The 57,671-nt window shown below is 42.7% G+C and carries 52 protein-coding genes and 1 riboswitch (2 of these 53 running past the window's edge); of the genes, 20 read left to right on the top strand and 32 right to left on the bottom strand.

Translation table 11 applies throughout. From position 1 onward, the window contains the following. Together HH214_RS10845 and HH214_RS10840 are read left to right on the top strand one after the other, a co-directional pair. Nucleotides 1-430, top strand: the 3' end of a protein-coding gene (locus HH214_RS10845) for a hypothetical protein (protein WP_169607581.1). Its footprint begins 971 nt before the window's first position; only the last 430 of its 1,401 coding nucleotides appear in the window; the start codon falls outside the window, past its left edge; the stop codon is at nt 428-430. 103 nt (nt 431-533) lie between these two features. After that, nucleotides 534-1,880, top strand: coding sequence for a histidine-type phosphatase (locus tag HH214_RS10840; RefSeq protein WP_169607580.1), 1,347 nt, complete (start codon nt 534-536; stop codon nt 1,878-1,880). 101 nt (nt 1,881-1,981) lie between these two features. Here the strand turns inward: HH214_RS10840 and HH214_RS10835 are convergent, their stop codons facing one another. Beyond that, nucleotides 1,982-2,668: a zinc metallopeptidase gene (locus HH214_RS10835; RefSeq protein ID WP_169607578.1), complete on the bottom strand. Its 687-nt coding sequence runs from the start codon at nt 2,666-2,668 to the stop codon at nt 1,982-1,984. Nucleotides 2,669-2,813: 145 nt separating this feature from the next. Here HH214_RS10835 and HH214_RS10830 point away from each other — a divergent pair, with 145 nt between their 5' ends. Then, entirely contained in the window at nt 2,814-3,380 is a 567-nt protein-coding gene (locus tag HH214_RS10830) for a pentapeptide repeat-containing protein (RefSeq protein WP_169607576.1), read from the top strand. 12 nt (nt 3,381-3,392) lie between these two features. Here HH214_RS10830 and HH214_RS10825 read toward each other — a convergent pair whose 3' ends face one another. Continuing rightward, the gene (locus HH214_RS10825) at nt 3,393-4,703 is read right to left on the bottom strand and encodes a UDP-N-acetylmuramoyl-tripeptide--D-alanyl-D-alanine ligase (RefSeq protein WP_169607575.1); all 1,311 of its coding nucleotides are present in this window, start codon (nt 4,701-4,703) and stop codon (nt 3,393-3,395) included. A gap of 101 nt (nt 4,704-4,804) precedes the next feature. Between HH214_RS10825 and HH214_RS10820 the strand changes: the two genes are divergently transcribed. The 3 genes from HH214_RS10820 (at nt 4,805) to HH214_RS10810 (ending at nt 9,108) form a co-directional block, all read left to right on the top strand. Next, nucleotides 4,805-5,617, top strand: coding sequence for an SDR family NAD(P)-dependent oxidoreductase (locus HH214_RS10820; RefSeq protein WP_169607572.1), 813 nt, complete (start codon nt 4,805-4,807; stop codon nt 5,615-5,617). Nucleotides 5,618-5,753: 136 nt separating this feature from the next. Then, nucleotides 5,754-7,490: a phospho-sugar mutase gene (locus HH214_RS10815; protein ID WP_169607571.1), complete on the top strand. Its 1,737-nt coding sequence runs from the start codon at nt 5,754-5,756 to the stop codon at nt 7,488-7,490. Between the two features lie 91 nt (nt 7,491-7,581). Beyond that, nucleotides 7,582-9,108 (top strand): IS1182 family transposase, encoded by a 1,527-nt coding sequence (locus HH214_RS10810; RefSeq protein WP_169605910.1) that lies wholly within the window; start codon nt 7,582-7,584, stop codon nt 9,106-9,108. Between the two features lie 172 nt (nt 9,109-9,280). On the opposite strand, the gene HH214_RS10805 is transcribed toward HH214_RS10810, so the two are convergent. The 7 genes from HH214_RS10805 to rsmA form a co-directional block, all read right to left on the bottom strand. Next, nucleotides 9,281-9,778: a DUF4142 domain-containing protein gene (locus HH214_RS10805; RefSeq protein ID WP_169607568.1), complete on the bottom strand. Its 498-nt coding sequence runs from the start codon at nt 9,776-9,778 to the stop codon at nt 9,281-9,283. A 162-nt stretch (nt 9,779-9,940) separates the two neighbouring features. Beyond that, a complete protein-coding gene (locus HH214_RS10800) occupies nt 9,941-10,348 on the bottom strand; it encodes an HIT family protein (protein WP_169607567.1) in 408 nt (135 codons plus the stop codon). A 114-nt stretch (nt 10,349-10,462) separates the two neighbouring features. After that, nucleotides 10,463-10,936 carry a transcription elongation factor GreA gene (greA, locus tag HH214_RS10795; RefSeq protein ID WP_169607566.1) on the bottom strand — a complete coding sequence of 158 codons (474 nt, stop codon included), beginning with the start codon at nt 10,934-10,936 and terminating at the stop codon, nt 10,463-10,465. 166 nt (nt 10,937-11,102) lie between these two features. Then, nucleotides 11,103-12,038, bottom strand: coding sequence for a 2-hydroxyacid dehydrogenase (locus tag HH214_RS10790; RefSeq protein ID WP_169607565.1), 936 nt, complete (start codon nt 12,036-12,038; stop codon nt 11,103-11,105). 118 nt (nt 12,039-12,156) lie between these two features. Next, complete coding sequence (locus HH214_RS10785; protein WP_169607564.1) at nt 12,157-12,654, bottom strand: DinB family protein; 498 nt, start codon at nt 12,652-12,654, stop codon at nt 12,157-12,159. Between the two features lie 72 nt (nt 12,655-12,726). Then, nucleotides 12,727-13,671, bottom strand: a complete 945-nt coding sequence (locus HH214_RS10780; RefSeq protein WP_169607563.1) for a helix-turn-helix transcriptional regulator — start codon at nt 13,669-13,671, stop codon at nt 12,727-12,729. A gap of 49 nt (nt 13,672-13,720) precedes the next feature. Continuing rightward, nucleotides 13,721-14,500, bottom strand: a complete 780-nt coding sequence (gene rsmA / locus HH214_RS10775) for a 16S rRNA (adenine(1518)-N(6)/adenine(1519)-N(6))-dimethyltransferase RsmA (protein WP_169607562.1) — start codon at nt 14,498-14,500, stop codon at nt 13,721-13,723. Nucleotides 14,501-14,680: 180 nt separating this feature from the next. On the opposite strand from rsmA, the gene pdxA reads away from it, so the two are divergent. The 4 genes from pdxA to HH214_RS10755 all read left to right on the top strand — a co-directional run bounded on the left by pdxA (nt 14,681) and on the right by HH214_RS10755 (nt 18,801). Beyond that, nucleotides 14,681-15,736: a 4-hydroxythreonine-4-phosphate dehydrogenase PdxA gene (pdxA, locus tag HH214_RS10770; RefSeq protein ID WP_169607561.1), complete on the top strand. Its 1,056-nt coding sequence runs from the start codon at nt 14,681-14,683 to the stop codon at nt 15,734-15,736. Between the two features lie 61 nt (nt 15,737-15,797). Continuing rightward, complete coding sequence (dcp, locus tag HH214_RS10765; RefSeq protein WP_211166357.1) at nt 15,798-17,933, top strand: peptidyl-dipeptidase Dcp; 2,136 nt, start codon at nt 15,798-15,800, stop codon at nt 17,931-17,933. Nucleotides 17,934-17,936: 3 nt separating this feature from the next. Beyond that, nucleotides 17,937-18,353 (top strand): hypothetical protein, encoded by a 417-nt coding sequence (locus HH214_RS10760; RefSeq protein ID WP_169607560.1) that lies wholly within the window; start codon nt 17,937-17,939, stop codon nt 18,351-18,353. Continuing rightward, a complete protein-coding gene (locus HH214_RS10755; protein WP_169607558.1) occupies nt 18,289-18,801 on the top strand; it encodes a hypothetical protein in 513 nt (170 codons plus the stop codon). The genes HH214_RS10760 and HH214_RS10755 overlap by 65 nt, the downstream gene beginning before the upstream one ends. Before the next feature lie 100 nt (nt 18,802-18,901). Here HH214_RS10755 and HH214_RS10750 read toward each other — a convergent pair whose 3' ends face one another. Together HH214_RS10750 and HH214_RS10745 are read right to left on the bottom strand one after the other, a co-directional pair. Beyond that, entirely contained in the window at nt 18,902-19,039 is a 138-nt protein-coding gene (locus HH214_RS10750) for a hypothetical protein (protein ID WP_169607556.1), read from the bottom strand. Nucleotides 19,040-19,422: 383 nt separating this feature from the next. After that, nucleotides 19,423-21,915, bottom strand: a complete 2,493-nt coding sequence (locus HH214_RS10745) for a M14 family metallopeptidase (protein WP_169607555.1) — start codon at nt 21,913-21,915, stop codon at nt 19,423-19,425. A 127-nt stretch (nt 21,916-22,042) separates the two neighbouring features. Here HH214_RS10745 and recQ point away from each other — a divergent pair, with 127 nt between their 5' ends. Further along, complete coding sequence (recQ, locus tag HH214_RS10740) at nt 22,043-24,193, top strand: DNA helicase RecQ (protein WP_169607553.1); 2,151 nt, start codon at nt 22,043-22,045, stop codon at nt 24,191-24,193. A 46-nt stretch (nt 24,194-24,239) separates the two neighbouring features. On the opposite strand, the gene HH214_RS10735 is transcribed toward recQ, so the two are convergent. The 20 genes from HH214_RS10735 to murQ form a co-directional block, all read right to left on the bottom strand. Further along, the gene (locus tag HH214_RS10735) at nt 24,240-24,860 is read right to left on the bottom strand and encodes a tetratricopeptide repeat protein (RefSeq protein WP_169607551.1); all 621 of its coding nucleotides are present in this window, start codon (nt 24,858-24,860) and stop codon (nt 24,240-24,242) included. Continuing rightward, nucleotides 24,848-26,059, bottom strand: a complete 1,212-nt coding sequence (locus tag HH214_RS10730; protein WP_169607549.1) for a tetratricopeptide repeat protein — start codon at nt 26,057-26,059, stop codon at nt 24,848-24,850. The genes HH214_RS10735 and HH214_RS10730 overlap by 13 nt, the downstream gene beginning before the upstream one ends. Next, the gene (locus tag HH214_RS10725) at nt 26,035-28,209 is read right to left on the bottom strand and encodes an urea transporter (protein ID WP_169607547.1); all 2,175 of its coding nucleotides are present in this window, start codon (nt 28,207-28,209) and stop codon (nt 26,035-26,037) included. The genes HH214_RS10730 and HH214_RS10725 overlap by 25 nt, the downstream gene beginning before the upstream one ends. A 51-nt stretch (nt 28,210-28,260) precedes the next feature. After that, entirely contained in the window at nt 28,261-29,622 is a 1,362-nt protein-coding gene (locus tag HH214_RS10720; protein WP_169607545.1) for a type III PLP-dependent enzyme domain-containing protein, read from the bottom strand. A 21-nt stretch (nt 29,623-29,643) separates the two neighbouring features. Further along, nucleotides 29,644-30,699, bottom strand: a complete 1,056-nt coding sequence (locus tag HH214_RS10715) for an ATP-grasp domain-containing protein (RefSeq protein WP_169607544.1) — start codon at nt 30,697-30,699, stop codon at nt 29,644-29,646. Nucleotides 30,700-30,715: 16 nt separating this feature from the next. Further along, the gene (locus HH214_RS10710) at nt 30,716-30,958 is read right to left on the bottom strand and encodes a PqqD family protein (protein WP_169607542.1); all 243 of its coding nucleotides are present in this window, start codon (nt 30,956-30,958) and stop codon (nt 30,716-30,718) included. 259 nt (nt 30,959-31,217) lie between these two features. Further along, nucleotides 31,218-31,373, bottom strand: coding sequence for a twin-arginine translocase TatA/TatE family subunit (gene tatA / locus HH214_RS10705; RefSeq protein ID WP_169607540.1), 156 nt, complete (start codon nt 31,371-31,373; stop codon nt 31,218-31,220). A 269-nt stretch (nt 31,374-31,642) separates the two neighbouring features. Beyond that, complete coding sequence (locus HH214_RS10700) at nt 31,643-32,338, bottom strand: pirin family protein (protein WP_169607538.1); 696 nt, start codon at nt 32,336-32,338, stop codon at nt 31,643-31,645. 4 nt (nt 32,339-32,342) lie between these two features. Then, the gene (locus HH214_RS10695; RefSeq protein ID WP_169607537.1) at nt 32,343-32,849 is read right to left on the bottom strand and encodes a hypothetical protein; all 507 of its coding nucleotides are present in this window, start codon (nt 32,847-32,849) and stop codon (nt 32,343-32,345) included. A 76-nt stretch (nt 32,850-32,925) separates the two neighbouring features. Then, nucleotides 32,926-33,666: a dioxygenase family protein gene (locus HH214_RS10690; RefSeq protein WP_169607536.1), complete on the bottom strand. Its 741-nt coding sequence runs from the start codon at nt 33,664-33,666 to the stop codon at nt 32,926-32,928. Nucleotides 33,667-33,961: 295 nt separating this feature from the next. Continuing rightward, entirely contained in the window at nt 33,962-34,324 is a 363-nt protein-coding gene (locus HH214_RS10685; protein ID WP_169607535.1) for a response regulator, read from the bottom strand. 319 nt (nt 34,325-34,643) lie between these two features. Then, the gene (locus HH214_RS10680) at nt 34,644-35,345 is read right to left on the bottom strand and encodes a LytR/AlgR family response regulator transcription factor (RefSeq protein WP_169607534.1); all 702 of its coding nucleotides are present in this window, start codon (nt 35,343-35,345) and stop codon (nt 34,644-34,646) included. 12 nt (nt 35,346-35,357) lie between these two features. Beyond that, complete coding sequence (locus HH214_RS10675) at nt 35,358-36,533, bottom strand: sensor histidine kinase (RefSeq protein ID WP_169607533.1); 1,176 nt, start codon at nt 36,531-36,533, stop codon at nt 35,358-35,360. 134 nt (nt 36,534-36,667) lie between these two features. Next, entirely contained in the window at nt 36,668-37,624 is a 957-nt protein-coding gene (gene metF, locus HH214_RS10670) for a methylenetetrahydrofolate reductase [NAD(P)H] (protein WP_169607532.1), read from the bottom strand. Beyond that, nucleotides 37,621-38,025, bottom strand: coding sequence for a four helix bundle protein (locus HH214_RS10665; RefSeq protein ID WP_169607530.1), 405 nt, complete (start codon nt 38,023-38,025; stop codon nt 37,621-37,623). Before HH214_RS10665 ends, metF begins: the two co-directional genes overlap by 4 nt. Nucleotides 38,026-38,064: 39 nt before the next feature. Next, nucleotides 38,065-41,739: a methionine synthase gene (gene metH / locus HH214_RS10660; RefSeq protein ID WP_169607528.1), complete on the bottom strand. Its 3,675-nt coding sequence runs from the start codon at nt 41,737-41,739 to the stop codon at nt 38,065-38,067. A 165-nt stretch (nt 41,740-41,904) separates the two neighbouring features. Beyond that, nucleotides 41,905-42,014, bottom strand: a riboswitch (SAM riboswitch). Nucleotides 42,015-42,170: 156 nt separating this feature from the next. Next, the gene (locus HH214_RS10655) at nt 42,171-42,857 is read right to left on the bottom strand and encodes an OmpW/AlkL family protein (protein ID WP_169607526.1); all 687 of its coding nucleotides are present in this window, start codon (nt 42,855-42,857) and stop codon (nt 42,171-42,173) included. Nucleotides 42,858-43,119: 262 nt separating this feature from the next. Beyond that, nucleotides 43,120-43,851, bottom strand: coding sequence for a Bax inhibitor-1/YccA family protein (locus HH214_RS10650; RefSeq protein WP_169607524.1), 732 nt, complete (start codon nt 43,849-43,851; stop codon nt 43,120-43,122). A 69-nt stretch (nt 43,852-43,920) separates the two neighbouring features. Further along, the gene (locus HH214_RS10645; protein ID WP_169607522.1) at nt 43,921-44,487 is read right to left on the bottom strand and encodes a hypothetical protein; all 567 of its coding nucleotides are present in this window, start codon (nt 44,485-44,487) and stop codon (nt 43,921-43,923) included. A gap of 148 nt (nt 44,488-44,635) precedes the next feature. After that, nucleotides 44,636-45,448 (bottom strand): N-acetylmuramic acid 6-phosphate etherase, encoded by an 813-nt coding sequence (gene murQ, locus HH214_RS10640; protein WP_169607520.1) that lies wholly within the window; start codon nt 45,446-45,448, stop codon nt 44,636-44,638. A 95-nt stretch (nt 45,449-45,543) separates the two neighbouring features. On the opposite strand from murQ, the gene HH214_RS10635 reads away from it, so the two are divergent. From HH214_RS10635 to HH214_RS10620, 4 genes are all read left to right on the top strand, one after another. Next, a complete protein-coding gene (locus HH214_RS10635) occupies nt 45,544-47,142 on the top strand; it encodes a S41 family peptidase (protein WP_169607518.1) in 1,599 nt (532 codons plus the stop codon). Between the two features lie 227 nt (nt 47,143-47,369). Next, a complete protein-coding gene (locus HH214_RS10630; RefSeq protein WP_169607516.1) occupies nt 47,370-48,938 on the top strand; it encodes a M20/M25/M40 family metallo-hydrolase in 1,569 nt (522 codons plus the stop codon). A 260-nt stretch (nt 48,939-49,198) separates the two neighbouring features. Next, nucleotides 49,199-50,206 carry a hypothetical protein gene (locus tag HH214_RS10625; RefSeq protein ID WP_169607514.1) on the top strand — a complete coding sequence of 336 codons (1,008 nt, stop codon included), beginning with the start codon at nt 49,199-49,201 and terminating at the stop codon, nt 50,204-50,206. A 261-nt stretch (nt 50,207-50,467) separates the two neighbouring features. Then, nucleotides 50,468-50,935, top strand: coding sequence for a hypothetical protein (locus HH214_RS10620; RefSeq protein ID WP_211166356.1), 468 nt, complete (start codon nt 50,468-50,470; stop codon nt 50,933-50,935). Nucleotides 50,936-51,112: 177 nt separating this feature from the next. On the opposite strand, the gene HH214_RS10615 is transcribed toward HH214_RS10620, so the two are convergent. Beyond that, nucleotides 51,113-51,718, bottom strand: a complete 606-nt coding sequence (locus tag HH214_RS10615) for a hypothetical protein (RefSeq protein ID WP_169607511.1) — start codon at nt 51,716-51,718, stop codon at nt 51,113-51,115. Between the two features lie 505 nt (nt 51,719-52,223). On the opposite strand from HH214_RS10615, the gene HH214_RS10610 reads away from it, so the two are divergent. The 5 genes from HH214_RS10610 to HH214_RS10590 all read left to right on the top strand — a co-directional run. Then, on the top strand, nt 52,224-54,035 hold the full coding sequence (locus HH214_RS10610; protein WP_248282260.1) for a M1 family metallopeptidase: 1,812 nt from the start codon (nt 52,224-52,226) through the stop codon (nt 54,033-54,035). Between the two features lie 202 nt (nt 54,036-54,237). Continuing rightward, nucleotides 54,238-54,585 (top strand): hypothetical protein, encoded by a 348-nt coding sequence (locus HH214_RS10605; RefSeq protein WP_169607507.1) that lies wholly within the window; start codon nt 54,238-54,240, stop codon nt 54,583-54,585. A 217-nt stretch (nt 54,586-54,802) separates the two neighbouring features. Then, complete coding sequence (locus HH214_RS10600; RefSeq protein ID WP_169607505.1) at nt 54,803-55,492, top strand: SIR2 family NAD-dependent protein deacylase; 690 nt, start codon at nt 54,803-54,805, stop codon at nt 55,490-55,492. Between the two features lie 109 nt (nt 55,493-55,601). Continuing rightward, nucleotides 55,602-56,240 carry an energy transducer TonB gene (locus tag HH214_RS10595; RefSeq protein WP_169607503.1) on the top strand — a complete coding sequence of 213 codons (639 nt, stop codon included), beginning with the start codon at nt 55,602-55,604 and terminating at the stop codon, nt 56,238-56,240. Between the two features lie 125 nt (nt 56,241-56,365). Next, nucleotides 56,366-57,671 carry the 5' portion of a M1 family metallopeptidase gene (locus tag HH214_RS10590; protein ID WP_169607501.1) on the top strand. Its footprint extends 278 nt past the window's final position, so only the first 1,306 of its 1,584 coding nucleotides appear in the window; it begins with the start codon at nt 56,366-56,368; the stop codon falls past the right edge of the window.

Raw genomic sequence — 57,671 nt, 5'->3', positions numbered from 1 at the left:
CGGTTTGCGTTTGGTGAATGATGCAGATATCACCAATATCAAATACAACAGCCAGCTTTACTATGGTAACTCACAGACTATAGTCAACCAATTCAACTCGGCCGATGGTGTAGCTACCTTTCAAAGCAATGATGTGCATTCAACCACGCCGCAGCAAAATAATCCGCTGTTCATCAGCTACGATCTGAATCAGTTTAACTATACGGCCAGTCCGGGCCCGTTAACGGCTGCACAGCAACCTGCTTACCTGGTACAAGTAGGTAGTGGCAACTTCCGGTTACAAGCTACTTCGCCTGCTGCCAGCAAAGGTAAAACTGATTTTCAACCGCTGAATTTAGTAACCTCAACTGGTACAACGGCATCTACCGTTACCTTACCGGGTAAAGATTTGGGTGCTTACCAGATTGATGGTACTGGTAATCAGCATTAATTTATAATCTTAGTATTTGTTCCTTTTCCCCTTAGCTATTGCGGGGTGTGAAGCTGTTCTTGAAAGATGGCTTTGCACCTCGCAATGGCATATCTGTACATATATGTCTTTACGTTTAAAAGCTTTTTCAATACTATTTGCAGGCATCAGCTGGGTGTCTGTTAGCTATGCCCAAACCTGTGATAGCAACTTTTTAGGCACCAAAACCCTATACCATGCACCAAAAGGTGCAGCAGTCAAAATACCTACAGGTTATGAGCCGGTGTTTATTAATTATGTGGGGCGACATGGGGCCAGGCATTTAACTAAAAGTCCTGAATCATCTTATGCTTATCGGCTATTACAGCAAGCGGATAGTAGTCAGGCACTTACGCCTACCGGATTACAGTTAAAACGCATGGTAATGGCGCTACAAAAGGTAGAAAAAGGAAAAACCAAATCCATATCGGCCGAAGGTCGGGCTGAGTTACAGGGTATTGCAGGGCGCTTATATGCCGCTAATCAACCGGTATTTGCCGGTAAGCCCAAAGTAGACGTTACCATTACCAAAGAAGTGCGTACCCGGCAAAGCGCTGATGCTTTTGTGCAACAGCTGCAAACGCTGGCACCTCAGGCTGATGTAGTAGAGCGAGGTGTTAATGATACGACTCTACGCTTTTATGATTTATCACCCGCATACACGCAGTTTGAAGATAAAGGCAACTGGACTAAAGCTATGGTGCTGCTACAACAGCAAAAGCATATCAGCGCCATTAACCAGCAGGTTGCAGCCCGATTTTTTAAAGCTGATTTCCTGAAAAAACTATCGACTGAAAATCAGTCTGATTTTACAAATGATGTATTCGGCTTTGCCACTATTGTGCACTCCTTAGCTGCTGAGATCAAAGAAGCTGGATATAGCGCCAAAGAGCTTGATTTTTCTTCACTTTTTACTTGCCAGGAACTGAACACTTTAGCTTATATCGATCAGGCTGATGATTATCTGAAAAAAGGGCCAGGTACAAATACATTAGGTTTACCTATAAAAATAGCGGCACCTTTATTAGCCGATTTAGTTAAAACAACCGATGCATACCTGAATGGTTCGCCGGTTAAAGCACAGTTGCATTTTGCTCATGCCGAAACAGTATCACCATTAGCTACCTTGTTGGGCATGGAACCTGCTGCAGTAGCCTCTAAAAACATAATTGGTTTTAACCAACACTGGCAGGCTTCGGCTATTATTCCGCTAAGCGCTAATATTGCCTGGGTACTTTATAAAAATACAAAAGGCAATTACCTGATTCAGTTCTTGCTAAATGAGCGACCGGTTAAAATAATAGGCTTACAGCCATCAACAGGAAGCTTTTACCAGTGGATAGCGGTACGAAAATTTTACCTGAACCGGCTTGCCCAAATTGGTGCCAGCATAAACATGAATGGCCGTGCATATTTGGAAAGTATAAAGTAACATAGCTAACCTTATTATACATACTTTAAAAAAAAACTACTCCAGCAAAAAGCCTCACAAATTTAATTGGTGAGGCTTTTTAGTTATTTTAAGATAGCAATTTATCGCCTGCGGCCACTCAGCAGAGAGGCGTAGTACAACAGGGTGGCTAATGAGCTTAATGCAGCTACTACGTAGGTCATGGCGGCCCACCATAGGGCATCTTTAGCTTCATCATGTTCCTGGCGGGTTTGTACTACGTTGTAGTTATTATCCAACCAGGCTAAAGCACGTCGGCTGGCATCAAACTCAACGGGTAGCGTAATAAAGCTAAATACAGTAACCAGCGCCAAGGCAGCTACACCAATGGCCAGTATGAGTGGGTTGCCCGAAAATATCAGTAGCATAACGCCAATCATCAAGGTCCATTGCACAATGTTGGAGGCCACCTGAATGGCCGGTACAATAGCGGTACGCAAATTTAACCAACCGTAGGCTTTGGCATGTTGCACGGCATGTCCGCACTCGTGTGCGGCTACAGCAGCGGCAGCCACGCTACGGCCATAATATACTTCCGAACTCAGGTTTACGGTATGGTTTGCCGGGTTGTAATGGTCAGACAGTTGTCCTTCGGCCGCTACCACTTGTACGTTATATATGCCATGGTCGTTCAACATGCGCTCAGCTACTTCGGCACCCGAAAGGCCCGATAGCAAACCTTCTTCTGAATGTTTTTTAAACTTATTCCGAAAACGCCATTGTACGCCTAAGCTCACTAATCCAATAACAATCAATAATAAGTAACTCATAACAAGAGTATTTCAAAAATCGTTCCTGAACATGTACAAGGGGTTTTACCCTGTATTTATGCCATTTATGCAGCGGTAGATATGTAAAAATGGCGTTTAGGTTCAACGCATAAGTTTTACCTTTACCAAGCATTAAGAGCAGCGGATGATTCACGAGGATAAAACATTTGAGCAGATTAACTATACCGGAAAAGTAATTCAGGGCCGCGAATTTCAAAGCTGTACTTTTCGGAAATGTGATTTTTCCAATAGTCAGTTTTCGTATAGTAAGTTTCTGGAATGCACCTTTATCGAATGTAATTTATCACTCATGAAACTGGATGGTTCGGTTTTAACTGATGCTGCATTTACAGATTGTAAGCTGCTAGGCGTAAACTTCAGTGAGTGCCAGGATTTTTTGTTCAGCGTATCCTTTACTTCGTGTATGCTGGATTATGCCTCGTTCGTGAACAAAAAGATGCTAAAAACGAAGTTCAGTAAGGTATCATTGAAAGAAGCCAACTTTACTGGAACCAACCTTTCAAACTCTGTATTCGAGGAAACTGATTTAAACAGAACCATTTTCAGCCGAACCGATCTTACCGGAGCTAATCTGCTAACTGCATTCAACTACACCATCAACCCCGAACAGAATACATTGAAAAAAGCTATGTTTTCTTTACATGGGTTACCGGGCTTATTAATGCACCATCAAATTAAGGTAGTTGGATAGCTCAGCAACCTTTTATAAATAAGGTACCAACCGCTCCAGCGCCATACCGCGCGAACCTTTAATTAATACTATGGTATTTGTAATGGCATTAGCTTGCAAGTCTGCTATGGCTTCTTCAGCGCTGCGGTAAAAGGTAGCTTGTGGGTAGTTGGGCTGTTGCAGGTAAAACTCCTCACCAACAAAAATATGCGCATCGGCTGGCACTTGCAGGGCTACCTTTAACACCGCTTCGTGCTCGGCAGCAGCTTCGGGACCCATTTCAAACATATCACCCAAAATCATCACCTTGTGCTCGGCCTGCATTTTATGGAGGTTATCAATGGCTACCACCATGCTGCTGGGGTTGGCATTGTAATAATCACAAATCAGCGTGTTGCTGGTTGTTTTTACAATTTGCGAACGATTGTTTTTAGGCTGATAACCTGCAATGCCAGCATTAATCTGTTGGGCACTTAACTCTAAGGCATGGCCTACGCAAATAGCTGCCAAAACGTTGTCTAAGTTATATTCGCCGGTAAGCTGAGTAGTTACTTGCTGCTCTTCGTTACTTTCTGCAACACACCAGCTAACAGCCAAATACGGGGCATTCTCGGTAATATGGCCTGAAATTTTATTTAGAAACGACAACTTTCCATAGTACACCACATTTTCTAAGCCCCGGCTTTCCTGCATTTGTATCAGGTCTAAGCTGCCACTGTTAACAAAGGCCAAGCCACCGCTGGCTTTCAGGTAATCATACAATTCACCTTTGCCTTTTTTTACGCCTTCTACCCCGCCAAAACCTTCCAAATGCGCTTTGCCTACATTGGTAATCAAGCCGTAAGTGGGTTGGGCTATGCTGCACAGCAGTTCTATTTCTTTCTGGTGGTTGGCCCCCATTTCAATCACAGCGATTTCATGTTCAGGTCTGATACTAAGCAAAGTGAGCGGTACGCCGATATGATTGTTCAGGTTTCCTTGCGTAGCCAGCGTATTAAATTGCTGCGAGAGTACGGCATTAATTAGCTCCTTGGTGGTGGTTTTACCATTAGTGCCCGTTAGGCCAATCACCGGAATTGATAAATGCCGGCGATGGTGCCGGGCCAAATCCTGTAACGTGGTTAGCACATCCTCTACTAAAATGCAACGCTCTTGGGTTTGGTAAGCCGAATTGTCGATAATTACATAAACTGCACCGGCTTCTAAAGCTTGTTGAGCAAACGTATTGGCATCAAACTTATCGCCTTTCAGGGCAAAGAACAGGCTGCCTGGCGCAATTTTACGGGTATCGGTACTGATAACAGGATGTTGCAAGTATGTAGCGTAGAGTTGTTCAATGGTCATGCACAAATATACAAGGGAAAAAGAATAAGTATAGTTACGTTTATGAGGATGATTTAAGTACGTTAACCATAAATTATCGCTTTTTAGTTTAGCTTTGATTTGTGAATGCGCTTAATTTTAACCAAAAATGGATTTTAGTAACCGGAGCCTCATCCGGTTTGGGCTATGAGATGGCACAGCAGCTGGCCCGTAAATACAAAGCCAACCTGATTGTGGCTGCCCGCCGTGCTGATAAGCTGAACCAGCTGAAAACAGAACTGGAACAGCAGGCAGGTGTGCAGGTAAAAGTAGTAGTAGCTGATTTATCGGTACCTGAGGATATTGACCGTTTGTTGCAGGAAAGCCTGAACGGGCAGCAACTGTACGGTGCTATTTTAAACGCAGGCGTAACCTTTTTTGGCCCTCATGCCGACATGCCTGCTGGTGATTTTGAACGTTTGCTGCAAACTAACGTAGTAAGCGTGGTACGCTTGACCACCGAACTGGTTAAGCATTTTGAACAACCCGGCCGCGAAGGTGGTATTATGGTGGTTTCGAGCATGGCGGCGTTGTTTCCGGTGCCTTACCAGGCGGTTTACTCGGGCACCAAGGCATTTATTATGAGCTTTGTAAATGCGCTGGCGCTTGAAATTACAAACCCGCAGCTATCATTAACCGTATACGCGCCCGGTGGCATTGCTACCGAAATGACCGAAGGTGAAAAGTTTAATGATTTAAAGGGCTGGCTAATGCCGGTTGCACAGGCTGCCCACGAAGGCTTAGACGCTTTACAGCAGCGTAAATATAACCATGTACCAGGAGCGCTTAACCGTATAGGTGGTGCATTTATGAAGCTGATGCCTAAAAAGTTTATTGTTGGGCAGTTGGGCAAAACCTACCGTAAATCATTAGCTAAGTTGCAGGAAAGTAAATAACACATTTCGAGTAAATTAATGTTGTGTGAAATTGTACACTAAATAAGTCACACCTTTGACGGGAACAACTTTTTATTATCATATTTGATTTGAAAAGTACTTCCGCTTTATTGAAAAACTAAAAATTATTATACCTATGCAGGAATTAGATCCAACTATTCTTCAGAAGGCAAATGTATGGCTTCAGGGGAATTATGATGCTGATGTTAAGCAAGCTATCCAAAAGTTAATAGACGAGAAAGCATATACGGAACTGACGGATTCGTTTTACAGAGATCTGGAATTTGGAACGGGCGGCCTTCGTGGCACCATGGGGCCAGGTACTAACCGGATTAACAAATATACGATTGGTGCTGCTACGCAGGGTTTAGCTAATTACCTGAAAAAAACCTACCCGAATGAGCAAGTTAAAGTAGCTATTGCACACGATAGCCGCAACAACTCTGATTTGTTTGCCGGCATTACTGCCGATGTTTTTTCGGCCAATGGTATTCATGTATATTTCTTTAAAGAGCTGCGCCCTACACCGGAGCTTTCTTTTGCTATCCGTCAACTGGGTTGCAAAAGCGGTGTAATGCTGACTGCTTCACATAACCCAAAAGAATATAATGGTTATAAAGCTTATGGTGCTGATGGCGGCCAGTTTGTATCACCGCATGATAAGGCCGTGATGGATGAGGTGGCTAAAATCACGGACATCAGCATGGTTAACTTTACCCGTAACCAAGAGAACGTAGAGCTGATTGGCGAAGAAATGGACGAGCTGTATCTGGAAAAAATTACCGGCTTATCGGTATCTCCAGAAGCTATTCAGCGCCAAAAAGATTTAAAAGTTGTTTACTCCTCTATACACGGAACCGGAATTACCATGGTGCCTAAAGCACTGGAGAGATTCGGTTTTGAAAACGTGATTTTGGTAGAAGAGCAAGTTAAGCCTGATGGTAATTTCCCAACGGTAGTTTACCCGAACCCTGAAGAAAAAGAAGCCTTAACACTGGCTCTGAAAAAAGCGCAGGAAGTAGATGCCGACTTAGTATTGGCTACCGACCCTGACTGCGATCGCGTAGGTATTGCCGTAAAAAATGCAGAAGGCGAGTTTGTTTTGCTGAATGGTAACCAAACCGGTAGCCTTTTAATTAACTACATGCTTACTGCATGGCAGGAAAAAGGCAAGCTAACCGGTAACGAGTACATTGTAAAAACCATTGTAACCTCGTACCTGATGGATGCCATTGCTGAAGAAAAAAATGTAAAATGCTATAATACTTTAACTGGCTTTAAATACATTGGCGAGCTGATGACCCAATTTGAGGGCAAACAAACCTTTATTGCCGGTGGCGAAGAAAGCTATGGTTATCTGATTGGCGAGTTTGTGCGTGATAAGGATGCTATTGTATCCAGCGCGTTTATTGCCGAAATGACCGCCTTCTATAAAGATAAAGGCAGCAGCTTGTTTGAGGCGTTAGAAGATACTTACCTGAAATATGGTTTCTATAAAGAAAAGCTGATTTCAATTACCAAAAAAGGTAAAAGCGGCGCTGAAGAAATTGTAGCCATGATTGAAAAGTTCCGCAACAACCCGCCGGTAACTTTAGGTGGTTCAAAAGTGGTGGTACTGAAAGATTATGAGAAACGCGTAGAAACTGATTTAAATACCAATAGTACCCAACCTATTGAGTTGCCAAAATCAGACGTGCTACAGTTCGTTACCGAAGATGGCAGCATTATTTCTGCCCGCCCATCAGGTACCGAACCTAAAATCAAATTCTATTGCAGCGTAAAGGGTGAACTGAAAAGCAGAGAAGCTTACCACGAAACCGAAAAGCAGCTGGAAGCTAAAATTGACACCATTATGCAGGATTTAGGCGTATAAGCTGAAAAATCTTGTATGTTTTAAATAACAAGAGGCTGTCTCAAAAGGGCAGCCTCTTATTGTTTTAGGATATTTTTGGTATCTTAAAGGCATGGGAGGCAAGATAGTCTTTAAGGAATATGATCCAGACCAGTTAACGTTTTTACCGTACAAACTGGAGGAACTGGTACCGACAGGTCATCCGGTCCGTATCGTTAAACAGGTCGTGGACACGGTAGATGTCAAACCGATCAACCGGAAGTACAAAGGCGGCGGGGCGTCAAGTTTCCATCCCCGGCTGATGCTGAAGCTGCTGGTTTACGGCTATCTGACCAATACTTATTCCTCACGCAAACTGGAAGAACAGGCCGCGCAGAACGTACACTTCATGTGGCTTTTAGGGATGAAAAAGCCCGACCACAACACCATCAACCGTTTTCGCAGCGAGAAGTTGTCAGGCGTCTTAAAGCAGATCTTCTCACAAATCGTGTTGCTGCTCGAGCAGGAAGGTATCGTATCCTTGAAAGAAGCCGTTTTTACTGATGGTACCAAGATCGAATCAGCGGCGAACAAGTACACCTTCGTATGGGGCAAAAACATCAAGGCGAATAAAGATAAGATGAAAGCCCAGCTTGATGAACTGTGGGGTTATGCGCAAAGCATTGCCGCCGAAGAACTAAAAGATACAGCGCCCTTGGAATATAGTGAGATCAACCCGGAGAAAGTAAAGGAAACCATCTCAAAGATCAATGCAGCCTTAGATGATAAAGAAGACGTAGACAAAAAAGTAAAGCAAAAGCTGAACTACGCAAAGAAGCACTGGCCGGAGAGCCTGGCACGGTATGACGAGCAGGAAAAGTTATTAGCCGGCCGTAACAGCATGTCAAAGACCGACCCGGATGCCACCTTCATGCGGATGAAGGAAGACCATATGCTGAACGGACAACTTAAGCCGGCCTATAACCTGCAGATATCCACCCAGGAGCAATTCATCCTTAATTATACCCTGCATCAAACCTCAACCGATTACCAAACCTTGTCTTCCCATATTGAACAATACCAAGCCTTATATAAAGACCTGCCCAAAGCCATTGTTGCCGACACCGGCTACGGATCGGATGAGAACTACGGTGTGTTAGCGCGAAAAGGCATTGAGGCTTACATCAAATACAATACGTTCGATAAGGAACAAAAGGACGGTATCAAAGCGTTCAGTAACGACAGCCTGCATTATAACGAAGCGGAGAATTACCTTGTTTGTCCGATAGGTCAATGGATGGCGCATATCGGTAACGGTCAGCGAGTCACTTCATCTGGTTTTGTACAACTGATCAGCCGTTACCGTGCCCAGAACTGTGAAGGTTGCCCGATGCGTGGTGTTTGCCATACTACACAGGGTAACCGGGTCGTTGAGATCAACCACAGCCTAAGACAACATAAACAGGCAGCCAAAGAACGGTTGAATACAGAACAGGGTATCAACCTCAGGAAACGAAGGCCGGCCGATGTGGAACCGGTATTCGCCCAATTAAAGCATAACCATGGCTTCAGACGATTCCTGCTGAAAGGGATGTCCAAGGCCGAGGTCGAAATCGGCTTATTATCCATCGCACATAACCTAAGAAAATGGAAAACCTGAAAACAAGCTTTTTATAGACTTTTAGAACCTGTTAGAATCAATCCCCCGGTTCTTAAACGGCTGCTGACATCTTTCACTCAACCTTCCAACCAAAAATCATAACTAAATAAAAAACCGCCTCATATTTGACTTATGAGACGGCCTCTTTTTAGCAAATTAAACTTACTATAATTTACATTTTCAGCTTCATACTGCTGGCAATAGATTCAACCATGCTTAAGTGATGTTTCAGCTTAGGCAAAGTTTGTGTAGCAAAAGCTTTGATATCAGCATCTTTTGATTGGGTTGATGCTTTTTCAAAAATGGCAATAGTTTGTTTATGGTCGGCAATCATCATGGTTACATAATTTTTGTCGAACATGGCGCCACTGGTTTTAGTTAATAGCGGGCTAGCTGGTGGAGTTGTTTTAGGCACCATATAGCCTTTTGATTTAGCAATTTTAGCCAACTTTTCATTCGCCATAGTATGATCGGTTATCATTTGCTTACCGAAAGCTTTTACACTGGCGCTGGTTCCTTTTTGTTCAGCCAGTTTGCCGGCAGCAACTTCTTTCATACCACCTAAAGCCGCATTTTTAACAAAGTTGGTGGTTACGGTATCTGTTGTTTGTGCATGTGCAAACGTGGCTATAAAAGCACTCAGCACCATTAATAAAGCATACTTTTTCATAATAGTTAAATAGATGTATTTTGAGTATAACCCGAACCCGCACTATTGGTTTGTATCTGCATAAAAAAAGACCGCTTATACAGCAGTCTTTCTTACTCCTTTACGGAGTTTAATTTTTTAGCTGTTTACACTCCTGTTTTAAAGCAGGAGGTAAGCCTTATTTTAATCTTCAACGGTACGGATGGCGACCTTAATTTTCTCGGCTGTAGCTTCCAGCTGTTCGGGCGTAAAGCTTAGTTTAGGACGGGCAAAATTCAGATCGTCCACTTTGTTCATGGGTATCAGGTGAATGTGCGCGTGAGGCACTTCCAAACCAATTACCGCAACACCCACTTTGCGGCAGGGTATAGCGGCTTTTATACCGGCGGCTACAATTTTTGCAAATAGTTGTAAGCCGGTATACAGGTCATCATCCAGATCAAATATATAATCTACTTCTGTTTTCGGGATCACCAGCACGTGCCCTTCAGCCAGTGGACTAATGTCCAGAAAAGCCAGGTAATCTAAACTTTCGGCTACTTTATAAGCCGGTATCTCGCCCGAAACGATTTTTGAGAAAATAGTTGTCATGGATTTGTTATTGATTTATTAAGTATATAAAGTAATTGAGTAACACCTTAAAGCTTTATCTCGCATTAAACATCAAGATAATAACTTAGTAACTCAATTATCAGTAACGATGTGCTATCTGCTTATTTCTAAAATTTCAAACTCCATTTTACCGGCAGGTACCATAATTTCGGTTTTATCGCCTACTTTTTTGCCCAGCAGGCCTTTGGCAATAGGTGAGCTTACAGAGATTTTACCCGCTTTTAAATCGGCTTCACTTTCAGATACCAGTTGGTAAGTCATGGTAGCACCGTTTTTCACATTTTTAATCTTCACTTTCGATAAAGCCAGCACCTTTGAAGTATCAATTTTTGATTCATCCAGCAAGCGGGCATTCGCCAGCAGCTCTTCCATTTTGGCTATTTTGGTTTCATGATGACCTTGCGCTTCTTTAGCCGCATCATACTCGGCATTTTCCGATAAATCACCTTTATCACGAGCTTCAGCAATAGCTTTAGCTATGTTGGCCCGGCCCGTAGTTTTTAACTGCTGTAATTCTTCTTTTAACTTTTCTAAACCATCTTTGGTGTAGTATGCAACCTCTGCCATAACGCACTATTAAGTTTTTTCAATAAATGTTCTTGCCTTCATCAGCTATCAAAAAAAACCGCCCTTCCTGTTGTTAAGAAAGGACGCGACAGCTACTAAAAACAAACAAGACTATGTGAGCCAGTGCCATCATAGTCTTGTTTGGTATAAAACGAAGATAAGAAGTTTAAATTTTATAATCCAAATTTTTTATTTTCTCCGCCATTACCTCGCTTATTTTCCGGTACGATTCAAAAGTCCAGCCGGCCACATGCGGGCTCAATATTACCTTACCCGATTGCCGCAGTTCTTCAAACCAGCTTTGCTCACCCAAGGCCGGAAACTTTTCTACTTCCAGCACATCCAATCCCGCTCCCAAAATTCTCTCATTCCGTATGCCATTCAGCACGGCCTGTGTTTGCACCACCTTACCGCGTGATGTATTCAGCAAATAAATAGGCTTATTAAAGGCGGATAGAAATTCATCATTCACCAAACTATTGGTTTCGGTAGTAAGCGGTACGTGAAGGCTTAACACGTCGGTATGCTGTACAATTTCTTCCAGGCTGGCCTCGCGAGCATACGCATCACTAAAGTTGGTTTTATATTTATCGTAAGCAATAACGTTTACCTCAAAACCTTGCAGTTTGCGGGCAAAGGTTTGCCCCATATTACCATAACCAATAATACCTATGGTTCGGCCTTTTAGTTCGTGGCCCCGGTTGGCTTCGCGCTGCCACAAGCCGGCACGCACTTCAGCATCGCCCCGGTTCAAGTGATTCATGAGTGATAGGAGCAAGCCCATAGCGTGTTCGCCAACTGCATCCCGGTTGCCTTCTGGGGCATTTATCAGCATAATGCCTTTTTGCCGGGCATAATCTTCATCAATATTATCCATACCGGCACCTGCCCGGGCAATAAAGCGCAGGTTGGTAGCAGCATCAATTACCTCACGGCTTACCTGAAATTTAGAGCGAATTACCAAGCCTTCGTAATTACCAATAATAGGCATTACCTGCTCCAGCTTAAGCAAAGGTTGATAATCGCACTGGTAGCCTACGGCTTCCACTTGCTCTATAAAAATGGGATGCAGATCGTCGACAATGAGGATGTTATTCTTCAAATCAGGTGAATTAATTTGAAGGCAAAAGTATTTAAATACCGGTATAATCTAAAAATTAGAAAGCTAGGGCATAATGGCATTCATTTGCCCTATATGCCCTAACTTAAAATTCATCTTGCTAAAATCCCTGCTCATCAGCACTTGGGCCGTAGCTGCCAGGGATAGGAATATTAAGCAAACGCAGGTAAACGCCTAATTGAGCCCGATGGTGTACAATCTGGTTCAGTGCCGTACGAGCCATTTCACCTTTTGTACAGGTCATGAAGATCTCGTCGCCTTGTCTGAGTACCCAAGGTTCATCCAGCGTTTCTTCTTTTGCTTGCTCCAGGCTTTGCGTGCCGCTTTGTACCGCTTTTTCAAAATTAGCCAGTAATTCAGCCGAGCTGTTCAATACCGCTTCCTGCCAGTTGGTGTTGTTAAAATCCAGCTCGTCGGTAGTTAGGCTCATAGTAATCCAGTTAGGCAAATCGGTGATGTGGGTAGTTAGCCTTTTAATGGTCATGCTTTTCGGGTGCGGTTGCCAATCGAATTGATCATTAGGTACGCGTTCCAAAAATTTACGGGTGGTTTGGGCTTCGTGCGCTAGTTCTTTCAAGAAAGTTTTTAAAAGTGACATTGTATTAGTGTTTTGTTATGTCACAAAAGAAGCACAGCCGAATGACAGCCCTATGTCAGCAGGGAAACCACCTCACAAACTTTCTTCAATCTTTTTAATCATCTGCCTGATTTTAGCTTTCATATCCATTGGTTCTATAATTTGGGCCTGGTCAGCAAACATCAGGTACCAGCGCGCAAAACCTTCTACCGACCGGGTTAAAAAGCGCATTTCTACATGGTCGGGCAGTATAGTTTCGGCCACAAAGCCATGATAAAACCGTTCCTGACCCAAATACACGGCAACTTCCTTTTTGACGTGTACAACGATGTTTACCAAATCCACTTCCCGGTAAAGGCGGGTTAAATGCTGTTGCAGAGGAGGGTGGAGGGTTTCAAAATGCTGCTCCGTTGTATCTAGCGAGATTAGCCTGTCAAAACGGAAATCACGATAATCGCTCCGCAGCCTGCAATAGGCAATCAGGTGCCAATGGTTATCTAGGTAAAATGTGCCTACAGGCTCAATCAGGCGTTCTGTTTTATTGTCCTGATAGGCCGCTTTGTACACCAGATGCAGTATCCGTTTTTCTGCAACAGCCTGTAAAATGGTTTGTAGCGAGTTAACCTGAACCGGATTTTGAATAACGCTTCGGGATTGCAGCACTTCAATATGGTTGTTTACCGTTGCCAGAAAATCTTTATCGGTATTGCGCAGCACCGCTTTAATTTTGTACATGGCCGATTGATAGCTGGCTCCATTAGCTGCATCGGTTAGCTTTTCTACCATCTTTTCGGCAGTTAAAAAGGCCACAACTTCATCGCGGGTAAACATAATAGGTGGCAGCCGGTAGCCATCCGCCAAGGAGTAACCTACACCCGCTTCACCAATTAAAGGAATGCCGGCTTCTTCTAAAGTTTTAACATCCCGGTAAACCGTTCGCAAGCTGATGTTGAATCGGCTGGCAATATCACTGGCCTTAACCGTTCGGCGCGATTGCAGCTGAATCAAGATGGCAGAAATACGATCAATCCGGTTCATGCGGGTTGGTTAAGCAGGAATTTGTAGTCAGAATATGCTAGAACTAAACTTATCGGCTAGCGGCAATCTTATTAGTCAACGCTACAAAGTCCTGTACGGTTAATCGTTCGGCGCGTAAGTCTAATTGCACTTCGTCAGTCATGGCTTCTTTATTAATTAAGGCCGATAAGGCATTGCGCAAGGTTTTACGACGCTGGTTAAAACCCGCTTTTACGACCTGCCAGAACAACTTCTCATCACAAGGCAATTGCTCCACTTCATTACGCATAAGCCGTATTACCGCTGAAAGTACCTTAGGCGGTGGATTGAACACGCCTGCTTTTACCGTAAACAAATATTCTACTTTGTAGTACGCCTGCAAGAAAACGCTCAGAATGCCATACTCCTTGCTGCCGGCCTTAGCCGTACAACGTTCGGCAACTTCTTTCTGAAACATGCCGACCACTTCAGTTACCTGCTGCCGGTTATCCAGTACCTTGAATAAAATTTGGGATGATATATTGTACGGAAAGTTGCCAATAACCGCCATCGGGCCGTTAAATAAACTGGCAAAATCCAGCTCCAGAAAGTCGGCATTGATTAAGCGCTGACCTAGCTGCGGGTATTTTTTCTGCAAAAACAGGTATGATTCGGTATCGATATCAATCAGGTAAGTTTCGTACTCGGTTTTCTGCAACAAAAAATCAGACAGGATGCCCATACCCGGACCTACCTCCAGCACCTGTGTGTAGCGGCCTTCGGGGCGCAAGCTATCCACAATCTTGGCAGCTATATTTTTATCGGTTAAAAAGTGTTGTCCTAAATGCTTTTTAGCTCTTACCAATGACATGCGTTAGCTTATATTTTGTACAAATTACGTTATATTTACGCTGGCCTAGTAAACATAACTGCTAAAAAATCTTTTTATTTGCATACACTAAGCCTCAAAAGCAACCTGCAACGGGCCAAATTTAACCCTGTAGCAGCCTGCCGGCGCAACAATACAAACCAGTGTAATCATATAAAAACAATGAGTGAGAAGTTAAAAATAGGTATCAGCATTGGCGATGTAAACGGCATTGGGCTGGAAGTAATCATCAAAACGCTGGCCGATAACCGCATATTAGATTATTGCACGCCTATTGTTTACGGGCACACCAAAGTAGCTTCTTTTCACCGCCGTACTGTACATGTACACGATTTAAACTTTAATATCATCACCAGTGCCGATCAGGCCAACCCGAAAAGAGCAAACCTGATTAACTGCTGGGAAGAAGATGTAAAACTGGAATTGGGCCAAGCTACCGAAACAGGCGGCAAGTATGCCTTCTTATCATTAGAGCAAGCTACAAACGATTTGGTATCGGGCGCTATTGATGCACTGGTTACCGCACCCATCAATAAAGATAATATTCAAAGCGAAAACTTCAATTTTCCGGGGCATACCGAGTATTTACAACAACGTGCCGGTTCGCCCGAGGTATTGATGTTTTTGGTAAGCGATACCCTGCGGGTAGGCGTGGTTACCGGCCACATACCGGTAGCTAAGGTAGCCGAAAGTATTTCGGTAGAAAAAATACTGGCAAAACTGGTGCTGATGAATACCAGCTTAAAGCAGGATTTCTGGATACGTAAGCCGAAAATTGCCGTCTTGGGCTTAAACCCCCATGCTGGCGATAACGGTTTGATTGGGCAGGAAGAAAAAGAAATCATCATCCCGGCACTGGAAGAAGCACGCTCGCAGGATATTTTAGCTTTGGGCCCATACCCTGCAGATGGATTTTTTGCCAATGGCAGTTACCTGCAATTTGATGCGGTACTGGCCATGTACCACGACCAGGGCCTGATTCCATTCAAGCAAATTTCGTTTGAGTCAGGCGTAAACTATACGGCCGGGTTAAGCTTTGTGCGCACCTCGCCCGATCATGGCACGGCGTATGATATTGCCGGTAAAAACAAAGCATCCGAAACATCATTCCGCGAGGCACTGTTTCAGGCTATCCATATTGTGAAAAACCGTCGGGAAACGGCGGTGCTGAATGAAAACCCGCTAGCCTTTACTAAGTTGGCACGCGATCGCGATTAAAAACACGTTAATAATCAAGCTAACAAGCACGTGCTTGTTAGCCTTTTAAAACCTTGCGTTTGTGAAAACATTATCGTACTTTTCTGTAATGGCTATACTGGCCGTTTCCATGTCATGCAATAATCGGTCTGCTACGTCTGATAGCAGCATATCCTCATCCAATCCCTTTTTGCAGCCCAGCAACCTGCCGTTGCAGGCGCCTGATTTCAGCAAAATTAAGGATAGCGACTTTAAGCCGGCTATAGAAGAAGGCATGAAGCAGCAACAAGCCGAAGTGCAAAAAATAGCCGATAACCCGGAAGCGCCTACTTTTGAAAACACGCTGGTGGCAATGGAAAAAAGCGGCCAGTTGCTTAATCGTGTTAACCATGTTTTCAACCTGCTCAGTGCGGCCAATACTAACCCTGAGTTACAAAAAGTACAGGAAGAAGAAGCGCCAAAGTTATCGGCCAATAGTGATGCTATCTACTTAAACCCTAAATTGTTTAAACGTGTAGCCGCCATTTACCAAAAGTGTGATGCTTTGAAATTGGATGCAGAATCGAAGCGATTGGTGGAGTATTACTATCAGCAGTTTGAACTGGCTGGTGCAAAACTAACCGACGATCAGAAAAACGAATTAAAAAAACTGAACGGCGAAGAAGCTACGCTGAATGCCAAGTTTACCAACCAACTGCTGGCTGCCAGCAAGGCTGGTGCTTTGGTTATTGATAACAAGGTCGCCTTAGCCGGCTTACCCGATAACCAGGTGGAAGCAGCGGCGCAAGATGCCAAAGCAGCTAATCAAAGCGGTAAATGGCTGATCCCTTTGCAAAACACCACGCAACAACCCGCATTGCAATCCCTCACTAACCGTGCTACCCGCCAGAAACTGTTTGAAGCTTCCTGGACGCGCGCCGAAAAAGGCGATAGTACCGATACCCGTAAGGCAATTGCTCGCATTGCGGAAATCAGAGCGGCTAAAGCCAAGCTGATGGGCTTCCCGAACTATGCGGCCTGGAAACTGCAAGATCAAATGGCACAAAACCCGCAAGCGGTAGAACAGTTTTTAAGCAAACTGGTACCTGCGGCTACCGCCAAAGCCCGCCAGGAAGCGGGTGAGATACAAACGGTAATTGACCAACAAAAAGGCGGCTTTCAGTTACAACCTTGGGACTGGAACTACTATGCCGAGCAGGTGCGTAAAGCCAAATACGACTTGGATGAAGACCAGGTAAAACCCTATTTTGAATTGAACAAGGTTTTGCAGGATGGTGTGTTTTATGCCGCTAACCAACTGTATGGCTTAACGTTTAAAGAACGCAAAGACTTACCGGTTTACCAGAAAGATGTACGTGTTTTTGACGTGTTTGATAAAGATGGCAGCCAATTAGGCTTGTTTTACTGCGATTACTTTAAGCGCGATAACAAACAAGGCGGTGCCTGGATGAGTAACCTGGTAGAGCAATCGAAATTGATGGGTACCAAGCCCGTGATTTACAACGTATGTAACTTTACCAAACCAGCTCCCGGTCAGCCGGCGCTGATTAGCTTTAGCGATGTAACCACCATGTTCCACGAGTTTGGGCATGGTTTGCACGGTTTGTTTGCCAGTCAGCAATACCCTAGCATTTCGGGCGCAAATACCGCACGTGACTTTGTAGAGTTCCCTTCGCAATTTAATGAGCATTGGGCATCCGACCCAAAAGTGTTTAAGCACTATGCGGTTCATTATAAAACCGGTCAGCCAATGCCACAATCGTTAATTGATAAAATTAAAAAAGCTGCTACGTTTAACCAGGGTTATGCCTTAACCGAGGCCTTAGCTGCCGCCAGTTTGGATATGCAATGGCATACGCTACCTGCTGGCGCGCCTTTACAGGATGTAGATCAGTTTGAAAAAACGGCTTTACACAAAACTCAGGTAGATTTACCCCAAGTGCCGCCACGCTACCGTTCCAGCTACTTTCTGCATATCTGGAGCAATGGTTATGCTGCGGGCTACTATGCCTACGCCTGGACCGAAATGCTGGATCATGATGCTTTCTCGTGGTTCCAGGAAAACGGTGGTTTAACCCGCCAGAATGGCCAGCGTTTCCGCGACATGATTTTATCTAAAGGCAACACTGAAAACTACAACACCATGTTCCGCGCCTTCCGCGGTCATGCTCCAGATATTCATCCGATGCTGGTAAATAGGGGATTGATTGCGAAGTAGAAGTTGAGGTTAGAATTAAAGCTGGTGCTACCGCAAGCGTCATACTGTGTAAATAAACAAGTCCCTCAGGCACATTTTTCTAAAAATTTTGTTTGGAATATAGGAGGCGACGTTGGGTTAACCACTACAGGTATGGTATACGGATCGTTAAATATGACCCTATTGGATAAAAAAACGGGGGCTGTGATGATTGGAGATGAAAACAAGGTAGATAATTATAAATTCGACATGCAAAAAAATAGACCACTAAGAAAGATTGCTACATGGGCGGGTAGACCCGGCGGCTTAAATGACGGAAAAGATTTCGTTATTAAGGGCTATGGGCATGCAACTGTACCAATTGAAAATAATATATATGAAAAAAGCGTTAAAATTATTATTTGTTGTGGTGATTTTAGGAGTTTTATATTTAATATATGATGACCTCTCTTTCGATCCGTTAAATAGAGCTGACTTTGCGAAAATATTTGTTGGATACAATGGTAAAACCAAACTTGACTGTAAAAAAGACTTCACCGGCATCACTACAAGTGGAGGTTTTTTTGAGCTTTATGTGTATTCTCTTGGTGACGTCAAAGTTAATAATAACTACCCTCAGTTTAATAATTGGGAGAATAGTACTGTCACCAGGGAAACGACTATTGGTAAATGGCGGAACTGTCCTATCAATAAAGATGTTATAAAACTGTATAGATTTACCATAGGAGCTGATAATCTTAACACTTCTGATTGCGCCATTTCATTTAAAAACGAGATACTAAATCCCCGAAATTTCTACAGTTATATATCAATTAACGACACAGAACAATATTTTTTTCTTTATTCATCGGCGACAAACAAGTTTTACTATATACGCCGAAAAGAGTAGTGTATCAGGTTGGTCGTGAATCAAAGTTGTGGTTAACATAACAACTTGCAAATCCTATAAATTAAAATAACCAAGCCTTTTAACCGGGGCTTTTGTTGTTTTAATGAGCGTAAGCTTTACCAGTTTTTGCATTACTGATAATGGCATTAGCCAAGAAAATGAGTTTATCCTTAACAGAGGGTTCGAGTTCTTCGATCTCGTCGATCAGCTTTAGGGTTTGCTTGTCAAAAGCAGCCATATCACTACCTCAAGCCAAATAATCCAAAGACCCCCTTGTGCTGGCGCACGCCTGCGGCGTGTGCCTTAATTATAGCCTTACAGCTTCCTTGTTCATAACCCATCCAACTACAAATAAACAATGTCTAGCAACCTCGCTCGCGAGTTTGCAACTAGTGGTAAAAACAAGTAAAGCTAACAGCTTCTAAACTAACACTTACCATTTGTAGATTTCGAGTATACAGATGTCCAAATCTTCAAAAACACTGACAAAACAGTACCACCACTGCCAATGGTTTGTCAGTGTTACAGGGTGTTACACGCTGAAACATGTAACACCTGTAACACCAATTTAAAACAATAAGATTTCATCTTGATTCCTGATTCTATCTTCTTGACTCTCGCTTACTGCACCATAAATACCGCATTGCCAAACAGCAGCTTGCCATTCTCCCAAAAGCTGCGGAACAGCGGGTCATCAGCCAAATACACCACCGAACCCCGACCCAAAGGTTGTACGCCGAAAACGAGGCCACTGCTTAGCTTGTCTTTTGCCTTCTGGCCTACAAAACCGGATGTATAACCGCCTTTTTTCAGGGTGCCTACGCTCCAGCCATCATCGCCTAAATAATCGTACACATCGCTGCTTAACCGCAAGGTATAGTAAAACTTAGGATACCCATAACCCAAAGGATGGGTATTATCCAAATTCAGCTTGAAAATAGCGCCGGGTACATTGTAGCGTATAGCATCTCGTTCCCTGTTTTCATAGGGTCTGAGTTCTGCGGGTTTGCTGCCTGGCTTACTATCTTTCGGATCTTCTTTCTTTTTCAGGGCAAAACCTTTCCGATCTGCCAGCTGCCCGACTGCATCGCCCATTGCAATCAGCTTGCCGCCATCGCGTACCCAATTTTGCAACCGTTCTGACGGGAAATCTTCATAGTTACCGTCGGGTACAATCGCCAAGTCAAAATCAGCCATACGCACCCGGTATAAATCGTGATAACGCACCAGTGTAACGGGATAGCCTACTTCTTTTTCAAAGTAGTGCCATACTTCGCCCATGGCTTCGGCGTTTACACCATCGCCGGTCATCAGCATAATACGTGGCTTTTGAAGGTAATGTACCACGCCCGAACCCAAATCGGCACCCTTATCTACAAAGCCTGTAGTAAGCGGCACAAGGGTACGGCTGCAATCATGAGCGGCCTGCATAACCACCTGGTCAAAGTCCGGATTACTATTATCCGCCTTGGTAATAATGAGCGAGCCTGGATTATAGCTTTTTCCATTAGCCGTAAACGCCGCCGATGCATAACGCACCCTAATGTTCTTGCTCAGCAGAGCTGCCAGAAACTTGACATCCTGCACCGATTGCCAGTTGGATACATAGGCATAAGCATGTTCAGGCGGTGGCGGAGCAACAGTCACCGGTGTTTTAGCAATACTACCTGGCTTAATAGACTCACTTACCCCATAAGCTTTCAAACCATACACGTACGGTAACGACCAAGCCGTAATATCGTACGTGTTTGAGTCTGTTACTAAGGTCTTAGGCTCCATTAATACGTGCATTAATACCGCTTTAGGCTGATAGGCATTAATCACCATATCGCCGGCGTTTACCTCAAAGCTTTCAGTTTGCCCGCTGAAGTAATTGTAACCTCTGGCTTTACGGTTTACGCCAAATTCATATTGTATGCGATTTCGGTCCAGCAATTGCGCTAAGGCACGCAACTTATCCGGATTTTCATTTTTAATAATGTATGTTTTGTAGGGCCCCGGTGGGTTGGTGCGGCTGTTATCATAAAACTTCTTAAACTCAGCCAGTACTTTTTGAGCATGGGCTGAGGTAACTTCTACCGTACTCAAGGCATTGCTGTAATGATGTGCAATACGGTCGGCTAGGGTTAGGGTATCGCCATTGCGGGTTTGTATAGCTAATCCGGCACCAATACCGCCCTGCTCGTACGTCATGCCGATAGAACCATTGTAAATGGGGTAGGTATCGCCGTAAGATGGATATAACAAGTCGAACTCTTCTTTGGTAAAATACAGCCAGCCGTTCTGATCAAAGTATTTGGCGTTGTTTTTACCAATGGTGGTTTGAAATTCGCGCTGCCAGGGGGTAATATCTTTATGAAAAGGCTCAGCGGCCGGGGCAAAGTAGTATGGTGCATTATAACCCTGCTCATGAAAATCTACATGCACCTCGGGCAACCACCTGTTAAACAAGCCCACACGGCCCTGTACCTCTGTTTGCGTTTGCCAAGCCCAGTCGCGGTTCAAATCAAAGTAGTAGTGGTTTACACGTCCGCCCGGCCAAGGCTCCATGTGCTCGCGCGATGAAGGGTTGGCGTTCGGTTGGACACCACGTGCCTGATTGTAAAAATCCACATACCGCTCACGACCATCTGGATTCAGACATGGGTCAATCACCACCAACGTGTTTTTGAGCCAAACTTGCGTGCGGCTGTTGGCTGGATTGGCCATATCATACAAGGTTTGCATAGCCACCTCGCTGCTGCTGGGCTCGTTGCCATGCACATTGTAGCTTAGCCATACAATAGCCGGTGCATTGCTCAACGTAGCTGGACCATTGCTTAGCCCTGCCAAATACAAGTTGTGCTGCCGTATATCTTCCAACCGGTTCATATTTTCAGCAGAACCGATGAAAGCAACCATCAGTGGCCGGCCTTCGGGCGTTGTACCGTACGATACCAGCTTAACATTCTTAGTGGTTTGCGCTACATACTTAAAATACTCGGCAATACGGTGGTGAAAAGTAAATTGACTGCCCAGTTGATACCCCAAAAACTCGGCTGGCGATTGCAACGTTTGCGCAATGGCTGAACAGGTAAAAACAATAAAAAAGAGCAGGGTATATATTCTTTTCATGGGCTGTACTTAGCAAGGTGTTATTCAGCTTCTAAGCTAATAAACTCCCGAATAATTACACTTGGCTTGCTTTAAATTATTGCAAGAACCGCCTTTATTTGGTATATTAATAGTTTATTTTGCATACATGACCCCTTTACAGGCGCTACATAAATATTACGGATATACCCAGTTCAGGCACCAGCAGGAAGCTATTATACAGCAAATTTTAAATGGGCGCGATGCCTTGGTACTGATGCCTACCGGTGGAGGCAAATCACTCTGCTACCAGTTACCGGCGGTATTACTGCCTGGCTTAACCCTAGTTATTTCGCCGCTGATTGCCTTGATGAAAGATCAGGTAGATAGCTTAAACCTGAACGGCATCCCGGCAGCTTACTTGAACTCTACCCAAAGCAGCGATGAGCAGCAAAATATCATTAACCGCTTGCGGAGCGGCGATATCAAACTGCTGTATCTGGCTCCCGAAAGATTATTCGGTTCGGAAAGCCGGCTGGTGAGCTTTTTAAAATCTTTGCCGGTAAGCTTGATTGCCATTGACGAGGCGCACTGTATATCGCACTGGGGGCACGATTTCAGGCCCGAGTACCTGATGCTGTCTAACTTAAAAACCGAGTTCCCAAAAACACCAGTAGTTGCCCTAACAGCCACTGCCGATCAGCTCACGCGTCATGACATCAAAGAAAAGCTTGCTTTGCACCAACCAGCTGAGTTTGTATCTTCTTTCAACCGGCCGAATATTACGTACAAAGTTGTCCCTAAAAAAAATAGTTACAATCAACTGCTGGATTTTCTAGCAGAACGCAAAGAAGATTCGGGTATCATCTACTGCTTATCACGCGTTTCAACTGAAGATCTGGCGGCTGATTTACGTGCCCAAGGTTATGCTGCCGAAGCCTACCACGCCGGATTAGATAATGAAACTAAGGCCCGTAACCAAGACAAATTTCTGCGTGATGAAATTAAGGTGATGGTGGCCACTATTGCCTTTGGTATGGGCATCAATAAAAGCAATGTGCGCTATGTGGTACATTACGATTTGCCTAAGAATATTGAAGGTTATTACCAAGAAACAGGCCGTGCTGGGCGGGATGGCTTGCCATCAGAAGCCGTGCTGTTCTTTTCGGCTGGTGATGCATTTAAGCTGCAGCGCTTTGCTCGTGTAGAAGGAAATGAAGAGCAAAGCCGCATTATGCTGAAAAAGCTGGATGATATGGTAAAATACAGCCAATTGCAAACTTGCAGGCGGCAGTACCTGATGCACTATTTCAATGAACCTTTTCCAGATCATTGCGGTTCGTGCGATGTATGCTTAACCGAGTTTAAGAAAATTGACGGAACGGTCATTGCACAAAAGGCCTTATCAGCTGTAAGCCGGTTAAACCAGCGGTTTGGCAATACCTACGTGATTGATTTTTTGCGGGGTTCTAAAAGTGAAAAGATACGCGAAGAACATAAGCAGCTAAAAACCTACGGCATCGGTGCTGATTTAAGCAAAGCCGATTGGCAACGCTATATAGGGCAACTGATATTACAGGGTTATTTGCAGATTACGGATGATGGCTACCCAATATTGAAGCTTACCCCAGCCAGTGATGCCGTACTGAAAGGTCAGCAGAAAATTGAGTTTACTTTAGCGGAAAACATAGAGGAAGCAGCTGAAATACAAACCCCATCTTATGAGTCTGACTTATTGCCTGATTTAAAAACGATTCGCTTTAATTTAGCCATGAACGAGAATGTGCCGGCTTATTTGATCTTGTCGGATGCTACATTGCTGGAAATGGCTACATATCTGCCACAAACCTTAGATGAGCTGGGCCGCATATCAGGCTTTGGTGAGGTGAAGCTGGCTAAATATGGCGATGCTTTTTTGCAGATTATAATAAACTATTGTGATAAAAAGGGTTTATCTTCCAAGATAGGTAGCAAGCGTACTAAAGCCGCTACCAAAACGAAAGCCAGTCGGCCAACCTCGGGTAATACGCAACGCGAAAGCTTTGAATTATACCGTTCCGGTAAAACGATCAGTGAAATTGCTGCCCAGCGCAGCTTATCGACAACCACTATTGAAAGCCATTTGTGCAGTTTTGTTCAAACTGGCGAGCTGGACATTAGTGAAATGGTGCCTCCGCGTAAAATGCCAGCTATCCAGGAAGCAGCAGAAAGCTATGGCACCGAGCGCCTAGCCCCATTAAAAGAAGCGCTGGGAGATGATTATACCTATGCTGAAATTAAGGCCGTATTGAGCTGGATGAAACGGGAAGTACAAGCCTGATTTATGCTTTGGTTGGTTTAAAAAAATTCATTTATTAATACATTGATTACCTTGCCCGACTCAATCCATCTGTACAGGAGGCATCCTCTGGTTTAATAAGCAAGGCTTTTTCAAAATATACACGGGCATTGGCTTTGTTACCTGCCATCAGGTATGACCAGCCTAGCATCTGGTTGCCATCATAATCAAACGGATACAAGGTGATTAAACGGGTAAAATATCTGATAGCTGTATCATACTGTTTTCGGGTATAATAAATATATCCCGTCCAGTAATTAGCCTGCGTATTTTGCGGATCAATTTTAAGTATGGCATTATATTGAGCCAGCACTCTTTCATTGCTTTGCAATAAGGCTAAAGGTTTAATATAACCAAATTTAGCCTCAACAGCGTTGGGGCGTAACGCTACCGCACGGGCATAATAAGTTTCGGAAGCCGTATAGTTTTTATTTAAAAAATAAAGCCAGCCTAAACGCAGGTTGGTTTCATAGTCATTATCACTGTAAAAAGGTTTAATGTCGTTAATAGCCGCTATGTAGTTCTTTTTATATTCATTAGCGTAACTGTTCTGATAAGCCTTCTGCATAGCAGCTGCCGATTGTGCATGCACCTGTATAGCAAGGCATAAACCCAGAGTCAGCCCAACTATTGGCTTTAAAACTTCCATGTAAATCCTCCCGTTATTGAATGTTGGTTGTATTTCGCGTCCCGATAATAATCTTTTTTTCGCTCATACATATAGTTAAGATAAAAAAGCAGGTGCTTGTTTACCTGATAATAAGCTGTACCACTTGCTTTAAATGTGGTAATATCTAAGGCATTATACAAATACAGGCCATCAGCTTCAGCATAATTATTTAATCGTCCAAAAGTAGCCGAACCTTCCAGCCATGTATTTTTAACTGCCTTAAAGCCTATCACCTGGCTAAATACAGGCTTTGTACTACCATCCTGCTGCAAAACCGTCCCCCGGGTAATAGTATATAAATTCAGATTACCTTTAGGGTATAAGGTTACTTGCACATTGTATTGCCTTACGCTAGTATCATTCAGGCGGCTAAAATTAGCATCAGCCTGCAAGTCATAATAAGTGCCGGTATATTTTACACCAGCCACTTCCAAGCTGTTATGATAACTTCTCTCTTCATATCCGGTATGCAGATAATGAAAAGCACCTATCAGCGTAAGCCGGTTTACCGGCGTATAGCTTAGCTTACCGTAGTACTCTGTTTGCCGAACTGAATTACTCCTTAAAGCATTCAACTCCTCATTAGTTTGCTGATTGTTAAAGGGAACGTTATTTTGCCTACGGTAATGTATCGACTGATGAAAATACACCAATGATTGATCAAGCTGCACCCGCCAGCCCAGCTGGTTACTTAACGAAGCACGGGTGTATGATGCAGTACCGCGCAAGCTGTTATCCGGAAATTTCAATCCGGTTTCCAGTCCGGTTTGTATCAGCCCCCATGAAGATAGATTTTCCTGATTTAATGTAACGGTATCTAATTTACTGGCATGGTAATAAGCCAAGCTATTACGGTTCAGGTACAAATTACATAAGTAACTGTAGTAACGGGCAATAAGGTTGTAAGCATCTTTGCGTAACACCTCATTATACTGCAACAATGCCCCACTGTAATTACCCGTACTTAATTGTGCATACCCCATACGTAGTCGCAACAGTACAAAATCATTGCCTGATGCAATGGCCTGCCGCCCATAAACAATTAACTCCTGCCAATTACCCGATTGATATAATGCATAAGAAGTACTATCAGCTTGCTGGTAACTAATAGACTGCGCTTTAGTGGTTATAACACCCCAAGCCAGAATGATGGTTAATAGGTACTTGGAATATGCCATTTCGCTTCTGTGGTTTTGCCGTTCAGGGTTATGGTAAATGCAGATAAGCTGTTATTGCTGATATGCAGTGCCGCCTGCATAACCAGTTTGCGGCGGCCAGGTGTTACTTTATATTCTGCCGATTGAATGATGAACTTTCCGGAACTATAGCTCACACCACTTTCGTAAGTACGTTTGATAAACTGGTAAAAAGGTGCTAATACATCCTGAAGCCATAAACCGGGTTGGTAGCCTTCTAATTGTAGCGGAAACACATCTGTGGTTTTAACCTCTGCATCGGCAGTAAAAATGATTTTATATGCCGCCAGATAGAAATAGTATAATAACGACCCTTGATATCCATAAAAGCTGGTAAAGTAAAAGGCCGTACCATTATTAATAAAATAAGCCGTTGCACCAGTTTCTACGCTATACAAGTAAGTTTGATTCAGCGTGTCGGTATGTACCTCCCAGGTCTCGTGGCGGCCATCCTGCGTTGTAATTACAGCGCTGTAACCCGGTTGCAGGTTGAACGCCTGTTTCAACGGTAAACTAACATCAACCGCACTTATGGTAGTGCCTTGTGCCGGTATCTGATAGCTGCATAAGCGGGCATCTTTATCTGTTTGTTGCTTTAAGTAATAAGCAAACGGATAAGGCAGGGTTTTGGAACCAATGTAAGGCAGCGTTTGTATTTGAAAATGTAAATGCGGCTCTGGCGAACGGCCGGAATTACCACATAAACCCAGAAAATCACCTTGCTTTACAAACTCTCCGGCTTTTACTTTGATGGAATATTGCCGCAGGTGTGAAACTTTACTGTATACCCCAGTTAGGTGTTTAATTATTACCGTATTGCCCCAGTTTTGCTGCAAGTTGATTGTACCTATTTCATTATCCTCCACATAATCAACCACAGCTTCCACTATGCCATCGGCACAAGCCAATACAGGTTTATTAAAGCAGTAAAAATGTTCAGGGCGTGTACCCGATTCCTGATAGGTTTTATCATCTTCATCCTGAATAACAAAATCAAGTGCCTGTGCCCAACCACCTTGGTGAGTAATATCACCATTATACCCCTGCGATACCGTCCAGCTGCCTAAAAAAGGCAGGTTCAGCTTTAAGTATTGTAAATTTCGTAACCGATCTTTATTGTTTAGGTACAGATACAAATTGGTTTCGGGCGAGTAATGTTGCAAAGGCGTTAGCTGCAATTTACCCGCACCAGTACGAAGTATGAAAAAGTAAAGTAGCAAAATAGTAAGCACGCAGAACGGCAGTGATAAGGCCGGTAAACTATAAACACTTAGCATTTTGGTAAAAGCACCCACCAGCAAAAACGCAACCGGAACACTTATGATGGCCCACAAGTAGGAGTATAAAGAGGGGATCAGAAAAAAGCCGCCAATGGCCAAAGCTACCATCATGAAGTTAACCCCAAGGTGGTAATGACCTATACCCTCTGGATAAATACCCAGCCAGGCATTAAACGCGCAAGCCACCGCAAAGCCCAGCACCAGCAGGCTGAAACTAATACGGGAGTGTACAAACAAACCCACACTCATCACCAAACCGGCTACTACGCTATCCTGAAAGAACAGTGCGCTAATTGCCCTGAAAAACAGTTTGATGTAATAAGGCAACTGTACATTGTTAAAGCTGGCAAACAATATATGTGGCTCAATTACCTGCCCGGCCGATAATTCATTAAGTAAATAGCTTTGTTTAGGCAGCAAGCCAATTTCGGCATAGCTGCTAGCTGCCAGCAGAATCATCCAGAAGCCTAAAACAAACGGCACTGTTAAAACCGGTAAACCGTACTTACCCAGCCAACTGGTTAGCACTACAGTTAATATCAAAGTAAATATACATGCTACTGCTAACCAAACGCAAAAAGCGGCATTGACATGGTAAAAAGAGCCTATACCTATACCTATCAGTAACGTATTAAAACTGTACAATCCGGCTTGTATGTTTTCGCGCTGATAGCTTAACTGGTTAACGATAAGCAGGGTACCACATACACACACCAGCCCTGCTAAGCCTGCAACCGGGTTGAAGAAAGATACCACTACCAATAACGCACCCAATACACTGTTTTGTGAAAAAAACAGGATAGCATAGCTGTTAAGCAAAGCCTGAATAAAGTATAGAATGCGTTTCTTCAATTGTTATTTAACAGTAATTATGGATAGACATCCTTTTCGCGACTTGATTTATTAAACTTGTACCTTTTGTTGTAAATGTGCTGGTACTTGCTCCATCATTTCCAGATACTCCAGGGTTTCGGGCTGACGTATCTGGTGCGGTTGTCCTTGTTCATCAATCAATACTACAGCAGGTCGCATGGTAATAAACTGCATCCACTGTGTCAGGTTATAAGCCCCAACTTTATGTACCACGACATGATCTCCGGGGTTGAGCAGCGGTAAATTAATGCTTTCGCGAATTACATCGATATTCATGCACAAAGGACCATACACCACCATGTTTTCGGTGTGCTGACTGCATTCTTGCGCCGGACTGATTTTATGATCGTACCAGAACGAAGTGAACAGACTATTGACACCAAAATCCATAATAATGCCTTGCCGGCCATCATTCAGGCGTTTGTTAGCCACTACGCTTCCTAATAAGTAACCGGCATCATCAATCAGGGCGCGGCCGGTTTCCAAAATCAGCAAGGGTAGCTCATCCTGCTTAAAATCATAACCCAAAATGGTGGTAGTAATTACCTCCGCAAAATCATCAACCGAGGGGATAGTATCTGCACTGGGTAAATAAGCACCTTTCAAGGTATTGGCAGAAGGAAAACCGCCCCCTAAATCCAAATACTGGATAGGATTGTACAACTGTGTTTTACAGCGCTGGGCTAAATCGCACAGCTTGGCAGCAGCTATGCCATAGGCCGATGCTGACAGCATAAAAGTACCAATATGACAATGCAAACCTTCTAACTGCATTTTACCTGATTCTACAATTTTGGTAATGGCGTTCCAGGCTTGACCATTTTCATAGTTAAAGCCGAAACGATCCCAAACAGGATAAACACCAATATCCATATTCACCCGAATGGCTACACGTGGCTTTTTGTTGATCGTATTACAGATAGCCAGCAGATTATACAGTTCATCAAAATGATCAATATGAATTAATGAATCATTTTCAATAGCCAGCAGCACATCTTCGCGCTTTTTATTCGGTCCGTTAAAAATAATGTGATTTCCTGGTACACCATTGCCCAAAGCTTTATAATATTCAAAGCCAGAAACTACTTCGGCCCAGCTACCTTCCTGATGAAAAACCTGGCAAACAGCATTCAAGTAATTGGTTTTGTAACTCCAGGCAAATTGTACTTTCGGATAACGGGTTTTAAAGGCCCGTGCAGCCGTGCGGTAAGTACGCCGTATCTGCTTTTCAGACAATACAAACACCGGCGAACCAAATTGTGCTATTAAACTTTTAACCGGTACACCATCAATTTGCGTTACCGGCTGCATACAGGCCGAATTACCGAACTTGCTCATCGGCCCGGCATTCATTTTTTTAATTAATGGTCGCTCGTATTTTAATTTTTGCATGGCAAAAAACTTAATCAAAATCTATAATTCGCCAAAGGCCGATAGTTGCTGAAACTCACTTACATCGGTAATATGATCCCAGGCATAGCGGATAAACATTTTACCGGCCTGATATTGCGTAAATGGCTCAAAAGTTTCGCCCAGAGCCATTTTTACCAACGTAGCTGGCTGGTTTTGTCCGGCACCAGCAGTTAAATATATCCAGGCCGGAAAACGCGGATTGACCTCCATGATAAACAATCGGTTTTCCTGATCGCGCATAATTTCCACTTCAAAGCCGCCTTTCCAGTGCGTGGCCTGGGTAAAACGGCGCGCTAAATCCAGCAAAGCTTCATCTTCAATAGTGATACCGGCCCAAGCCTTACCTTTATCCGTAATATACAACTTACGCATAGGTATAATACTAATGGCTTGGCCTTTACCATCACCTAAGCCGGCAATATTAATTTCGGTTCCTTTAATAAACTGTTGTACAATAACCGGTGTGCCCCATTTAGCACTTAACTGATAAAAAGCATTTTTTGCCTGCTCAGGCGTTTGTACTACCTGTGCTTCGTAATACTTTCCTTTTACCACCAAAGGGTAATTTAAGTTTTCGGCAGCTTTATCCAGTTCATCAGCTTTATAGATCAGCTGATCGGCCGGCACATGCAGGTTGTGCTGCTTGCCAAATTGAGATAGGTTGACTTTGTCCCGCATCTCCAACTGTTCATGCGTAGGCAAAAACGTCCGGATGCCCATAAGCTGTAGCTGTGCGCTGATTTTGATAAAGTTATACAACTCTGCATCAAAATTAGGGATGATGATATCTAAGCGTTCCTGCTGATGTATGTACTGTAACCGATCAGTTAAAGCGGTAGTGCCTGCTGCAGGATAGGGTATTTGATAAGTTTTATCTACCACCTGGTGCAAATATATACCTGGTTCTAAGGATTCATAAGCCAACCCAATAATGCGAACACCTGCTCCTAAACCTTCCCGTAAAGCACGTATAACACCTATACCCGGCCCAGGGCTATCAATAGCATTCAGGCCGGTTACACCAATAACTAAAGGTTGCGTAAAGGTTTTGGTCATACAGGGCTTTTAAAAACTAAGCTTCCAGCAAGTTGGCATCACGCAGTTGCAATAGCCAATCTTCCCAATCACGTTCCACCTGGGCTGGTTCTACATCATATTTTTGCAGCAAAGTCTGTTTAATTTCATCCGGTGAACTGCCGCCCTTCATTAAAGTCAATATTTCTACCGCCACCGCATTACTGGAAAATGAATCGCCAGTAGCCGGATTGAAAATAAATCCGTTTTCGCTGGTAGCAATATTTTTCTTTAGTCTCATAATAAAGCGTACTGTATTCAGGCTGATACTGAGCTATTCCAAGCTTGGAACTGCTACAGGCGTGAGGTTAAAAGTACAAATAAAAGTAATTACAGCCGGTATTTATTCAGGCAAACGATCATCACTTTTAGTAAAAAAGGTAGTCCATAAGTAAGCCAACACCAGCATAAACAACACAATACAACTTATTATCAACTTCTTTATCATAGGTAGATGACTTATTTAAAAGTAAAATGGTAGCACTAGCTATACGCTACCTTTAATCTTTAAAAGAGGTATTGGCATCTTTAGCCTCGTTAAACTCTTTAACGCCACGCCCTAAACCACGCATCATTTCAGGGAGCTTTTTACCGCCAAACAATAATACAATAGCTGCTAGTATTAATATCAATTCTGGTGTTCCTAATCCGCCCATAGCACTTTAGTTTAAAATATATCTGTTGATTGTTTTACGTTGTATTTGTTTCAGTAAAAAGGGCTCACGATCAGCCGGAGCCCTCATTATTAACTGATCTATGTATAAAGAACGTACTGATTTACAATGCTGTTCCTATCATAATTGCTTGAACTATTAAGGACATAGTAAATATCCACCAATTGCTATATCAGCCCAATAATGTATCGGTAAACCGGAGGGTTGTATCGATTAATTGTATTCAAGAAACAATCTCACTTTTTAAAAGCTTATGCTTTGATTTCCAATAGCATAATTACTGCATTATTGCTTAAAGCTTCCAACTCCGCTTCCTCTATATCCCATAAAGCCAAACTATCGCGCTCATGCAGTAAACGCCCCTCCAGCTCGAAGGCACCTGTAATTACAAAAGCAAACAATCTCGACTGTCGGCTATGCAAAAAGTACGTTGCCTCACGCCTGCCACCAAACCGGCCTATACTGATGGCAAAAGGATAATCACTTCCGGTAATGTTTATCAAAGTATCAGGCTCGGCATCCAAATCAAAATGGAATGTTTGTGCGCCAGGGTAGGATGCAGTGCTTGTATTTTGCACAACGATCTGCAAATAGTTAATCCAATTGGCCGGATATGGGTTACTACGTACAATATCTGTATTGGCAGGTACTGAACACAACAGTAGCTGCCCAACATCGGTAATAGTAGTAGCGCTTTTATTTTGCTGATAGCTTACCTTACCGGTAATTGGCAGCAGCACATAGTATAATGGTTGGTCGGCAACTAAGGTGGTGCTTTTTGAACCTGCCAGTATAATATCATCCAACTGCTGCAAAGCACCCAATGGTTGCTGATGCTCACGGTAAAAACTGCCAGTATTAAAAATGCTGTACTGCCTGATGGCTGTTGTTTCCATCAAGTATCGCTGGTCGGCCAGATAGATTTGACCCGGATTGAGGATTTTCATTTGTTTATGCAATTACTTGTAGGGTATGAATGTTAACGTAAGATGGTAGCTGAAATAAATCGGTCAGCGCTTGCTGCCCGTCATTAATTGTAGTGGCTGAAACCAGCAATTGCTGCCCGATGGTATCATGCCAGTACAGCGGCTCCGAGTAAAAGTTAATAGCTATATGATGTTTGCTTTTATCTGTAATAGATGAATTAATAATCTCGAACTGAAACTGCTTAAAATTCAAAAACCTGCGCCCAAGATTATTCAGAATATCAGGTATAATTTCATGAAGCTGTTGCACATAGCCTACTATAGCCGGTGTAACCAAGCCAGGCAGACGTGAGGAGTTAGGTACCAGTCGTAATAATTCGGCGTAGGAGGTATAGGTAGTACCTTGGCTAAAATTTTGTGCCTGCATTTTAAACTCCATATAGCTATCATCAAATACCAGTTTATCCCAGGGGTGGGTAGCATTTATATCTATAATTTTCCGGTAACACAGGGTAATGATCCGATTATTCATAATTTTTGGAGAAAAAACAAGACGCCGAGGATTGCTCCGCCGACGCCTCACTTATAAAACAACAACAATTTAACTATTACACATTAATTACTTTAGTGAGTACAAAACCATCGGTCAGGTTGCCGGTTACAGCAGCAATCTCCAATCCGGAAGTATCATCACTAAATACATTATCGCTACTGTTGTAGGTGTAGCCGGTTAAACCTTTAGCATAACCGTTTACCAAAGCCAAGGCAGTGCCTGTACCTTCAGGAAAAGCAATTTGAGTTACCTTTAATGAAGTGCCTGAAGCATTATAAACATGCACATGAATATGCGTAGCACGGCCTGAATACCAGCCTGGAAAAATGGAGGTAAAAGTTACCAGCCCATTACTATCGGTAGTTTGGCGGCCGCGTAAAAAGTGCACGCTGGTATAATTGGTAGTTTGCATACTGGAACCACCATATTCAGAATAGTTACCTTCTGCATCACAATGCCAGATATCTACCAGTGCGCCTGATAATGCCGTACAGCTGCTGCTGCTATCTATCGTAATTTTAATGGTTAGCTTGTACCCGGTACGTCCGTCGGTAATATCACTCCGCACGTAAGAAGCAGGTGTTTTAGTCGGGAACGGACCTTCTGTTTCGGTAGGGGCTACTGTACAACTATTAGAACTTGATGAAGAACTGCTACTGGTTGAGGTAGAAGTACTGGTTGATGTACTAGTAGATGTAGAAGATGGTGTTGTGCTATCTTTCTGGCATGCATCCAACAGCATGGGCGCAGTGGCAGCACCTACAATTAAACTTCTGAGAAAATTTTTCCTTTCCATATCTTTTATCTTTAACTGGTTATTCTCTGATTACACTGTAAAAGTGCGGCAACTTTTTGAGTCTGTAAATAATGTGTCGGCTAAACGGCGGGATGTGCCGATTAATACAATTTACTTAATTTGATTTCATTAAAGCTTGATTATCAATTAGTAGTGAATAAAAGCTGTGTAAATAAAAAAGGTGCTGAAGCTTTCGCTTCAACACCTCATATATAAAAACAACAACAATAAGGGCACAAACGGGCGGTAAACTAAAGACGATACATTAAGCTTTATTTACCGTATGCTTCCTTTTTCAGGAAGCTACCAGATAATTAATATTTAAGGCTAAGGTTTCAGGATTTAAAGGTTTAATAAATAGCGCATCATAACTGTCGCGGCTTAGCTCTGTTTTTTTGTTGATATGACCTGATATCAGAACTACCGGAATATTTTTTAAAACATCATCCTGCTTAACGCTATGGCAAACAGCTTTGGCCTGTTCATTAATAAGCAGAAAATCCAGAATTATTAAATCAGGCTGAAAGCTTTTAGCTATGCTGTAAACTGATTCACAATTTGAAGTTATATGTACATCCGAATAACCGTAATACATCATTTCATCAGCTAAGTTCAAGCCATCATTGTTATTATCCAGCAGTAAAATACGCTTTGGCATAAAAGTTAAATTATTTCAATAATTTGAAGTACCTGTTTTTTGTAAATGTAGCCAAGTCAATAGCCGCAATGCGCCATGTATCGGTAAATAAGAAGGATGTATCGATAAAAGGTTTAACCACCCTAGAAACTTTTTTAACAACGTAAGAATGCAAAACAAACAAGCAGATGGCTTTTACCTGAAATACAAGCTTTTATATTTGTTGAGTTGGATATTACAGACATAAAACCTTTCACCGGTAAGCTGTATTTTAATCAATACACAACAAACAGGCAATAAATTATAGGTAGCGGTGAGTGCTTTAACGCTGAAAAATTGTTTAACGGGTTAGCTCCTTAACTGAAGCACTATAGCTTTCACCGATAGGTATTTCAGCTTGTGCCAGTTTAATTTTTCGGTTCTGAATCGATTTGATTTTACCAATAGCTACCACATAACTGCGGTGCACCCGCTTAAACTGATCGGCTGGTAATTTTTCCAGTGCTTTTTTAAGCGGCATTAAAGTTAATATCGGTTTGTCTTCGCCAGATAAATGAATTTTAATGTAGTCTTCCATACTTTCTATGTATTCAATATCGGCTACATTAACTTTAATCATCCGGTACTCTGAATATACATACAAGCTCTCTTGCGGGGCAGCCTGATTGGCGTTTTGCTTATACTGGTAAAACTCCTGCGCTTTTTCTACCGCTTTGCCAAAACGGTTTAAATCAATAGGTTTGAGCAAATAATCCAGCGCTTCCAGTTCAAACCCTTCAAAAGCAAAGTTTTTGTAGGCGGTAGTAAATATAACCATAGGGCGTGGGTCGAGCGAACGAACCAGATCAATACCGGTAATATCGGGCATATTAATATCCACAAAAAGTAAATCCACCACGTTCTGCTTTAGGTATTCTGCTCCTGAAATAGCGTCCTCAAAAGTTTTCAGCAACTGTAAAGCCGGGAACTTAGCAATATACTGTTCCATAAGGGCTAAAGCCAAAGGCTCATCATCAATAGCTACACATTTTAATTTAGTCATGGCAGAATAGGGTTAGGGATTTATAATGAGTTTTACTTTAAATTTATCATCCGCTGTATCAATGGTTAATACGTGCTTTTTCGGGTACAGGTGTTCCAATCTTTGTCGGGTGTTCGCAATGCCAATGCCTGTACGTTCCTGTATGCCTGCTTTATCATTAAACTTACGGTTTTCACAACAAAAAATAATTTGCTCGCTGTTTACTTTGATTTCGATATTAATGGTGCTGAATTCTTTTTTACTAATGCCGTACTTAAACGTATTTTCTACAAACGACATCATAATCAACGGCGGAATTTTCTGATGCGTAATAGTGCCGGTTACTTCAAAATTAACCTGAGTTTTACTACCCAGTCGTAAGCGTTGCAAATCAATATAATTTTGAATGCAATCAATATCATCTTGCAGGGGTACAAATTTCTGAGTTACATCATCAGTTACATAACGCATAATGTTAGAGAGCTTCATGATACTGTCTGAGGTATGCTCGCTGTTCATTACTGAAAGGGTGTAAATGTTATTCAGCGTGTTGAACAGGAAATGCGGGTTGATTTGCGCTTTTAAAAAGGATAGTTCAGCATTTACCTTTTCAGCTTCTGCCTTCATTACTTTTTGCTCGGTGTTTTGCCATTGCTTTACCGTTCGGGTAGCAATACTGAGCGCTGTGATGATAAAAAACAAAAATAAGCTTACGATATCTACATCCTGGTAATGCTGCAAAATACCCTTAGGTCGTTTTAGTGCCGGGTCTTGCATGCGTAAATCCTGGTGTGGCAACGGACCGAACATTTGATTAGAGGAAGGTGCTCCCAGCGTATCCCCACCCGGCGGCATAGGATGTGGACCAATCATTGCTGAATCAGAAGCTATAAGGGGCTGTTTCAGGGCATGATGCTTCAGTAACTTATCAAAAGGCTGAAAGTAATATACAAAGCTGAACAAAACGAGCACGATAATACCATAATCTACATACTTTTTACGGAAAAACAGCTGAGGAATAAGATAGCTGGTATTCAGGTAAAATATGCCGATGTAGGTAAGGCAAAACAGCCAATAGTAGGGCGACGACAGTAGGATGCCAATACTGTTTTTAGGATTACTGTTTAAAAACAATAGTGGAAACACCAAAAACAGCAACCAACCTGCCGCATGGATAATAAACGTAGTCGTAGCCCTAAAACGGAACATATACTACAAATATGCCTGAATTTAATTAAAACTTAGCAGCAGGTATCGGTAATTAAGGCAATTGTAAAGACAAGCAGCAGAACCGGATGTTATATGATACAACATCCGGCTTTACTTCACACTTAATAGTTAATCTAAAAAATAGCTTGGGCTATCCTTTTTGTAGGCTCCGCATTGCCCATGGTGTAAAAGTGTAATACGGGTACGCCAAATTCTACCAGCTCTTTACACTGGTTAATCATCCATTCAATACCTACTTCTTTTACTTCTTTATCGTTTTTACAAGCATGTACCGCATCACTTAAATCTTCCGGAATATCGATGTGAAATATTTTAGGCAGATTGATTAATTGCTTAGCAGTTGTAATGGGTTTTAGTCCCGGTATAATTGGTACATTAATATCATTTTCACGGCATAACGTTACAAATTCTTTGTATTTGCTTACATCGAAAAACATTTGGGTTACAATGAAATTGGCACCGTTTTCTACCTTCTTTTTCAAGTATCTGAAATCGGTTTTCAGGTTAGGCGCCTCAAAATGCTTTTCAGGGTAAGCCGCTACACCAATACAGAAATCCGTTTTGTAAGAGCTGTCCTGATACTCATGCAGATAAACACCATTGTTCATGTTGGTTACTTGATCCAGCAGCTCGGTTGCGTAGCAATGTCCGCCTGGTGTGGGTATAAAACCTGAATCGGTTTTACGGGCATCGCCACGCAGTACCAGCACGTTATCAATACCTAAAAATTGCAGGTCGATTAACGCGTACTCCGTTTCTTCTTTAGTAAAACCACCGCAGATGAGATGAGGTACCGTATCTACGCCGTATTTATGCATAATAGCCGCACATACCGCTACCGTACCCGGGCGTTTACGATAAGTAGCTTTCTGTATGGAGCCATCGGGTAGTTCTTTATATACCAAATCTTCACGCGAAGAAGTTACGTCTATAAAGGGCGGCTTGAACTCCATCAGCGGATCAATGGCATTATAAATACCCTGCAAGCTTTGCCCCTTAATAGGCGGCAGCAGTTCAAACGAGAATAAAGTTTTGCCATTCGCGTTGGCTATATGTTCGGTAATTTTCATTTTTGGGATTTCGGGTTTTCAGTTGCGGGTTGCGTGGTTTGTTGTTTTATTTGTGATTTGAAATAATTGATCAACCCGCCTAGTAATTTTCTAACTTTTTCTAATTGCTTCAGTAAGCTTTCTAATTGTTCTGTCGTGATAAAACCTAAATCACAGGAAAGGTAAAGTTGTGCTTCTAATTCATAGGCTGATCCGCGAGCAACATAAAAGAATTGTATAGAATCTTTCAAATGATTTCTTCCACACCCTTCGGCTACGTTTGATGGTACTGAGATTACAGAACGTTTAATTTGCGATTGCAAACCAAATACCTCTTCTTTTGGAAAGCCCTTTGTAGCATCATATACCTGCTTAACTAAAATTCTAGCTTCTTTCCAAACATCTAAATTTGTGAATATCATGAGCTAAATTAATCTTTTACCCGCAACACGCAACATACATTAGTAGTTCAAATTAGGTCCCAACCATCGTTCTACGGTTTCTACTGACATGTTTTTGCGTTTGGCGTAATCTTCGATCTGGTCTTTGCCGATTTTACCTAAGCCGAAATAGCGGGATTGCGGGTGGGCAAAGTAGAAGCCGCTTACCGAAGCCGTAGGCAGCATGGCCATGCTTTCGGTGAGTTGCATGTGGGCATTTTCTTCAGCTTTGAGCAAATCGAACAAGGTAACTTTCTCGGTATGCTCCGGACAAGCTGGGTAGCCTGGTGCCGGCCTGATGCCTTGGTATTCTTCTTTAATCAACTGCTGATTGGTTAATACTTCATTTTTAGCGTACCCCCAATACTCACGGCGTACCAGTTCATGCATTTTTTCGGCAAAAGCTTCGGCCAGGCGGTCGGCAATAGCTTTAACCATAATGCTGTTGTAGTCATCATGGTCTTGTTCAAAATGCGCCACCAGCTCATCGCACCCTAAGCCGGCCGTTACGGCAAAACCACCAAAGTAGTCGGGTACGCAACTGCTTTTAGGGGCAATAAAATCCGACAAGGCATAGTACGGTTCGCCTTTCGCTTTCTCTGCCTGCTGGCGCAACGTATGTATTTTAGCTAACAACTGGGTACGGCTTTCATCGCTGTACAACTCGATATCATCGCCTACACTGTTGGCCGGCCAGAAACCGATTACACCACTAGCTTGTAGCAAGTTTTCTTTGATAATACGATTAAGCAAAGCTTGGGCATTATCAAACAGTTCATGTGCTTCGGTACCTACGTTTTTATCTTCAAAAATTTTAGGGTAACTGCCGCGCAATTCCCAAGTATGAAAAAACGGTGTCCAATCAATATAAGGTACTAACTCAGCTAACGGGAAAGCTTCAAAAACCTTAGTACCCGTAAAGGTAGGCTTAGATGGCATAGCGCCATCTAGGTTCAGCTCAATGCGTTGGTTACGGGCCTCATCTAAACTGATGAACCGTTTATCGGAACGTTTATTTAAGTGCGCTTCTCGGGCTTTGGCATATTCATCTTTAATGGTTTGAATGTAACCATCACGATTATCTTTATTCATTAAAGTGCTGCATACCGTTACACTACGTGAAGCATCCAGCACATGAATAGCCGGACCCGAATAGTTAGGCGCAATTTTAACAGCAGCATGTATGCGCGAAGTAGTAGCCCCACCCACAATGAGCGGAATAGTAAAGCCTTCACGTTCCATTTCTTTGGCAAAGTGCACCATTTCATCCAGCGATGGCGTAATTAATCCACTCAAACCAATGATATCTACCTGTTGTTTTTTAGCTTCTTCAATAATGCGCTGAGCAGGCACCATAACGCCTAAATCGACAATTTCGAAATTGTTGCAGGCCAATACTACGCCTACAATGTTTTTACCAATATCGTGCACATCGCCTTTAACAGTGGCCATTAACACCTTGCCGGCATTGCTACGTTCATTGCCACCGGCGTTTTTAGCTTTTTCAGCCTCAATGAAGGGCAGAAGGTAAGCCACTGCCTTTTTCATTACCCGGGCCGATTTTACCACCTGCGGCAAAAACATTTTACCGGAACCGAATAAATCCCCCACGATGTTCATGCCATCCATTAATGGGCCTTCAATTACCTCCAGCGGACGGTCATACTTCTGGCGTGCTTCTTCTACATCGGCATCCAGGTACTCTACAATACCTTTTACCAGCGCGTGCGATAAACGCTTTTCAACTGGCTCATTGCGCCAGGCTTCATCTTTTACGATTTCCTTGCCCTTGGCTTTTACCGTTTCAGCAAACTCCACCAGGCGCTCAGTAGCATCTGCTCTGCGGTTTAATAGAACATCTTCTACCTTTTCCAGCAGTTCTTTAGGTACTTCTTGGTAAACCTCCAGCATACCAGCGTTCACAATGCCCATATCCATACCTGCTTTAATGGCATGGTACAGAAAAGCGGAGTGCATAGCTTCACGCACTACGTTGTTACCCCGAAACGAGAAAGATATATTACTTACCCCGCCACTTACCTTGGCATGAGGCAGGTTTTGTTTAATCCAGCGGGTAGCTTCTATAAAATCAACTGCGTAGTTGTTATGTTCTTCCAAACCGGTAGCAACGGTCAGAATGTTAGGGTCGAAAATAATATCCTGTGGTGGAAAGCCCAGTTCATTAACCAGTATATCGTATGAGCGCTTGCAGATTTCTATACGGCGTTCGTAGCTGTCGGCTTGTCCTTGTTCATCAAAAGCCATAACTACAGCTGCTGCGCCATAGCTCATTATTTTACGGGCATAATCTCTAAACTTGTCTTCGCCTTCTTTCAGCGATATAGAGTTTACAATACCTTTACCCTGCAAGCATTTTAAGCCCGCTTCAATTACATTCCACTTGGATGAATCGACCATGATGGGCAGCTTGGCAATATCCGGTTCGGAAGCGACCAAGTTCAGGAATTTAACCATGACGGCTTCCGAATCAATCATACCCTCATCCATGTTGATATCGATAACCTGAGCGCCGCCTTCTACCTGCTGTCGGGCAACGGTTAAAGCTTCTTCATAATTTTCGGCCAGAATTAATTTAGAAAATTTAGGCGAACCGGTAATGTTGGTACGCTCACCCACGTTTACAAAGTTGGTTTCGGGAGTGATGGTAACTGCTTCCAGTCCGCTGAGGCGCATATTAGGCGCTACTTCAGGCTTTTTACGCGGCGAATGCTGGGCTGCCTTTTCGCCAATGCAGCGAATATGATCGGGCGTGGTGCCACAACAACCACCTACTATATTTACCAGACCCGCTTTAATAAAATCATCTACCTGATGAGCCGTTTCGTGCGGCGTTTCATCATAAGCACCAAACTCGTTAGGTAAACCAGCGTTGGGGTAGGCCGATATAAAAACATCTGCTTTTTCTGATAATTCTTCCAGGTACGGGCGCATTTCACGGGCACCTAACGCACAGTTTAAACCTACCGATAGTAAATTGGCATGACGAATAGAATTCCAAAATGCTTCTACGGTTTGCCCTGATAAGGTACGTCCTGAAGCATCTGTAATAGTACCGGATATCATGATTGGCAAGTGCTTGCCTGACTCGGTTGCATAACGCTGAATGGCAAATAAAGCAGCTTTGGCGTTCAGGGTATCAAAAATGGTTTCTACCAATAGTACATCCGAACCACCATCCACTAAGCCGCGTACCTGTTCGTAATAAGCTTCAGCCAAATCATCAAACGTAACTGCCCGATAACCCGGATCATTTACATCGGGCGATATGGAGGCCGTACGGTTAGTAGGGCCTACCGCGCCAGCCACAAAGCGGGGCTTATCCGGCGTTTTTTGGTTGTATTCATCGACTACTTCACGAGCCAGGCGTGCACCTTCATAGCTTAACTCGTAGTCCAGCTCTTCCATGTGGTAGTCAGCTAAACTGATACGTTGCGTACTGAAGGTATTGGTTTCGATAATATCAGCACCGGCCTCCAAATACTCGGCATGAATAGCTTTAATTACATCAGGCCGGGTAATATTCAGCAGGTCATTGTTTCCTTTTAAGTCAGAAAGATGATTTTTAAAACGCTCGCCGCGAAAATCCTCCTCTGTCAATTGATAGCGCTGTATCATGGTACCCATAGCGCCATCAATTACCAATATGCGTTTTTGTAATTCTTCTCTGATGTTCATGTTCTAGTATCAAGTAGTAAGTATCAAGTATCCAGACATCTTATTCTAATACTGTCAGGTGCTAACTATCCTGTATCATGACATTCAACCATAATACTTGATACTTATTACTTGATACTAATCTTGCTTATTTCGAAAAGTCGGTTTTAATTGGATTTTGACTTTTGCTTATCTGTCCGGCATCTGTTTAAAATGCCGAGTAGAATGTAGCACCTTGTAAGCACAGGTTGCTAAGATTTCGCAGGGTCCAGTCCCTCCATCTTTCTCTATAAGCAGTACAAAATTGCATAATAAAGCCGTTAATTGCAAGTGCCAAGTTAGTGTGTGTGTAATTAAGACGTAAATAATTACTGCTGTAAGCTTATATGCAAAAAGCCGCTTTAACTATGTTAAAACGGCTTCAAAACTAAAAACACGAGGCAAAACAAGCTTTAAAAACGATGACCGATACCAATGCCGATTACCCACGGCCTTATTTTAACATCGGCATTTATATTTTGCAGTACCGGAGCCAGCGCCTGGTTACCGGCGGGAGTAAGGTTTGAGGCATCAACAGTAACGTTGGTTGACAGGAACAGCTTCTTTACATCAACATTCAAAAACACTTTTTTGCTGATATCTACATCAAAGCCCAGTTGGGCAGCAAAGGCCGCTTTATTTTTATAATCAATATTTTGCACCACCGGGCCTTTATCGGCATTGTAAAAGAAGGTGTAATTAATACCAGCACCAGCATAAGGTTTAAAAATTGTACCGGTAGGTAAGTGATATTGCAGCGTAAGGGTAGGTGGCAACAACCATACCTTACCCAAATTAACATCGGCAGTACCGGCATCAATAGCTGATAAATCTGATGCACGGGTGCTTACTTTATGCCTTGCCGTTCCTAATATTAATTCGGCTGAAAAGTTGTTGGCGAAAAAGTAAGTAAAATCCAGTTCGGGAACATACGAATTACTCAGGTTGATACCACCACCTATTACACCAATGGTAGCGCTCTCTTGGGGTATAATGCCAATGGCGCGCAGGCGTATATCTAATTCATTTTTGTGTTGTGAAAAGCAGGTAAGTCCGGCTAGCAGAAACAGGCATAGCAAAGATAATTTTAAGGTTTTCATGATACATTTAATGTTGAATGATGGGTCAAATGTATCTGGAGGATAACCGCGCTCTATTGATGAGAAACAGGTATTGAAATAACGTCTGTCATTGCAAAACTCTCCCAAAAGTTGTAAATGCAAGCCGTTTTGAAATCAGTTAATAGCTTGTAAATAGTCCTAATTTATAACTAGAGATAAGCTTAATAATCAAGTATCTGCTTTAATAAAAAAGCCCCTTGAAGGTTCATTCAAGGAGCTTTGAAAAGATATTATACGTGTATTATTTTCTTCTGCCAAACAAACGCAGCAGATATAAAAACAGGTTAATAAAATCTAAATACAAGGTTAAAGCACCTATAATAGCCAGTTTGCCAGCAGGCGTATCTTGGTATTGCATGCTTTGGCCCATTAACTTAATGCGTTGTACATCATAAGCGGTTAAGCCTACAAACACAATTACACCAATGTAAGTAATTGCTTTATCCAAATGCAGGCCAGGGAAGAACATATTAAGTACGGAAGCGATAATTAATGCAAAAAGCCCCATTATCATTAAAGAACCGAACTTGGTAAGATCCTGGTTAGTGGTGTAACCGGCTACTGCCATAATACCAAACACTACAGATGCAGTAATAAAAACGCCTACTACTGATGCCGCTGTATAGGCCAGCAGTATAAAGCTTAAACTAGCACCCATTAATGCCGAAAAAGCAATAAACAGTACAGCCAGCACCGGCTGCGAAATACGGTTTAAGCCAAACGACATAATCATCACAAAGATGAAAGGCGCAAACATAATTACAGTGCCTAAGCCTGTGCTGTGAAAAGTTACAGGGTCAATAAGCAAAGTAAGGAACTGTGGAGTAGTGAACAGATAAGCTACTACGGCTGATATAGCTAACCCTGCAAACATCCACATAAATACGTTAGCCATGAACTTGCGGGAGGTACCCACTTCGTTGTTCAACTGGATAACGTCTTTGTATTCGTAATCAAATTTTCTGGTTTCCATTTCTAAATTAATTAGCGTAAAGGTATAAAGTTTTTATACAATTATTAGACAGTTAAAAGGCTGTAAAGTTTAAGTAAGCCTACGCATTAATTGTTCTTCTACCCGTTCAAAAACTTGCAACGGTTTTAAGGTGCGCCAGCTGAAATCATCCAGTCCGCCGCCAAAGTTGATGTAGTAGTCAATGTTGTTTTGCTTAAATTCGCGTATTACATGCTCCCTAAAGTTCACACCGGCAATCCAGCCGTCTTCCACCTCCTGAAACCACTCTTCGTAGTAACAATCATCGGATGAATGAAAATTCAGTACATTTTCACCAATCAGCACAAATTTGTTGATGCCTTCATCTATCATCAGCTCCATAATTTCACGCTTCATCAGCATAATATCATTGTTAATGGCATCGTTCCATTCGCCAATAAATTCAATAATAACGTAGCCCCGATCATAGTCGGCAAACAACACTTTCATGTACAACGTGTTGGACCCGAACGAATCCCACTGCGGGTGCAGCAAATAATTGTACACCTGCTTATCATACTCAAACTCATTATACTCTGTAGCATAAAAAGGTGAATGCTCATCCTCAGCCGCTACATAATCATCTCTCCACCTGTAGTATGGTTCTATCTCGTGCATTTTTATTATGGTGCGAAAGGCAGATGTTCTTTTATGCAGCGCCTGTATATGCTGCCTATTAGTACATCGCCTATCTAATTTAATACTTTTTCTTCAATTCAATCTTCTCTTTATAATATGCACATACACAGTTTTTACGGTTGGCACATTACTTACTTTGCTGATAAGCTTCTACCGCCTTGCGCACGCTGCCATGTTGTTGCAATAGGTTGGCGGCCGTTTGTTCATTCAGGCCGGTTTCCTGCATAATCATGCGCGTACCGCGATCAACCAGCTTATGGTTAGTTAACTGCATATCCACCATTTTATTACCCTTTACACGACCCAGTTGTATCATTACCGCAGTGCTCAGCATGTTTAAAACCAGCTTTTGCGCGGTGCCAGCTTTCAAGCGGGTTGAACCTGTTACAAACTCTGGCCCGGTAACTACTTCAACCGGGTATTGTGCCTCGGCGGCTACAAGGCTGCCCGCATTGCAAACAATGCATCCCGTTACCAATCCGTGCTGCTGAGCCGTCTTTAAACCGCCAATTACATAAGGTGTACGGCCTGATGCTGCAATACCTACCAGCACATCTTTATCCGTAATATTATAAGCTAATAAATCTTTCCAGGCTTGTTCAGCATCATCTTCGGCAAACTCAACCGCTTTTCGGATGGCACTGTCACCACCAGCTATAATACCTACTACCCAGTCAAAGGGTACACCAAAGGTGGGCGGGCACTCCGAAGCATCTACCACACCTAACCGGCCGCTGGTACCGGCACCAATGTAAAACAAGCGGCCGCCAGCTTTCATTTTTTCTACTGCGGCTGTTACCAGCTTTTCCAGTTGTGGCAGGGCCTTTTCTACCGCATCCGGAACGGTTCTATCTTCCTGGTTCATGTGCTGTAAAAGCGCAGATACCGGCAGCGTTTCCAGGTGACTATAGTGTGATTCTTTTTCGGTGGTATTGTCCATTTTTATTATTACAAATGTGTAGCAAAATTCGTTAAAAATCCGTCAACATCAAGTAAAGGGTAACCATTCAATGCTTATTTTTGTTGCCAGTTGCTATGAAACAAACCGCTACCATCATCTTCCGTTCAGTGATTTTATTACTTGCCGGTATGGCTATTGGTTTGCTTATCGGCAACCGTCATTCAGACGTTGAAGATGCTGATTTACCCGCACCTGGCACTCACAAACTTGATCGTGTAATGCAACTGGTTCGCAAAAAATATGTAGACACCATTGATGCCGACAGTGTAGAAGGCGTAACCATCAATAACTTGCTGCAAAAACTCGATCCGCATTCTACCTACCTGCGCCAGCAACAGGCCCAATCATTAACTGAAAAGCTGCAAGGTAGCTTTGATGGTATCGGCATTGAATCACAACTGCTACGCGATACGCTTTTTGTAACCCAGGTATTACGTGGGGGTCCTGCAGCCAAGGCGGGTTTACCAAACGGTTCGCGCATTATCACTATCAACAATCGGCCATTTTCGGGAACACACTTAACTACCGACCGGGTAAGTGAAGCTTTTGAAGGCAAGAATGATACAGGTTTAGATTTAGGCGTTTTAACCGGATCGGGCAACAAAATTAACAGCTACCACATTATGCGTGGCCACATTAGCCTGAGTAGCTTAGATGCGGCCTACCTGACTGAACCAGGAGTGGCTTATATAAAAATCAGCAAGTTTGGTGCAGCTACTGATGATGACTTTAAAACAGCTATGCAGAAGCTGAAAACCAATGGCATGAAAAAGCTGGTGATGGATTTGCGCGGTAATGGTGGTGGTTACCTGAATACCGCTACTGCACTGGCCGACGAGTTTTTACCTAAAGGCAAGTTGATTGTTTATACCCAGGGCCTGCACGACCCGCGCACCGATTACTTTGCTACTGATTCTGGTGTGTTTGAGCAAGGCAAGCTGGCGGTGTTGATTGATGAGCATTCGGCATCGGCCAGTGAAATACTAGCGGGTGCCTTACAAGATCTGGACCGTGCTATTATTGTAGGTCGGCGTTCGTTTGGTAAAGGCTTGGTACAGGAACAATTTCCCTTTGAAGATGGATCAGCTTTAAACTTAACTGTGGCACGCTATTATACGCCCTCAGGCCGCAGTATTCAGAAATCCTACAAAAACGGAGCGGAGAGCTATCGTAATGATTTGAATAACCGTTTGCAAAAAGGAGAGCTGTACACTGCTGAAAACAATATTGAAGATAGTACGGCTTTCAACCTTTCGGCACCATATCATACCGAAAGCGGCAAAAAGGTATATGGCGGTGGCGGCATTATGCCCGACATTTTTGTGCCCGAAGATGCAGCAATAAACAGCTTGCTGATACAAGATCTTAACCGGAACTTTTTATTTACTGCTTACGTGCTCGATCATATGCAACCGCTGCTTAAAGCTTACAACAATGCGGTTGATTTTAACAGCAATTACAATGTAAGCGATGATGAGCTTACCCATTTCATTGTATATGCTTCCGGTACCCTGAAAGAAATGGATTCGCACGAAATTAATGTAGCACGAAGCTATATGAAGCTTTTGCTGAAAGCTCATGCAGGCCGGTTTAAATGGGGTAATGAGGTATTTTACCAGATTATGAACCGTAATGATGAGGCTATAAAAAAAGCCATAGCAGCACTGGGATAACTGGTTATTAAAAGCTATTAATGCTCAAAACATCCGCTTCTAGCCATCACAATAGTGGCAGTTCTTACAAAGAACATAAAATCACTATGCTTTTTCTTCAATTAACTGTTCGGATTTTATAAAAAATTAATAAAAGCAGCCTTTTGTAACAAGATTATTCATTTATGTGCCAGATTATTGCATTATAAATCAATAAGTTTGTTCATCCCTAATCAAAACAATAAGGCATGAAGAAAAATTTACTCCTATCCGCGCTTTTTTTATCCAGCATGGGCTTTTCAGCCTTGGCACAAGAAAAAGTTGACCAAGCCGCGATGCAAAAAATTCGCGAAGAAGGGTTGAACCATTCGCAGGTCATGGAAACTGCTTTTTACTTAACGGATGTAGCTGGTCCAAGGCTATCAGGCTCACCAGGTTTAAAGCGTGCACAAACCTGGGCAGTTGATAAACTGAAAAGCTGGGGCTTTTCGAACGTAAAGCTCGAACCCTGGGGCAAGTTTGGCAAAGGCTGGGAAGTACAAAAAAACTATGCGGCCATCACTGTTCCTTACTACCATGCTATTATTGCCGTTCCTAAAGCTTGGACACCTGGCACCAACGGACCGATTAAAGGTGATGTAGTACTGTTAAAAGCAGATACCGTAACTGACTTAGCGCAATATAAAGGCAAACTTGCCGGTAAAATAGTAATTTATGATACCCAAGCTACCTTAGCCTCTGGCACACAACCTGATTTTAAACGCTACACCGATGAGCAACTTACTGAAATGGCTAATGCTACCGCTCAGCCCAATGGTCAGCGCCCTGGTTCGGGTGGAAACCCGCAAATGGCTACCATGATGGCCGCTCGTCGCCGGGCTATGGCCATGCGTGGTGCAATCAACACCTTCCTGAAAGGTGAAAATGTAGCTTTAGTATTAAGCCAGGCACGTGGTACGGATGGTACTGTATTTACCACCAATGGCGCTTCGTATGCTGATACGGCTAAAGCGGTAGCTCCTGAACTGGAAACCAGTGGTGAAGATTATCTGCGCATTGTACGCCTGCTGAAAGCCGGCCAAAAAGTACAGATGGAAGCTGACGTTAAAACCCAATTTTTTACCGATGATGAAAACGGCTACAACGTGATAGCTGAAATACCAGGCACCGACAAAAAGTTGAAAGACCAGGTAGTAATGCTGGGCGGTCACTTCGACTCTTGGCATGGAGCTACCGGTGCTACCGATAATGCCGCCGGAAGTGCCGTAATGATTGAAGCTTTGCGCATATTGAAAGCTAGCGGCTTAAAACCTAAACGTACCATCCGTTTGGCTTTATGGAGTTCGGAAGAGCAAGGCTTGTTTGGTTCGCGCAATTATGTGGCTAACCATTATGGCAATGTTAAAGACGGCTATAAACCAGAGCAAGCGAAAGTTTCGGCTTACTACAACCTGGATAATGGTACCGGCAAAATACGCGGTGTGTATTTGCAAGGCAACGAAGCTATTGGCCCTATTTTTAAAGCTTGGTTAGAGCCGCTTAAAGATTTAGGTGCTACTACCGTTACCATCCGCAACACCGGCAGTACCGATCACGTATCGTTTGATGGCGTAGGCATTCCGGGCTTCCAGTTTATTCAGGATTCAATGGATTATGGTACACGTACCCACCACAGTAACCAGGATACTTATGACCGCCTGGTAGCTGATGATTTGAAAGAAGCTGCTACGGTTGTAGCTGCCTTTGTATATAACAGCTCTGAACGTCCGGATATGTTGCCTCGTAAAGAAGCACCTAAACCAGCCGGCACTAACTAATAAACAATTTTAATCTGTGATACGTAAGCGGCTTATCTGAAAGGATAGCCGCTTTTTTATTGGGAAAATAGGGAGAATGTACATGTATTTATGTTTAACAAGGTGAACGTTCATAAACAGCATGAACGCTAATATTTTTTGCACAAACTATACTAAAAAACAAAGCAACAACCGTAATTTGCCTCTCTTTTGGCCTGTGTGATGATTGTTTAAATCACTACTGTTCATCGCACAGCAAAAAACTTATATTGAATAGAGAAATGATACTGGGTTTAATACTACTAACGCCGCCTGCCAGCCTGGGTGATGAGGATTTTGCATATTTTAAGTACAGCGGTAAGCTGGTGGCTTCTGGTTATTTAGATGCCCGAAAAGCGGCCCTGGCCTTACAGGGTATTGATGAAGTGATGCGCTTTTTCATCATCCAACAAAACAAGGCGCTTATTCAGTATGACTTTGATATTCCTATTCAGCTACGCAGAGGTAGTTGGGAAGCTGTTATTCCGCAAGGATTTGGCGAGTGGCTAAGCGCCGTTACCGATACTTCTGATAGTACCACTACCCATACTTTGGCCGATCAGGAGTTTAAAGAAGTGCGGACCAAAAACGTGGTGAAAGCAGCTATCAAATCCATCAAGTGGGTATTGCAGATCAGTAAGCACATGGGTTCGTTAAGTATCCGAAAGTTTAAGTCCGTTAAGTTTGAAGGCGCTGAAAAGCCAGAAGTTCCGATGATTGGGCTGGAAAATGGCAGGGGAGAAGTGTTGTACGTGCCGGAAGAATATCTGGAAATGTACCGCAACTGCCCAGACAGCCTCTTTGATAAGCTGATGCAGATTGTAGAGCAAGGCCGCGAATTTGAAGTAGGTTTTAGCTCGGCAGTTGCACTGGATAAAGACGATGTGAATGCGCGCATAACCATTAGCATTGATGAAAAGTACATTTTTACAGAAGAAGAAAGCGAAGAAACCGTCTTATTCCCAGAGTGGAAACATGGCGATGTAGTGACCCTGGAAGGCCACATTACCCGGGGTAATGAAAAGGCGAATACTATCGGCTTTTTATTTGACGGTCATGTTATTACCTGTAGTCCGTTAAACGGCAACATTACCGATTACAAGAATGTGCTATTCACCAACTGCCTGATGCGGGGCGAAGTTGACCGTTCCGGTCAGCACAACTTCGGTAATGAAAAGCGCCCGCATATTAAGTTTAGCTCTTTGAAAGGCTTGTCGAACCCGAATGTGCAATTGACGTTGTTTGGGTAGACAAGGCCGATAAGTCTAAGCATCGTTGCAGTATAATCAACCAAAATACTTTTGTAGTCTCCGCAGGGTCTCTCGATAGAAGCCCCTGCGTTGTCAGTACCGCCTATGCTATTAGCATTCAAACTTCATTTCTAACACATGGCTACTCGAACCCGCCACACCTTAACCGAAGCTACTTAGTTTATCACTTTTACCTGCTACAATTGGCTGCCCTTATTTTCTATAACTAAATCATATGATTTAATATATAACTGGCTAAAGTTGATTCGAGAAAAACATCAGGATCATACTTGTGGGTTTGTGATTATGCCTAATCATGTACACTTACTCTTGTACTTTGATGATAATCAAGTAAACCTTAACACGATGATAGCAAATGGTAAACGCTTCATGGCTTATGAACTGATTAAACGGCTACAAAGCAACCAACATCTCGAAATACTTGCTCAACTCGCCCAAAGTTGTACAGTTAAAGAAAAAGCTAAAAGTCAGTTAAACAAAGCTTTTGAACCATCATTTGATGCCAAACCCATTTATACCTATGCCTTTTTACAGCAAAAGCTGGATTACATTCATCATAATCCAGTAAGTGGTAAATGGAACTTATGTACATCATACACCAACTATCCGCATAGCAGTGCCGCTTGGTATATGGATGGAAAACCGCATGAGCAGCTTATGATTACAGATTATCGGGAACTAGGCTGGGCAGATACTTGGATTACTTGAAAGGTGTTGAGCGTACAACGCAGGGTCCTCTATCGAGAGACCCTGCAGAGACAGAATATAAAAAACGGTCGAACCTATAGGTTCGACCGATAAATTTAGTCTGTTAATAAGAAGTGTTACTTCTCAATTACAATGATGTCCATAGCCTTGTAACTTGATTTGATTATTTAACGTATGTTAGGGAATAATAGTTTTGTTCTCTGGAGAAGTTTCAATTATTTTACAACTATTACCAGTATAAAATCTTCCGTCAACTACTTTAGTTGAATGAAGGTATATAACCTGAACGACTTTTGCAAATCCAGTTAGAGAATGTTTTGCCATTACTTCGCATATAATGAATTTATCGTTTTGAAAAGCATTCTTTATGTTTTCTTCAGTTGAGAACTGTGCAGCGTAATCTGTGCGTGTTGTTAAAGATTTGTCTCCCTGTAAAATATTTTGTAAATAATGTTTCCTATTGAATTTTGCTAAAGTTCGCGTTTCTGAACCTAAAAACTTAATAACCGTTCTATGGATATCATTTCCATTAGTATTAGGTAATTGTCTGCATATATATGCAGTAACTTTAACATCATAAAGTTTAAAAAAGGGCGATTTATTGATTACTTTAAAATTATACATACGCCGATCTTTACCCATCCAATTAACATAATGACAAGATATTTTATCGGATAGAACAATTCTAGGCTTTAATGAATATAAAATTAATAAAAAAATTGATGAGGAGATTAATCCGGATATAACGCCCTGAAAAATAGAGTTTTGTAATAAGTGATTCACGTTTGGTTAGTAAGAAACACAATTATACTAAAATGTTAATTGATCACCCAAATATAACTGCTTGTTTTTTGGGATTAAAATCCTGACTTATACCTTGATAAGAACAGGGTAATACTTACAATATTATTTTTTGAACTCGTGCTGAGTAATGCAGGGTCCTCTATCGAGAGACCCTGCGGAGACAATAATAGTTTTGTTTATTATGAATTATAATATAAGATTACTAGCGTTACCACTTAAACGTCATCTCCGTACCAGCAGGGTCTCTCGATAGAGGACCCTGCATTACTAGCACGAACCCTCACATCAAAATAATACAACATAGCCATTCTATTTTCGCAGGGCCGCTCGTTAGAAGACCCTGCGCCACCAGCATAAACTTCACATCAAAATACATTCATCAGCGTAATTCCCCATTTCCCGCTCTTCTTACCTATATTAGCTTTATTTAATTGTTCCCTCGATGTTAAAACATTTGTTCGTCTCTGCTTTTTTGAGTGCTGTTATGCTACAGGCTCATGCACAAACTTTAAGTATGCCGCCCGAAGTAGCGGCGGCTTATCAGAAAGGTACCCGTTCCATGAACGGTCAGCCAGGTAAAAACTACTGGCAAAATACAGGTCGGTATGATATTGCAGTTAGCATGACGCCGCCCAACAACCGCATTGATGGAGTAGAACATATTACTTACTTCAATAACAGTCCGGATGCTTTACGCAGCCTGAACATGAAACTGATTGTCAACGTTCATCGGGCTGGCCGAAATAGCAATCCGGAATCAGGCATTCAGGTAGATGATTTTCAGGTTAACGGTACCAAAGCCACCTGGGATAACAATGCCGCAACTACAACCAATTATAAAGTTAACCTGAGTAAACCGCTGCAACCGCGTGATTCGGTAAAGCTGGATATTACCTGGCATTATGCCTTATCCCGAACTGAGGGCCGTGATGGAGTTATTGATTCCACTACTTTTTACCTGGCTTATTTTTACCCGCGAGTATCCGTATATGATGATTACAAAGGTTGGGATACCCAGCCACACACCGGCGGACTAGAGTTTTACAATGATTTTAATGATTACAATTTAAAAGTAACCGTACCTAAAAACTATATTGTTTGGGCTACGGGTACGCTGCAAAACCCGTCACAGGTTTTACAGCCCGAAGCGGTACAAAAGCTGCAAGCTTCCTTCACCAGCGATTCTACCATCCACATTGCTACGGCGCAAGATTTAACCCATAAAAACATTACGGCACAAAATGAAACCAATACCTGGGTGTGGACTGCGCATCACATCAGCGACATGACGGTAGGCGTGAGCGACCATTATGATTGGGATGCGGCCAGCGTGTTGGTTGATGATAAAACCAACCGCAGGGCCAGTATGCAGGCGGCCTTTCCTGACGCGTCGGAAGATTTTCATCATTCCGTACAATTTGGTCGATACTCGTTAGGTTGGTTTTCGCATAACTGGCCGGGTGTGCCGTACCCTTTTGAAAAATCAACTGCTTTTCAGGGCTTTGCTGATATGGAGTACCCGATGATGATTAATGACAGCCATGAAACCGACCTGGGCTTTGCCGAGCTGGTGCAAGATCATGAACAGGCACATACTTATTTTCCGTTTTATATGGGCATTAACGAAAGTCGTTACGCCTTTATGGACGAAGGCTGGGCTACTACTTTTGAATACTTGATTGGTATTACCGAAAAAGGTAAAAAAGCAGCTGATGAGTTTTACAAGCAGTTTCGGGTAACCCGCTGGATACATCAGCCGCATACCCAGGAAAATCCAGTTATTACGCCATCTCCCGACGTTACTTATGGTTCGGGCGACAATGCTTATGGTAAGCCTTCATTAAGCTACTTGGCATTAAAAGATATGCTGGGCGATGAGTTATTTAAAAAAGCGCTGCACACCTACATGGACAACTGGAACGGCAAACACCCTATTCCGTGGGATTACTTTAATTCGATGAGCAGTGGATCGGGTAAAAACCTGAATTGGTTTTTCTACAACTGGTTCTTTACCCCATCTTATATTGATTTAGGATTAGAAAAAGTAGTACAAAAGGGTAACAATGCCACCTTATCCATCAAAAATATTGGCGGCTTTGCCATTCCGTTTGATGTGAATGTAACTTATGCTGATGGTACTGCCGACACGATCCACCAGACCCCAATAGTTTGGGAAAAGAACCAGCAACAAATAACGTTAAGAGTCAAAACTGAAAAACAGGTAAAAGCCATTACACTGGATGGCGGCATATTCATGGATGCCGACGAAAAGAATAATACCTGGACAGCGCAGTAAAAAATTGTTATCTCAACTTGCGCTCGTTAAAACGAGTGCAAGTTTGAGCTTAAAAGTCTTTTTAACTCAAGTTCTACTGTGATTGATGAATTCATAGATCTAGTATATGCAAGTATAAGCACATCAAAATGGTATTAGCTACTACACTAAGGCTAGAGCTAAAAATTATAGGGAGCTTTAACATCTAACCAGTAATATTTTTATGCTAGTAGATCATTTAATTGTTGGAGCTTTAGCAGCGATCATATTTTCATTTATCTATTTCATTTCGATAGCGCCTCTACTTAAGCGTAGGTTTTTGAAAAAACATGGTGTTAAAGTTGTTGCCGAAATTAAATATTTAGAAAAGACAGGTTATAATATGGGTAGTGGTAGTATTAAAGAACCGGTATGGCGCATAGAGTTACTTTATAGCTATGCTAACAAAACCTATACTGTTTCAAAAAACAAAGGCTTTTCTAAAAGCAGTTCTCTGCCCAAAGTAGGAAGTTCGATAACAATTCTTATCGATCCTCAAAAACCAACCTATTTTCTTATGCCTCCATATTAAGATATTTGATAATTTATCTATTTTATCTTCTAATCCAACTATACTATTGCAAAATACTTACTGACAAAACAATGCCACCACTGCCAATGGTTTGTCAGTGTTACAGGGTGTTACACCCTGTAACATGTAACACTTGTAACAGGTGAAATTAATGGTGATTCAGACTCATCTACTTTATTACACCTGAACTAAATACCTTTGTAAAAACATCATCCCTATGCAAAAAATTGTCATCCTCACTGGTGCAGGCATTAGTGCCGAAAGTGGCTTGAAAACCTTTCGCGACAGCGACGGCTTATGGGAAGGTTATGATATTGAAGAAGTAGCTACGCCTCAAGCCTGGCAGCGTAACCCGGCTTTGGTGCAGGACTTTTATAATCAGCGCCGCAAATCGGTACTGGAAGCAAAACCAAACGCGGCTCACCTGGCGCTGGTACAGTTAGAAGAAAAGTATGAGGTAACCATCATCACCCAGAATATTGATGATTTACACGAGCGCGCATGTTCCAGCCATGTGGTGCATCTGCATGGTATTATTACCCGATCACAATCCAGTCTTAACCCTGAGCTTACCTACCCGCTGGAAGGGTGGGAAATACCCATGAATGCAGTATGTGAATTAGGATCGCCGTTGCGCCCGCATGTGGTTTGGTTTGGTGAAGCTGTTCCCATGATTGAAACCGCTGCTGCTATTTGCGCCACGGCTGATGTTTTTGTTATTATTGGTACCTCACTAGCCGTGTATCCTGCTGCTGGCTTAGGTGATTTTGTACCCCGTACCGCCAAGCGCTACATTGTTGACCGCCATATACCTGACGTACGCAATAGCCACAGGTTTCAAAAAATTGAAGAGCCGGCCACTATCGGGGTACCTATGCTTGTTGATAAGCTTTTGGCTTCAGCTTGATATTTGCAAATATGGGCTGCAACTTCATGTTTTTTTGAAAGAACACTTGCATTAACTAACTGTTTAGTTTTATATTTACTAAATCTTTAGTTCATCAAAGCTTACAGATATGAAAACATTAACTTTAAAGCCCGTTGCTACCTTTTCTTACAGAAGAATACTAGGAGTTATTACCTTGATTCTGCTGCCTCTTTTAAGCCATGCACAATCAGGTAATAATGATAAAATTTACATCGCCGTTCAGCAGTCTCCAGTGTTTCCGGGAGGGATGGATAAATTTTACACGTATTTAGCCCAAACTATACATTACCCCGCTGCCGATCGCAACAAGAACATTCAAGGGCGAGTAATTGCTACTTTCGTGGTTGAAAAAGATGGTTCGTTATCCAATATCAAAGCCTTAAAAGGTCCGAGTGCCAGTCTAAATACAGAAGCTACCAGGGCACTAGCCTCATCTCCGCATTGGATACCTGGTATGCAAAATCATAAAAAAGTACGTGTACAATACACAGTGCCCATTATGTTTACGTTGGATGGCAATAAGCCAGCATATGGGCAGGCGCAACAACCAACAGTAACTAAATCATTATACCTGGTAAACGGCGTAAAAACCAGCGTAAACGATTTCAATAAAATACCTACCTCACGTATGGCCAGCATGAAGGTATTAAGTGGTAAAGAAGCTGCTGCTAAATACGGTGAATCAGGTAAAAACGGCGTGGTTGAAGTCACAACCAAAGGCCGATAAATTCATAAAACTTTTAAACCTATTCCTTACACTCAAGCTTTAAGCAAACATACTTGCGGGTATGCATTAAAGTTGATATTTTGAAGCCGTCTTACATGTAGTAAGTCGGCTTTTATTTTTATCTAATGCGTGCTGCTCGCTTTTACTGTTTTCTTGTTACGCTGATCTGTTTTTCGCAAGCTCAGGCTCAATCATTAAACTCGTTTTTTGATGTATTACATTATCGCTATGCCTTGCAGCTTAATGATGCTAATAACAGCATTAAAGGTCAGGCAACTATTACTTTAAAAACGCTGAATGACAAAGCATCAATTGCTCTGGATCTGGTCAAAAAAAACAGTACCGGCAAAGGGATGCTGGTAAGCGGCGTAAAAGAAAATGGCAAAACGATCAAGTTTATGCAGGATAGTGATCAGCTTTTGCTTTACACTTCCGTAAAGCGCCAAACCACACATACTTATACCATAACTTACGAGGGTATACCCGCTGATGGCCTAATTATCTCGACCAACAAATACCATCACCGTACCTTTTTTGGCGATAACTGGCCCAACCGCACCCATAACTGGTTGCCATGCGCTGATTATCCAAGCGATAAAGCTACTGTAGAGTTCTTTGTTACGGCACCTAACCATTACCAGGTAGTAGCCAACGGATTGAAGGTTAAGGAAACCTTACTGCCACACCAGTTAAAACTTACTCATTGGAACGAGAAAGTACCTGTACCCCCTTACGTAATGGTAATTGGTGTAGCTAATTTTGCTATTAACCAGTCGGGCACTGTTAATGGTATTCCGGTGTACTCATATGTGTTTCCGGAAGAAGCCAAAACTGGTTTTCAGGATTATGCCATGGCTAAAGAGATATTGCCTTTTTACATACAACATATTGGCCCTTATGCTTACGAGAAATTAGCTAACGTACAATCCAAAACCATATTTGGTGGTATGGAGAATGCCAGTGCCATTTTCTATTTTGAAAATTCGGTAGGCGACCGCGACGTTGAAAGTTTACTGGCGCATGAAATTGCCCACCAGTGGTTCGGTGATGCGGTTACCGAAAAAACCTGGCCGCACCTATGGCTTAGCGAAGGTTTTGCCACGTACCTAACCGATTGCTACCTGGAAAGTAAATATGGTGCAGATACCCTGAACAAACGTTTGATACAAGAACGCAATAAAATCTTTGCTTTTGAAAAGCGTCGTTTTACACCCGTAATTGATACAACGGTGACTCGCAATTATACCCAGTTACTGAACGCCAACAGCTATGAAAAAGGCAGCTGGATCATACACATGATGCGCCGCCAAATGGGCGATCAGCATTTCTGGTCAGGTTTGCGCCGCTATTACGTACGCTACAAAAACGGTAATGCTACCAGCAATGATTTGTGGCAGATTATGGAAACCGAAAGCAGACGCGATTTAACCC

The sequence above is a fragment of the Mucilaginibacter robiniae genome (assembly GCF_012849215.1).
Lineage (GTDB): Bacteria > Bacteroidota > Bacteroidia > Sphingobacteriales > Sphingobacteriaceae > Mucilaginibacter > Mucilaginibacter robiniae.
The sequence above is the reverse complement of the archived record's forward strand: the minus strand, read 5'-3'. Positions and strand labels throughout refer to the sequence as shown.

Coding starts and splice junctions, on each gene's coding strand:
- HH214_RS10605 (WP_169607507.1), top strand. CDS start 54,238: ATGCTAGTAGATCATTTAATTGTTGGAGCTTTAGCAGCGATCATATTT.
- HH214_RS10730 (WP_169607549.1), bottom strand. CDS start 26,059: ATGGCATATTCCAAGTACCTATTAACCATCATTCTGGCTTGGGGTGTT.
- HH214_RS10830 (WP_169607576.1), top strand. CDS start 2,814: ATGATTCACGAGGATAAAACATTTGAGCAGATTAACTATACCGGAAAA.
- HH214_RS10695 (WP_169607537.1), bottom strand. CDS start 32,849: ATGAATAATCGGATCATTACCCTGTGTTACCGGAAAATTATAGATATA.
- HH214_RS10655 (WP_169607526.1), bottom strand. CDS start 42,857: ATGAAAACCTTAAAATTATCTTTGCTATGCCTGTTTCTGCTAGCCGGA.
- HH214_RS10665 (WP_169607530.1), bottom strand. CDS start 38,025: ATGATATTCACAAATTTAGATGTTTGGAAAGAAGCTAGAATTTTAGTT.
- metH (WP_169607528.1), bottom strand. CDS start 41,739: ATGAACATCAGAGAAGAATTACAAAAACGCATATTGGTAATTGATGGC.
- HH214_RS10840 (WP_169607580.1), top strand. CDS start 534: ATGTCTTTACGTTTAAAAGCTTTTTCAATACTATTTGCAGGCATCAGC.
- HH214_RS10675 (WP_169607533.1), bottom strand. CDS start 36,533: ATGTTCCGTTTTAGGGCTACGACTACGTTTATTATCCATGCGGCAGGT.
- HH214_RS10625 (WP_169607514.1), top strand. CDS start 49,199: ATGATACTGGGTTTAATACTACTAACGCCGCCTGCCAGCCTGGGTGAT.
- rsmA (WP_169607562.1), bottom strand. CDS start 14,500: ATGTCATTGGTAAGAGCTAAAAAGCATTTAGGACAACACTTTTTAACC.
- HH214_RS10635 (WP_169607518.1), top strand. CDS start 45,544: ATGAAACAAACCGCTACCATCATCTTCCGTTCAGTGATTTTATTACTT.
- HH214_RS10755 (WP_169607558.1), top strand. CDS start 18,289: ATGAAAAAAGCGTTAAAATTATTATTTGTTGTGGTGATTTTAGGAGTT.
- HH214_RS10810 (WP_169605910.1), top strand. CDS start 7,582: ATGGGAGGCAAGATAGTCTTTAAGGAATATGATCCAGACCAGTTAACG.
- recQ (WP_169607553.1), top strand. CDS start 22,043: ATGACCCCTTTACAGGCGCTACATAAATATTACGGATATACCCAGTTC.
- HH214_RS10690 (WP_169607536.1), bottom strand. CDS start 33,666: ATGGAAAGGAAAAATTTTCTCAGAAGTTTAATTGTAGGTGCTGCCACT.
- HH214_RS10700 (WP_169607538.1), bottom strand. CDS start 32,338: ATGAAAATCCTCAATCCGGGTCAAATCTATCTGGCCGACCAGCGATAC.
- HH214_RS10745 (WP_169607555.1), bottom strand. CDS start 21,915: ATGAAAAGAATATATACCCTGCTCTTTTTTATTGTTTTTACCTGTTCA.
- HH214_RS10805 (WP_169607568.1), bottom strand. CDS start 9,778: ATGAAAAAGTATGCTTTATTAATGGTGCTGAGTGCTTTTATAGCCACG.
- HH214_RS10610 (WP_248282260.1), top strand. CDS start 52,224: ATGCTACAGGCTCATGCACAAACTTTAAGTATGCCGCCCGAAGTAGCG.
- HH214_RS10735 (WP_169607551.1), bottom strand. CDS start 24,860: ATGGAAGTTTTAAAGCCAATAGTTGGGCTGACTCTGGGTTTATGCCTT.
- HH214_RS10645 (WP_169607522.1), bottom strand. CDS start 44,487: ATGCACGAGATAGAACCATACTACAGGTGGAGAGATGATTATGTAGCG.
- murQ (WP_169607520.1), bottom strand. CDS start 45,448: ATGGACAATACCACCGAAAAAGAATCACACTATAGTCACCTGGAAACG.
- HH214_RS10785 (WP_169607564.1), bottom strand. CDS start 12,654: ATGTCACTTTTAAAAACTTTCTTGAAAGAACTAGCGCACGAAGCCCAA.
- pdxA (WP_169607561.1), top strand. CDS start 14,681: ATGAGTGAGAAGTTAAAAATAGGTATCAGCATTGGCGATGTAAACGGC.
- HH214_RS10685 (WP_169607535.1), bottom strand. CDS start 34,324: ATGCCAAAGCGTATTTTACTGCTGGATAATAACAATGATGGCTTGAAC.
- metF (WP_169607532.1), bottom strand. CDS start 37,624: ATGAAAATTACCGAACATATAGCCAACGCGAATGGCAAAACTTTATTC.
- HH214_RS10750 (WP_169607556.1), bottom strand. CDS start 19,039: ATGGCTGCTTTTGACAAGCAAACCCTAAAGCTGATCGACGAGATCGAA.
- HH214_RS10835 (WP_169607578.1), bottom strand. CDS start 2,668: ATGAGTTACTTATTATTGATTGTTATTGGATTAGTGAGCTTAGGCGTA.
- greA (WP_169607566.1), bottom strand. CDS start 10,936: ATGGCAGAGGTTGCATACTACACCAAAGATGGTTTAGAAAAGTTAAAA.
- HH214_RS10630 (WP_169607516.1), top strand. CDS start 47,370: ATGAAGAAAAATTTACTCCTATCCGCGCTTTTTTTATCCAGCATGGGC.
- HH214_RS10825 (WP_169607575.1), bottom strand. CDS start 4,703: ATGACCATTGAACAACTCTACGCTACATACTTGCAACATCCTGTTATC.
- tatA (WP_169607540.1), bottom strand. CDS start 31,373: ATGGGCGGATTAGGAACACCAGAATTGATATTAATACTAGCAGCTATT.
- HH214_RS10815 (WP_169607571.1), top strand. CDS start 5,754: ATGCAGGAATTAGATCCAACTATTCTTCAGAAGGCAAATGTATGGCTT.
- HH214_RS10595 (WP_169607503.1), top strand. CDS start 55,602: ATGAAAACATTAACTTTAAAGCCCGTTGCTACCTTTTCTTACAGAAGA.
- HH214_RS10720 (WP_169607545.1), bottom strand. CDS start 29,622: ATGCAAAAATTAAAATACGAGCGACCATTAATTAAAAAAATGAATGCC.
- HH214_RS10680 (WP_169607534.1), bottom strand. CDS start 35,345: ATGACTAAATTAAAATGTGTAGCTATTGATGATGAGCCTTTGGCTTTA.
- HH214_RS10710 (WP_169607542.1), bottom strand. CDS start 30,958: ATGAGACTAAAGAAAAATATTGCTACCAGCGAAAACGGATTTATTTTC.
- HH214_RS10600 (WP_169607505.1), top strand. CDS start 54,803: ATGCAAAAAATTGTCATCCTCACTGGTGCAGGCATTAGTGCCGAAAGT.
- HH214_RS10715 (WP_169607544.1), bottom strand. CDS start 30,699: ATGACCAAAACCTTTACGCAACCTTTAGTTATTGGTGTAACCGGCCTG.
- HH214_RS10650 (WP_169607524.1), bottom strand. CDS start 43,851: ATGGAAACCAGAAAATTTGATTACGAATACAAAGACGTTATCCAGTTG.
- HH214_RS10780 (WP_169607563.1), bottom strand. CDS start 13,671: ATGAACCGGATTGATCGTATTTCTGCCATCTTGATTCAGCTGCAATCG.
- HH214_RS10800 (WP_169607567.1), bottom strand. CDS start 10,348: ATGACAACTATTTTCTCAAAAATCGTTTCGGGCGAGATACCGGCTTAT.